At 69.9% G+C, this 45,201-nt stretch carries 46 protein-coding genes and 2 pseudogenes; 31 read left to right on the top strand and 17 right to left on the bottom strand.

Going from position 1 to position 45,201, the window contains the following annotated elements; translation table 11 throughout:
* Positions 1 to 907: 907 nt before the first annotated feature.
* The 3 genes from Adu01nite_RS43845 (at position 908) to Adu01nite_RS43835 (ending at position 2,532) form a co-directional block, all read left to right on the top strand.
* On the top strand, positions 908 to 1,087 hold the full coding sequence (locus Adu01nite_RS43845) for a hypothetical protein (protein ID WP_203735312.1): 180 nt from the start codon (positions 908 to 910) through the stop codon (positions 1,085 to 1,087).
* A gap of 274 nt (positions 1,088 to 1,361) precedes the next feature.
* Positions 1,362 to 1,739: an ArsR/SmtB family transcription factor gene (locus Adu01nite_RS43840; protein WP_092549981.1), complete on the top strand. Its 378-nt coding sequence runs from the start codon at positions 1,362 to 1,364 to the stop codon at positions 1,737 to 1,739.
* A 118-nt stretch (positions 1,740 to 1,857) separates the two neighbouring features.
* The gene (locus tag Adu01nite_RS43835; protein WP_203735311.1) at positions 1,858 to 2,532 is read left to right on the top strand and encodes a class II aldolase/adducin family protein; all 675 of its coding nucleotides are present in this window, start codon (positions 1,858 to 1,860) and stop codon (positions 2,530 to 2,532) included.
* Between the two features lie 142 nt (positions 2,533 to 2,674).
* Here Adu01nite_RS43835 and Adu01nite_RS43830 read toward each other — a convergent pair whose 3' ends face one another.
* The 4 genes from Adu01nite_RS43830 to Adu01nite_RS43815 form a co-directional block, all read right to left on the bottom strand.
* Positions 2,675 to 3,499, bottom strand: a complete 825-nt coding sequence (locus tag Adu01nite_RS43830; RefSeq protein ID WP_203735310.1) for a DedA family protein — start codon at positions 3,497 to 3,499, stop codon at positions 2,675 to 2,677.
* A gap of 95 nt (positions 3,500 to 3,594) precedes the next feature.
* A complete protein-coding gene (locus tag Adu01nite_RS43825; protein ID WP_203735309.1) occupies positions 3,595 to 6,069 on the bottom strand; it encodes a polynucleotide kinase-phosphatase in 2,475 nt (824 codons plus the stop codon).
* Entirely contained in the window at positions 6,066 to 7,433 is a 1,368-nt protein-coding gene (locus Adu01nite_RS43820; RefSeq protein ID WP_203735308.1) for a 3' terminal RNA ribose 2'-O-methyltransferase Hen1, read from the bottom strand. The genes Adu01nite_RS43825 and Adu01nite_RS43820 overlap by 4 nt, the downstream gene beginning before the upstream one ends.
* Before the next feature lie 46 nt (positions 7,434 to 7,479).
* On the bottom strand, positions 7,480 to 7,662 hold the full coding sequence (locus Adu01nite_RS43815; protein WP_203735307.1) for an Rv3202a family protein: 183 nt from the start codon (positions 7,660 to 7,662) through the stop codon (positions 7,480 to 7,482).
* Positions 7,663 to 7,942: 280 nt separating this feature from the next.
* Here Adu01nite_RS43815 and fbaA point away from each other — a divergent pair, with 280 nt between their 5' ends.
* Both fbaA and Adu01nite_RS43805 read left to right on the top strand, forming a co-directional pair.
* A complete protein-coding gene (gene fbaA, locus Adu01nite_RS43810; RefSeq protein WP_203735306.1) occupies positions 7,943 to 8,968 on the top strand; it encodes a class II fructose-bisphosphate aldolase in 1,026 nt (341 codons plus the stop codon).
* A 104-nt stretch (positions 8,969 to 9,072) separates the two neighbouring features.
* Positions 9,073 to 9,594, top strand: a complete 522-nt coding sequence (locus tag Adu01nite_RS43805; RefSeq protein WP_203735305.1) for a hypothetical protein — start codon at positions 9,073 to 9,075, stop codon at positions 9,592 to 9,594.
* Between the two features lie 5 nt (positions 9,595 to 9,599).
* Here the strand turns inward: Adu01nite_RS43805 and Adu01nite_RS43800 are convergent, their stop codons facing one another.
* Positions 9,600 to 10,796 carry an LOG family protein gene (locus tag Adu01nite_RS43800; RefSeq protein ID WP_203735304.1) on the bottom strand — a complete coding sequence of 399 codons (1,197 nt, stop codon included), beginning with the start codon at positions 10,794 to 10,796 and terminating at the stop codon, positions 9,600 to 9,602.
* A gap of 18 nt (positions 10,797 to 10,814) precedes the next feature.
* Here Adu01nite_RS43800 and Adu01nite_RS43795 point away from each other — a divergent pair, with 18 nt between their 5' ends.
* Entirely contained in the window at positions 10,815 to 11,792 is a 978-nt protein-coding gene (locus tag Adu01nite_RS43795) for an ADP-ribosylglycohydrolase family protein (protein ID WP_203735303.1), read from the top strand.
* Between the two features lie 42 nt (positions 11,793 to 11,834).
* Positions 11,835 to 12,257 (top strand): DUF3151 domain-containing protein, encoded by a 423-nt coding sequence (locus Adu01nite_RS43790; RefSeq protein ID WP_203735302.1) that lies wholly within the window; start codon positions 11,835 to 11,837, stop codon positions 12,255 to 12,257.
* A 6-nt stretch (positions 12,258 to 12,263) separates the two neighbouring features.
* On the opposite strand, the gene Adu01nite_RS43785 is transcribed toward Adu01nite_RS43790, so the two are convergent.
* Genes Adu01nite_RS43785 through Adu01nite_RS43775 form a run of 3 tightly spaced genes read right to left on the bottom strand, consistent with a single transcriptional unit; the run spans position 12,264 to position 16,254 of the window.
* Positions 12,264 to 13,910, bottom strand: a complete 1,647-nt coding sequence (locus tag Adu01nite_RS43785) for a MinD/ParA family ATP-binding protein (RefSeq protein WP_203735301.1) — start codon at positions 13,908 to 13,910, stop codon at positions 12,264 to 12,266.
* A 45-nt stretch (positions 13,911 to 13,955) separates the two neighbouring features.
* Complete coding sequence (locus tag Adu01nite_RS43780; RefSeq protein ID WP_203735300.1) at positions 13,956 to 14,960, bottom strand: diacylglycerol kinase family protein; 1,005 nt, start codon at positions 14,958 to 14,960, stop codon at positions 13,956 to 13,958.
* Between the two features lie 4 nt (positions 14,961 to 14,964).
* Positions 14,965 to 16,254, bottom strand: a complete 1,290-nt coding sequence (locus Adu01nite_RS43775; protein ID WP_203735299.1) for an adenylosuccinate synthase — start codon at positions 16,252 to 16,254, stop codon at positions 14,965 to 14,967.
* A 117-nt stretch (positions 16,255 to 16,371) separates the two neighbouring features.
* Here Adu01nite_RS43775 and purD point away from each other — a divergent pair, with 117 nt between their 5' ends.
* Positions 16,372 to 17,613: a phosphoribosylamine--glycine ligase gene (gene purD / locus Adu01nite_RS43770; RefSeq protein WP_203735298.1), complete on the top strand. Its 1,242-nt coding sequence runs from the start codon at positions 16,372 to 16,374 to the stop codon at positions 17,611 to 17,613.
* A 5-nt stretch (positions 17,614 to 17,618) separates the two neighbouring features.
* Here the strand turns inward: purD and Adu01nite_RS43765 are convergent, their stop codons facing one another.
* A complete protein-coding gene (locus Adu01nite_RS43765; protein WP_203735297.1) occupies positions 17,619 to 19,418 on the bottom strand; it encodes an RNA/DNA-binding domain-containing protein in 1,800 nt (599 codons plus the stop codon).
* 142 nt (positions 19,419 to 19,560) lie between these two features.
* Positions 19,561 to 20,013, bottom strand: a complete 453-nt coding sequence (locus Adu01nite_RS43760; protein ID WP_203735296.1) for an SCP2 sterol-binding domain-containing protein — start codon at positions 20,011 to 20,013, stop codon at positions 19,561 to 19,563.
* Positions 20,014 to 20,145: 132 nt separating this feature from the next.
* Here Adu01nite_RS43760 and Adu01nite_RS43755 point away from each other — a divergent pair, with 132 nt between their 5' ends.
* The 6 genes from Adu01nite_RS43755 to purL all read left to right on the top strand — a co-directional run bounded on the left by Adu01nite_RS43755 (position 20,146) and on the right by purL (position 27,329).
* Positions 20,146 to 20,682, top strand: a complete 537-nt coding sequence (locus Adu01nite_RS43755) for an ArsR/SmtB family transcription factor (RefSeq protein ID WP_239133173.1) — start codon at positions 20,146 to 20,148, stop codon at positions 20,680 to 20,682.
* The gene (locus tag Adu01nite_RS43750) at positions 20,679 to 22,067 is read left to right on the top strand and encodes an MFS transporter (protein WP_203735295.1); all 1,389 of its coding nucleotides are present in this window, start codon (positions 20,679 to 20,681) and stop codon (positions 22,065 to 22,067) included. The genes Adu01nite_RS43755 and Adu01nite_RS43750 overlap by 4 nt, the downstream gene beginning before the upstream one ends.
* Entirely contained in the window at positions 22,064 to 23,485 is a 1,422-nt protein-coding gene (gene purB, locus Adu01nite_RS43745) for an adenylosuccinate lyase (protein WP_203735294.1), read from the top strand. The genes Adu01nite_RS43750 and purB overlap by 4 nt, the downstream gene beginning before the upstream one ends.
* 333 nt (positions 23,486 to 23,818) lie before the next feature.
* Positions 23,819 to 24,061, top strand: coding sequence for a phosphoribosylformylglycinamidine synthase subunit PurS (gene purS / locus Adu01nite_RS43740; RefSeq protein WP_203735293.1), 243 nt, complete (start codon positions 23,819 to 23,821; stop codon positions 24,059 to 24,061).
* A complete protein-coding gene (purQ, locus tag Adu01nite_RS43735; RefSeq protein ID WP_203735316.1) occupies positions 24,058 to 24,768 on the top strand; it encodes a phosphoribosylformylglycinamidine synthase subunit PurQ in 711 nt (236 codons plus the stop codon). The genes purS and purQ overlap by 4 nt, the downstream gene beginning before the upstream one ends.
* A complete protein-coding gene (purL, locus tag Adu01nite_RS43730; protein ID WP_203735292.1) occupies positions 24,768 to 27,329 on the top strand; it encodes a phosphoribosylformylglycinamidine synthase subunit PurL in 2,562 nt (853 codons plus the stop codon). The genes purQ and purL overlap by 1 nt, the downstream gene beginning before the upstream one ends.
* A gap of 112 nt (positions 27,330 to 27,441) precedes the next feature.
* On the opposite strand, the gene Adu01nite_RS48690 is transcribed toward purL, so the two are convergent.
* Positions 27,442 to 29,358 (bottom strand): carboxypeptidase-like regulatory domain-containing protein, encoded by a 1,917-nt coding sequence (locus tag Adu01nite_RS48690; protein ID WP_203735291.1) that lies wholly within the window; start codon positions 29,356 to 29,358, stop codon positions 27,442 to 27,444.
* Positions 29,359 to 29,516: 158 nt separating this feature from the next.
* On the opposite strand from Adu01nite_RS48690, the gene Adu01nite_RS43720 reads away from it, so the two are divergent.
* The 5 genes from Adu01nite_RS43720 (at position 29,517) to amcA (ending at position 34,190) form a co-directional block, all read left to right on the top strand.
* Positions 29,517 to 29,891, top strand: a complete 375-nt coding sequence (locus Adu01nite_RS43720; RefSeq protein WP_239133172.1) for a sterol carrier family protein — start codon at positions 29,517 to 29,519, stop codon at positions 29,889 to 29,891.
* Between the two features lie 93 nt (positions 29,892 to 29,984).
* Positions 29,985 to 31,547, top strand: a complete 1,563-nt coding sequence (gene purF / locus Adu01nite_RS43715; RefSeq protein WP_203735289.1) for an amidophosphoribosyltransferase — start codon at positions 29,985 to 29,987, stop codon at positions 31,545 to 31,547.
* A 34-nt stretch (positions 31,548 to 31,581) separates the two neighbouring features.
* Positions 31,582 to 32,736, top strand: a complete 1,155-nt coding sequence (gene purM / locus Adu01nite_RS43710; RefSeq protein WP_203735288.1) for a phosphoribosylformylglycinamidine cyclo-ligase — start codon at positions 31,582 to 31,584, stop codon at positions 32,734 to 32,736.
* Positions 32,737 to 32,875: 139 nt separating this feature from the next.
* On the top strand, positions 32,876 to 33,979 hold the full coding sequence (amcB, locus tag Adu01nite_RS43705) for a cyclophane-forming radical SAM peptide maturase AmcB (protein ID WP_203735315.1): 1,104 nt from the start codon (positions 32,876 to 32,878) through the stop codon (positions 33,977 to 33,979).
* Positions 33,948 to 34,190 (top strand): multiple cyclophane-containing RiPP AmcA, encoded by a 243-nt coding sequence (gene amcA / locus Adu01nite_RS43700; protein ID WP_203735287.1) that lies wholly within the window; start codon positions 33,948 to 33,950, stop codon positions 34,188 to 34,190. The genes amcB and amcA overlap by 32 nt, the downstream gene beginning before the upstream one ends.
* Before the next feature lie 125 nt (positions 34,191 to 34,315).
* Here amcA and Adu01nite_RS43695 read toward each other — a convergent pair whose 3' ends face one another.
* Both Adu01nite_RS43695 and Adu01nite_RS43690 read right to left on the bottom strand, forming a co-directional pair.
* The gene (locus Adu01nite_RS43695; protein ID WP_203735286.1) at positions 34,316 to 34,531 is read right to left on the bottom strand and encodes a DUF3073 domain-containing protein; all 216 of its coding nucleotides are present in this window, start codon (positions 34,529 to 34,531) and stop codon (positions 34,316 to 34,318) included.
* Between the two features lie 191 nt (positions 34,532 to 34,722).
* Positions 34,723 to 35,802: a Glu/Leu/Phe/Val family dehydrogenase gene (locus tag Adu01nite_RS43690; RefSeq protein ID WP_203735285.1), complete on the bottom strand. Its 1,080-nt coding sequence runs from the start codon at positions 35,800 to 35,802 to the stop codon at positions 34,723 to 34,725.
* 151 nt (positions 35,803 to 35,953) lie between these two features.
* Between Adu01nite_RS43690 and Adu01nite_RS43685 the strand changes: the two genes are divergently transcribed.
* On the top strand, positions 35,954 to 36,793 hold the full coding sequence (locus Adu01nite_RS43685) for a DUF8083 family protein (RefSeq protein ID WP_203735284.1): 840 nt from the start codon (positions 35,954 to 35,956) through the stop codon (positions 36,791 to 36,793).
* Positions 36,794 to 37,075: 282 nt separating this feature from the next.
* Positions 37,076 to 37,285, top strand: a complete 210-nt coding sequence (locus Adu01nite_RS43680; RefSeq protein WP_014687221.1) for a BldC family transcriptional regulator — start codon at positions 37,076 to 37,078, stop codon at positions 37,283 to 37,285.
* A gap of 74 nt (positions 37,286 to 37,359) precedes the next feature.
* Here Adu01nite_RS43680 and Adu01nite_RS43675 read toward each other — a convergent pair whose 3' ends face one another.
* Positions 37,360 to 37,731, bottom strand: a complete 372-nt coding sequence (locus Adu01nite_RS43675; RefSeq protein WP_203735283.1) for a PPOX class F420-dependent oxidoreductase — start codon at positions 37,729 to 37,731, stop codon at positions 37,360 to 37,362.
* An 18-nt stretch (positions 37,732 to 37,749) separates the two neighbouring features.
* Here Adu01nite_RS43675 and Adu01nite_RS43670 point away from each other — a divergent pair, with 18 nt between their 5' ends.
* The 4 genes from Adu01nite_RS43670 to Adu01nite_RS43655 all read left to right on the top strand — a co-directional run bounded on the left by Adu01nite_RS43670 (position 37,750) and on the right by Adu01nite_RS43655 (position 40,985).
* Entirely contained in the window at positions 37,750 to 38,529 is a 780-nt protein-coding gene (locus Adu01nite_RS43670) for a class I SAM-dependent methyltransferase (protein ID WP_203735282.1), read from the top strand.
* Positions 38,526 to 39,086, top strand: a complete 561-nt coding sequence (locus Adu01nite_RS43665) for an RNA 2'-phosphotransferase (RefSeq protein WP_203735281.1) — start codon at positions 38,526 to 38,528, stop codon at positions 39,084 to 39,086. The genes Adu01nite_RS43670 and Adu01nite_RS43665 overlap by 4 nt, the downstream gene beginning before the upstream one ends.
* A 79-nt stretch (positions 39,087 to 39,165) precedes the next feature.
* Complete coding sequence (locus Adu01nite_RS43660; protein WP_203735280.1) at positions 39,166 to 39,732, top strand: hypothetical protein; 567 nt, start codon at positions 39,166 to 39,168, stop codon at positions 39,730 to 39,732.
* Positions 39,729 to 40,985, top strand: coding sequence for a PrsW family intramembrane metalloprotease (locus Adu01nite_RS43655; protein ID WP_239133170.1), 1,257 nt, complete (start codon positions 39,729 to 39,731; stop codon positions 40,983 to 40,985). The genes Adu01nite_RS43660 and Adu01nite_RS43655 overlap by 4 nt, the downstream gene beginning before the upstream one ends.
* Before the next feature lie 7 nt (positions 40,986 to 40,992).
* Here Adu01nite_RS43655 and Adu01nite_RS43650 read toward each other — a convergent pair whose 3' ends face one another.
* Positions 40,993 to 41,241 (bottom strand): hypothetical protein, encoded by a 249-nt coding sequence (locus tag Adu01nite_RS43650; protein ID WP_203735279.1) that lies wholly within the window; start codon positions 41,239 to 41,241, stop codon positions 40,993 to 40,995.
* A 122-nt stretch (positions 41,242 to 41,363) separates the two neighbouring features.
* Here Adu01nite_RS43650 and Adu01nite_RS43645 point away from each other — a divergent pair, with 122 nt between their 5' ends.
* Entirely contained in the window at positions 41,364 to 41,780 is a 417-nt protein-coding gene (locus Adu01nite_RS43645) for a PaaI family thioesterase (RefSeq protein ID WP_203735278.1), read from the top strand.
* Between the two features lie 62 nt (positions 41,781 to 41,842).
* Positions 41,843 to 42,232: a hypothetical protein gene (locus tag Adu01nite_RS43640; RefSeq protein WP_203735277.1), complete on the top strand. Its 390-nt coding sequence runs from the start codon at positions 41,843 to 41,845 to the stop codon at positions 42,230 to 42,232.
* Here Adu01nite_RS43640 and Adu01nite_RS43635 read toward each other — a convergent pair.
* Positions 42,229 to 42,570: a hypothetical protein gene (locus tag Adu01nite_RS43635; protein ID WP_239133169.1), complete on the bottom strand. Its 342-nt coding sequence runs from the start codon at positions 42,568 to 42,570 to the stop codon at positions 42,229 to 42,231. The genes Adu01nite_RS43640 and Adu01nite_RS43635 overlap by 4 nt on opposite strands.
* A gap of 6 nt (positions 42,571 to 42,576) precedes the next feature.
* On the opposite strand from Adu01nite_RS43635, the gene Adu01nite_RS43630 reads away from it, so the two are divergent.
* The 4 genes and pseudogenes from Adu01nite_RS43630 to Adu01nite_RS43620 all read left to right on the top strand — a co-directional run bounded on the left by Adu01nite_RS43630 (position 42,577) and on the right by Adu01nite_RS43620 (position 44,494).
* A complete protein-coding gene (locus Adu01nite_RS43630) occupies positions 42,577 to 43,248 on the top strand; it encodes an HAD family hydrolase (RefSeq protein ID WP_203735276.1) in 672 nt (223 codons plus the stop codon).
* A pseudogene (locus Adu01nite_RS49015) lies at positions 43,233 to 43,328 on the top strand (alpha/beta hydrolase); the annotation flags it as partial. The gene Adu01nite_RS43630 and the pseudogene Adu01nite_RS49015, both read left to right, overlap by 16 nt.
* A 147-nt stretch (positions 43,329 to 43,475) precedes the next feature.
* Positions 43,476 to 43,916, top strand: a complete 441-nt coding sequence (locus tag Adu01nite_RS43625; protein WP_203735275.1) for a hypothetical protein — start codon at positions 43,476 to 43,478, stop codon at positions 43,914 to 43,916.
* A 65-nt stretch (positions 43,917 to 43,981) separates the two neighbouring features.
* Positions 43,982 to 44,494, top strand: a complete 513-nt coding sequence (locus tag Adu01nite_RS43620; protein ID WP_203735274.1) for a hypothetical protein — start codon at positions 43,982 to 43,984, stop codon at positions 44,492 to 44,494.
* 182 nt (positions 44,495 to 44,676) lie between these two features.
* Here the strand turns inward: Adu01nite_RS43620 and Adu01nite_RS43615 are convergent.
* Positions 44,677 to 45,021, bottom strand: a pseudogene (locus Adu01nite_RS43615) (helix-turn-helix domain-containing protein); the annotation flags it as partial.
* Positions 45,022 to 45,201: the final 180 nt, after the last annotated feature.

Genomic DNA, 45,201 nt, shown 5'->3' with positions numbered 1-45,201 from the left:
TCCGCGCCGGGCCGTCCGCGCCGGGCCGTCCGCGCCGGGCCGTCCGCGCCGGGCCGTCCGCGCCGGGCCGTCCGCGCCGGGCCGTCCGCGCCGCGAGTGTCCGGGTTGAAGTTCGGGAGTGTGAGGAATCTTCGGGATTGGCGCGTCCGAATCGGTTGGCTGCGGTGTGTCTGATCTGACATTTGGGCTGCCGGCCGCGCGGAGGGCTCGGCGATGTTCGGAGGGCCGGGGACCGTGGTGAGATCCGCGCATCGGCTGATCTGACGTCGGTGGGGCGTCCAAGCCGGAAACAGGCGATGCGAAGAGCCCTCGGAGATGGCCGCTGAGCGTCCGTGCCGGGGGTGTCCGGGGTCTCGGGCTACCCCTCGCTCGGCGTCCGCTTCGGTGGCTTTTCGGAGGCGGCCGCGGGTGCCAAGAGACGTCGGTGTCGGAACCGTCGGTAGGCGCCGATGAGTCCTAGCGGTATGAGAGGTCTTCGGAACTCGGCAAGAGGGGCCCTCCGAAGAGGGGTCCGGCGATGGAGTTACAGGTCACCGGGTGTCTCGTATCGACAGCCGTGTGTCACCCGAACGGGTAGATTTGTCCTCAGGCGACGTCCCTCTATCGGCTGTCCGGGTGGAAGTCGGCCAACCGGTCGGTGGGTGTTTTTCGCTGGATGGGTAAACGTCAGTTCGCGCGATTCACAGGACCTTCTCAGCGCCACGACCGGGTGATCTGTTGGGCCGCCGGCATGTGACCCCGGACATAGGAGCTTTGAGCTGCGTCGATGCCTCAGGGAAGGGGCGAAAGGGACTGATGCCACTGTTAAGTTTATTTTCAGAGGGGCCCAATGCTGTGCGTCAATAGTTCCGTTCCGCCCCGCCGGGGCGAAAGGTACGAGTTTCGTTCCAGCAAGTACGCTCGATGCATGGAAGCACGCCACGACCTGCGTAAATTCATCACTGAATTGTCCGTCGCGCAGCGTGGTGCCGTGCTTTCATCGGGTCGTGAAGTTCTCGTGCCGAGCCGCCTCGGCCGAGGGATCGCGCAGCGTGGCGAGATGACGACGGCGAGGTGGGTGCGTGCCTCTAGTTGTACGGATCAGTGACCCGAATCAGATCGACGAATTGACAATGTGGGGCTCCTCACCCTGGGGGCGGGGATCGAGAGCCCGACGCGCACGGGCAGCGACCAGACGGCGGCTGAGGCGTTGCAGGAGGCAGAGACCGAAGTCGGTACGCCGAGAAAGGTCGATCGGGAGTTCGGGTAGCCGGATCTCCCCACGATCGACCGACAAGGTGATCGATATCGGCCTTACGGCCTGAAAGTTAGCCGGTTCGTTCCTGCGCACATGCAGGAGAATCGATGCAGTTGGTGGAAGGATGGAGATCGTGGGAACTGCGTTGGCGGAAATGACAATGCCTCAGATCTCGCCGCTAGCCGGCGAGCCAATTGAACGTGCCGACGCCGAGCGGCTCGCGGGAGTGCTGAAGGCACTCGCCGACCCGGCCCGGCTGCGGCTGCTTAGCCTCATCCAGTCCGCAACGGACGGCGAGGCGTGCGTCTGCGACCTGACGGCCCCCCTGGGCCTTTCGCAGCCGACCGTGAGCCACCACCTGCGGATCCTGACGGAGGCCGGCCTCCTCGAGCGTGAGAAGCGGGGCGTGTGGGCCTACTACCGGCTCGTCCCGTCGGCGATCGCGACAATCGCCGACCTTCTGACGCCGCCGCGTAAGCGGGCTACGAAGAAGGCTCGCTGACCGCTCGCGCAAGCGAAGCCAAAGCGGATATGCCTGGCGTCACCCGTCATGGGGGCGTGACGCCAGGCTGATGTCCCCTCTCCCTCCAGTCCACCCCCCGGACCCGAGGAGCAAATGGGTGAACTACGTTCCGGGTGACCTGCGCGACCAGCTCGCGCACGTGGGCTACGACGTGGTCCAAGCCGGCCTGGTCGCCGGCTCGGGCGGCAACCTGTCCGCGCGGATTCCCGACGAGGACGCCATCTGGGTGACCGCGAGCGGTTCCTGGCTCGACCGGCTCAGTCGTAGCACTTTCACATCCGTACACATCTCTGATGGCTCTTTCGCGTCGATCGGCTCCCTGCCGCCGCCGCGCCTGGAGCCGACCAGTGAGCTCGCCCTGCACCTGGCGCTGTACCGGGCCCGCCCGGACGTCAACGCCGTCGTGCATCTGCACCCGCAGACTGCCCTGCTGCTGGACGCGTTGGGTGAGCACATCCGGATCGTCACCACCGACCACGCCTATTACCTGAGGCGGGTCTCCACGGTGCCGTTCCGGCTGCCGGGCAGCTCCGAGGTCGCGGCGCTGACCGCGGCCATGGCTGCCGACGGCACCGACTGCCTGGTGCTAAGCCACCACGGCTGCGTCGTCGTGGGCGACTCGATCGAGCTGGCCCACAAGCGGGCCCGCAACCTCGAAGAGGCAGCCCAGCTGACCTACCGCGCCCTTGCGGCCGGTCGCCTGGAAAACCTGCGCGAGTGCCCCGAGGAGTTCCTGGACCGCCTGTCCGGCTCCGCCGCGGTCTCTGTCTAGAAGCCAACGAAAAAGGCCGGCCCGCTCGGGCCGGCCTTTCGGTATTTCTGGATCAGTGAACCTTTTCAACCTGGCATCGGGCCTGCGGTTCCGGTGCGATGCCAGGCGCCGGGCGCTGCCGCCCTGGCCACGTTGAAAAAGTTCAGTGCCGGCGGTGCGAGCGCGGCGTACGCGGCTGGTCGTCGTCGTCCTCGTCCCGGACCGCGTCGACCAGGCCGGCGATGCTCGCGGCCGCGACCACGCCGATCGCCTGGGACGGCTCCACCGAGTCCGAGCTCGCGGTCGGGTTGTTCTTCTTGTGCTTGCGCTCGCGGAGCATCTCGATGCCGATCGGGAGCAGCGAGATCAGCACGATCACCACGACGACCGGCAGGATGTAGTGGTCGATCTTCTCGCCGACGGCGTCGTAGATCTTCTGGGCCAGCAGGTGACCGACGATCAGGATGCCGTCGGTCCACAGGACCGCGCCGACCACGTTCCACACGAAGAACTTGCGGGCCGACATGCCGAGGGTGCCGGCGACCGGGTTGAGGAACGTCCGGACGATCGGGATGAAGCGGGCGAGCACCACGGCCTTGGCCGGGCCGAACTTCTCGAAGTAGTACTCCGCCTTCTCGACGTACTCCTTCTTGAAGATCTTGGACTCGGGTTTGTCGAACATGCGCCGGCCGTAGCGCGCGCCGAGCCAATGGCCCAGCTGGGCGCCGACGATCGCGGCGATCGGCGCACCGATCAGCAGGCCGACGAACGAGATCCGGGTGTTGTCCCCGAAGAGCGCGTCGGCGACCGGGGAGGATGCGACACCGGCCAGGAACAGCAGCGAGTCGCCGGGGAAGAAGAAGCCGACCAGCAGGCCGGTTTCGGCGAACATGATCGCAATGACACCGAAGAGGCCGAACGTGTGAATCAGTTCGGTCGCGTCCAACGGGTTGAGTGCGACCGAATCGGCCAGTGTATGGATGTCCACGCTGTGCAGGGTACCGGCCGCTGAGCGACCGGTACCTGTACAGCTGCTGTGTATGAGCTATCCGTACGGCCGAAACACGCTGGGTGCTGCGGGCGTCACAGGCGCGGGTCGACCGGCTCCGACTCGGCCGCCAGGATGGCGAAGACCAGCTCGTGCACCCGCCACACCGGCGCGCCCTCGGCCAGCCGGTCCAGCGCCGCCAGCCCGAGCCCGTGCTCGCGCAGCGCCAGGTTGCGCTTGCGGCCCAGGTTGCGGTTGCGCAGCCGGCCGAGCTGCTCCGGCCGGGTGTACTCCGGACCGTAGATGATCCGCAGGTACTCCCGGCCGCGGCACTTCACCCCCGGCTGCACGAGCCGGCCCTTCGCGTCGGTGACGGCCAGGCCCGCGTACGGCTTGACCACCATGCCCTCACCACCGGCCGCGGTCAGCGCCAGCCACCAGTCGGTGGCCTCGGCCTCAGCCGAGGCGTCACTCAGGTCGACGATCATCCGCCGGGTCGGCGTGAAGATCTCCGCGTCTGCCGCGACCAGGCGGTCCACCTGCGCGAGGTGCCAGCCATGATCCTTGCTTGCGTACGACGTGCCGGCGCCCGCCAGCACCGCGAACGGAGCGAGCGTGACCCCGGTGAGGCCATCGGTCGGCCGGACGTAGGCCCGGTAGGCCGCCGAGTAGCCGTCGATCTCCGCCGACCGCAGCTCGATCCGGTCGCGCAGCCCGCCGACGTCGAGCCCGCGCGCCGCGACCTGGTCGAGCACGGCCAGCGCCGCCGGCAGGGCATGCCGCCCGGCCGCGCCGACCCCGGCGTAGTGCTCCCGGATCAGCCCGCCGGCCTTGGCCGACCAGGGCAGCAGCTCGCAGTCGAGCAGCAGCCAGTCGGTGTCCAGCTCGGTGAAGAGCTCGGCGGCGGCCGCCCGGACCCGGGCCAGCAGGGGCACGTCGAGCGCCGGGCCGAAGAACGGCCGGCCGGTCCGGGTCCAGATCGCGTCGCCGTCGCCGGTGCGCGACACCCGGACCACCGCCCGGGAACCCATGTGCTTCTCCTCGCACACGACCTTGCCGACGCCGACCCCGCGCAGGTCGGCGAAGGCGGTCGCCGGGTGCTCGAGGTAGCCGTCGAGGGTCGAGGTGGAACAGGGCGCCATGGTCGGCGGCAGCCAGACGAGCGTGGCCGGGTCGAGGGCGAACCGGCTCATCACCTCCAGGGCCGCGGCCGCGTTCTCGGCGTCGACGGTGGTTCGTCCGTACCCGTAATCAAGGTGTCGGCGACCGGTGACGTCGGCCAGATCCAGGCCTTCGTCCGGCTTTTCCGCGATAGCGGAGAGCGGACGCACCGGGGCGTAGTACTCCTGGGCGGCCGGAACCGAGACGAGCTCGCGGGTCGGCCAGCGCAGCGCGGTGAGCGAGCCGCCGAAGACACAGCCGGTGTCGAGGCAGATCGTGTTGTTGATCCACTCCGGCTTCGGGGTCGGGACGTGGCCGTAGACGACCGCGGCGGAACCGCGGTAGTCGCGCGCCCACGGGTAGCGGACCGGCAGGCCGTACTCGTCGGTCTCGCCGGTGGTCTCGCCGTAGAGCGCGAAGCTGCGCACCCGCCCGGAGGCGCGGCCCTGGTAGGCCTCCTTGAGGCCGGCGTGCGCGACGACCAGCTTGCCGCCGTCCAGCACGTAGTGGCTGACCAGGCCCTCGATGAACTCCTGCACCTCGGTGACGAACGACTCCGGCTCGCTCTCCAGCTGCGCAAGGGTCTCCGGCAGGCCGTGGGTGAGCTGCACCTGCCGGCCGTTGAGCTTGCGGGCCAGCTTCTGCTCGTGGTTTCCGGGCACGCAGATCGCGGTGCCGGCCGCGACCATGGCCATCACCCGGCGCAGGACGCCCGGCGAGTCGGGGCCGCGGTCGACCAGGTCGCCGACGAAGACCGCGGTGCGGCCCTCCGGGTGCGGGGCGTCGGCCCGGCCGGTGTCGTAGCCGAGCTTGCCGAGCAGGGCGACCAGCTCGGCGTGGCAGCCGTGCACGTCACCGATGATGTCGAACGGGCCGGTCAGCTCCCGCTTGTCGTTGTACAGCTTCTCGTAGCGGATCTCGGTCGCCGCGATCTCGTCCGGCCCGCGCAGCACGTGCACCTTGCGGAAGCCCTCGCGGGCCAGCGAGCCGAGCGAGCGCCGCAGGTCGCGGTGCATGCGGGTGAGCACCTGCCGGCCGAAGGTGCGGTCCGGCCGGGACCCGGTGCGCTCCCAGGCCAGCGCCTCGGCGACGTCGAGGACGATCGCGACCGGGAGTACGTCGTGCTCCCGGGCCACCTTGACCAGGCCGGCCCGGGAGTGCGACTGGAGGTTGGTGGCGTCCACGACGGTCAGCCGGCCGGCCGCGAGGCGCTTGCCGGCCACGTAGTGCAGCACGTCGAACGCGGCGGCCGAGGCGGACTGGTCGTTCTCGTCGTCGGCGACCAGGCCCCGGAAGTAGTCGGAGGAGAGCACCTGGGTCGGCTTGAAGTGGGTGCGCGCGAACGTCGACTTGCCGGATCCGGAGATCCCGACAAGAGCGACAAGCGCCAGCTCCGGTACGTCGATCATGAAGTCACCTCCGTAGTCGTTTCGGTGAAGATCGCCAGCTGAGTCGGTGCGCCGGTGGTCTCGTGCTCGTCGCCGACCGGCCGGAACTCGACGGCGTAGCCGTAGCGCTCGGCCGTCCGGGCCGCCCACGCCTGGAACTCGGCGCGGGTCCACTCGAAGCGGTGGTCCGAGTGGCGCATCCCGGTCAGCCCCTCGTAGTGGACGTTGTATTCGGCGTTCGGCGTGGTCAGCACGACCGTGCGCGGGCGGGCGTGCCCGAACACGCTCGCCTCCAGGGCGGGCAGCCGCGGCGGGTCGACGTGCTCGATGACCTCCATCAGCACGGCCGCGTCGTAGCCGCGCAGCCGGTCGTCGCGGTAGGTCAGCGCCGACTGCCAGATCTTGATCCGGTCGCGCTGCCGCTCGGGCAGCCGGTCCAGATGCAGTCGGCGAGCGGCCTGGTCGAGGGCCCGGGAGGACACGTCGGTGCCGACGATCTCGGTGAACCGGCGGTCCTTGACGAGGGCGGCGAGCAGCGCGCCCGGACCGCAGCCCAGGTCGAGCACGCGCGCGGCGTCGGCCTCGGCCAGGACGGCGAGCACCGCGTCGCGGCGCTGCTCGGCCAGCGAGACCTTGCGGGCCACCGGCAGTTCGGCCTCCTCGTCCGAGGTCGGCCCCGCGACGTCGAGCCGGGACAGCGCCGACTCGGCCAGGTGCCGGCGGTGCGCGAGGTAGCGGCGGGCGATCAGCACCTTCTCCGGGTGGCCGGCCAGCCAGCCCTCGCCGGAGCGCAGCAGCTTCTCGATCTCGTCCGGCGCCACCCAGTAGTGCTTGGCGTCGTCGAGCACCGGGAGCAGCACGTAGAGGTGGTTGAGCGCGTCGGCGAGCCGGACGGTGCCGGCCAGCCGCAGGTCGACGTAGTGGCTGTCGCCGCCGATCTCCGGCTCGAACGGGATCGGCTCCGCGGTCACCTGCCAGCCGAGCGGCGCGAACAGCCGGGTGGCCAGGTCGGCGCTGCCACGCAGCACCGGCACCCGGATCTCCAGCGGAATGGCCTCGGCGGCGAGCTCCGGCCGGTCCTTCGAGGCGCCGCGCAGAGCGCTGCGGAACACCTTGGCGAGGGCTCCGGCGAGCAGGCTCGATGCAGCGTACGGGCGGTCGTTGACGTATGCGCCGAGCTCGAACGACTCCTGCTGGGCGCGCAGTTGTGCCGGGTCCACGTCGAGCAGCAGCGCCGCCGTGCACCGATCCTCGGTCGCCTCGGGGTACATCACGTACGCCGTACCGGTGGGCACGTCGAAGGTGTGGACCTTGCCGGGATGCTTGACCAGGAGATAGCCGAGGTCGGTGGCCGGCGGGCGGGTGGTCGTCACGGTGAGCAGCACGCCATCCATGATCCGGCCGAGCCGCCCGCCGGGGCGACCGAATTGTTTAGCGGTAGTCGTCGTCCTCCAGGTCGACGACCCGGTTCTGCTCGCTGGCGTCCCAGTCGGGCGCCTCGACGTTGCCGGACGTCTCCACCCGGTCGTCGTCCCCCTCGAACCGGGTGCTGGCGCGCTGTTCGGCGGCGTCCGCCTCCGGGACCTCCAGGTCGATGTTCTCCGGGTACGTCATCCCGCGTTCCCCTCTCGCCGTCGTTGTGGCCGGGTCCCTCTCAGCATGAGCGCAAACCGGCCGCCGGGCGGGTCCAACCGATTGTCCTCCCCGCCGCGCTCGGCGATAGGGGCGTTGGTCCCGGCGTTTGCGCACGCTATGGGCCGTATGTCGGGCTACTGGAGCAAGTTTCGGGGCGGTTTCTCATCGCTCTTCCGGCTGCGGAATACTGCCTGGAGGAGGACAGCGCGGTCCTGCCCTCTGTCTTCCATACGTGTTGAAAACAGCAAGGAGCGCACCGATGCCTATCGCTTCTCCCGAGGTCTACGCCGAGATGCTCGACCGCGCCAAGGCCGGCGCGTTCGCCTACCCGGCGATCAACGTGACGTCTTCGCAGACCCTCAACGCCGCCCTGCAGGGCTTCGCCGAGGCGGGCAGTGACGGCATCGTCCAGATCTCGACCGGCGGCGCCGAGTACGCGTCCGGCCCGACCATCAAGAACATGGTCACCGGCGCCGTGGCGCTGGCCGAGTACGCCACCGAGGTCGCTAAGGCCTACCCGGTCAACATCGCGCTGCACACCGACCACTGCCCGAAGGACAAGCTGGACAAGTACGTCCGGCCGCTGCTCGCGATCAGCAAGGACCGGGTCGCCAACGGCCGCGCGCCGCTGTTCCAGTCGCACATGTGGGACGGCTCGGCCGTTCCGGTGGACGAGAACCTACAGATCGCCGAGGACCTGCTGGCCCTGGCCGCGGCCGCGCACATCATCCTCGAGATCGAGGTCGGCGTGGTCGGTGGCGAGGAGGACGGCGTCTCCGCCGCGATCGACGACAAGCTGTACTCGACCGTCGAGGACGGCCTGGCCACCGCGGCCGCGCTCGGCCTGGGCGAGAAGGGCCGCTACCTGACCGCGTTGACCTTCGGCAACGTGCACGGCGTCTACAAGCCGGGCAACGTCAAGCTGCGCCCCGAGGTCCTCAAGGAGATCCAGGACGCGGTCGGCGCGAAGTACGGCAAGGAGAAGCCGTTCGACCTGGTCTTCCACGGCGGCTCCGGCTCGCTGCTCTCGGAGATCCACGGCGCCCTGGACTACGGCGTGGTCAAGATGAACATCGACACCGACACGCAGTACGCGTTCACCCGCCCGGTGGTCGACCACATCTTCAAGAACTACGACGGCGTGCTGAAGATCGACGGCGAGGTCGGCAACAAGAAGGCGTACGACCCGCGTGCCTGGGGCAAGCTGGCCGAGAACGGCCTGGCCAAGCGGGTCGTCGAGGCCTGCGAGAACCTCCGTTCGACCGGCACCAGCCTTTCGAAGTAAGTCGTTCGGCGACGGCCGGTCCCCACTGGAGGGGACCGGCCGTCGTTCTCTTGGTGTGTTACTCACAGGTATGGGTACGATCGATCCCAGTTCACTGGAGGTTCATGATCGTGCTCGGTATCGAGGGCTATGAGCCCGCGTGGCACCACGACGCGGAAGCCCTCGCGGCGGTCCATCGCACCCGGTTTACCCGGCTCATCGGGCGGAAATTGCGATCAAGCTGGCTGATGTGGGATATGGCCGAGCGGGGCTGGTTCGCCGACGGCCCGGTGATTCTGGACTTCGGACAGTCGCATGTGGAGATTACTCACCGTAAGTTCGACGAGTGCGCGATCACCTGGAATCAGATCGATCTGAACGTGCCGATCGACTGGTACGAGCACTTCGACTGGCGGCCCGACCCGGTGGCGGCCCTGCGGCATGCGCGCGGCCAGATCCTGCGGGCGGTGAACGTGATCGAGCTGGTCACGGTGGCCGAGTGGCGGCCGCGCATCCTGCACGCGGTCGAGTTCCTCTTCGAGGGCGCCCGGATCGCGGTCTACAACGCGATGGACGAGAACGGGATCACCGACGTGCCGGAGGCCGAGCTCCCGGCCACGAACTGGCGCCGGGTGCACATCGCCTGACGGGGTCACCGCGATAGCGCCGCCATCGCCACGTCGAGCGAATCGGTCACCACGATCAGGTTCGACTGGTCGCCGTGCGGTGACTTGGCCAGCAGCGGGCGCAGCAGGGCCTCGACCGGGAGCTCGCGCCAATGGTCGACGCCCAGGAAGACGAACGCGCCCGAGGGCCCGTCGGTCTGGTAGAAGGTCTTCGTCGCGGCCTGGAAGATCTCCTGGACGGTGCCGGCCCAGCCGGGCGCGAAGACGATGCCGCCCCGGGACAGGCGCAGGATCGAGTCCTCGCGGACGGCGTTCGAGAAGTACTTGCCGATCTGGCCCGCGAACAGGTTGGCCGGCTCGTGCCCGTACAGCCAGGTGGGCAGGGCCAGACCGCCGTGCCGCAGCTTGCCCACCACGTCGGTGGCCGCCGTCGCCGGCGCCGGGAACGCCGTGCGCACCCGGAGCGCCGCCGCCGTGTACGGATCGTGGTCGGCGAAGTGCGGAGCCGCCGCGAGCATCTCGATCGCGGACTTCAGCTGGGTGGCCGGGCGGTTCGCGAAGTAGGCACCCAGGTTCGCCGCCTCCATCACCCCCGGACCGCCGCCGGTCACCACGAGCCGGCCCACCGAGGCCAGCCGCCAGGCCAGCGTGGCCGCCATCGAATAGGGCGCCGAACCGCGGGCCGCCGCGTGCCCGCCCATGATCCCGACCGCGGCCTTCACGTCGTGGTTGGCCACCCAGGCGGCCAGGGCCTTACCGAGCGCGTTGTCGATGCCGGCGTCGTGCAGCCGCTGGCTGATCGCCTCCCGGATGTCCGGGGCGGACCCGCCGTGCTCGATGAAGTGCTGGTAGACGATCGAGTCGTACATCCCGGCGAAGCCGTCCGAGCCGAATCCGAAGGACAGGTCCTCCGGGGTGTAGAGGGTGGCCGGATGGGTCGGGTAGGGCCGGGCGTCGAACGGCGGCACCAGGTGGGCGCCGCGCCGGATCAGGTCGATCTCCACCTCGTCGGGCAGCCGGCAGCCGACGAAGAGCGTTCCGGTCACGTCGACGCCGGTGAAGTCGGGCGGGTCGACCTCCAGCCGTAGGCCGAGAATGATCAGGCCGGCCAGCGAGCGGCGGGCCAGGTGGGAGTCGAACTCCGCGCGGGACTCCACCTCGTGCGCCGTGCTGTCGAACGGAATGTCCCCACCCAGAACGGGCTGTAACGGATCGCCTGGCATGAACGTAGGGTAGTCAGCGTGCGAAATGCGGCGGGATCGCTCTATGGGCTGGCCTACGGGGATGCGTTCGGCAAGCCGACCGAGTTCATGCGGTACGAGGAGATCGTGGCCGCCTACGGCCCGGCCGGCCCGGTCGAGTTGACCGGCACGCCCGCCCTGGTCACCGACGACACTCAGATGGCGCTCGCGGTCGGGGAGTCCCTGCTGGCCGCGCCGGAGATCACGCCGGCCGCGCTGGAGCCGCTGCTGCGGCAGGCGTTCCTCGACTGGGCGATCAGCCCGGACAACAACCGGGCGCCCGGCATGACCTGCCTGCGGGCCTGCGCGGCGCTGTCCGACGGGCGGCCGTGGCAGCAGGCGACCCAGACCGGGTCGAAGGGGTGCGGCGCCAACATGCGGGTCACGCCGGTCGGGCTGATGCCGGGGCTGAGCGACGACCAACGGGCCGGGGCGGCCCAGTTGCAGGCGGCCCTCACCCACGGTCACCCGACCGGGCTGGCGGCGAGCGAGCTCACCGCGTACACCTGCAATTGGCTCTTGGCGGGTCTCCCGCCGCAGGAATTGCTCGAGGCCCTGCGTGATCGCTGCCGTTCGCAGCGCGGCGTCTACCGGGGTGACTGGCTCGGTGAGCTGTGGCAGCAGCCGGGGGTCTCGTCGCCGGCGGAGTTCATCGCGCGCGGCTGGGACGAGTGCCTGGCGGCGCTGGCCAAGGTCGGCACCGGGCCGCGCACCGGCGATCCGTGCCTGACCACCGGCGAAGGATGGATCGCCGAGGAGGCGCTCGCCACCGCGCTGCACTGTTATCTGATCTCGCCGGACGAGCCGGTCGCGGTGCTCGGGCGCGGCGCGGCGTCCTCGGGCGACTCCGACTCGATCGCCTGCCTGGCCGGCGCGTTCGCCGGTGCCTCGCTCGGGCTCGATGCCTGGCCGGCGCCGTGGCAGCGGCAGATCGAATACACCGATCGGCTGGCCACGCTCGGCGACGCCTGGGACTGACCCGCTGGGAATTCATCCTGGTGCGGCCGGTTGAATGGGGTTATGCAGAATCTGCTTCCCGAGCCGCCGGCCACGCGCCTGCCCGCCGACATCGAAGCCGAAAAGGCCCTCGCTGCCGCGATCGAGGCCGGCACCACCGACGCCTACAAGACGGTTGCCGCCGATCACCCGGCGTTCAGCGGGGGCTGGGCCGCGCTGGCGGCCGAGGCCCTGGAGGCCGGCGAGCCGGTCACCGCGTACGCCTACGCCCGCACCGGCTACCACCGTGGCCTCGACTCGCTGCGCCGTAACGGCTGGAAGGGGCACGGGCCGGTGCCTTGGGCGCACGGGCCCAACCAGGGTTTCCTGCGCTGCCTGCACAGCCTGTCGAAGGCCGCCGCCGAAATCGGTGAGGCGGACGAGGCGGCCCGCTGCGCTCAATTCCTGCGCGACAGTGACCCGGCCGCGGCCGACGCCCTTTCCTGATCTTTCCTAGAGGCCTTCGGCGACCGCCGCTGCGATCTTCAGCCAGGCGTCCTTGGTGTTGTTGGACAACTGGCCGTAGCGCAGCGGCTCGCCGGAGTCGATCAGCTTCTCGTACGGCGCCATCAGCACCGCCCGGGTGCGGGCCGCGAAGTGGTTCCGGATCGCCGGCAGGTCGATGTCCTTGCGGGTCGGCGGCATCGACACCACGCTGACCGCCTGCCGGACCAGCCGCTGCCGGCCGCTCTGCTCCAGGTGGTCGAGCATCCGGGCGGCGGTCTCGGCCGAGTCGTTCCGGGCCGACATGGTGATCACCAGCTGGTCGGTGGCGTCGATCGCCGCCTGCCAGTTCTGGGCGCGCACGTTGTTGCCGGTGTCCACGAAGATCAGCTTGTAGAAGCGGCTGACGATCTCGCGGATCTCGGCGAACGCGCCCGCCGTCAGCATCTCGCCGGCCGTCGCCGACTCGTCCGAGGCCAGCACGTCGAACATGCCCTCGCCCTGGGCCCGGACATATTGCGAAAGGTCGCCGACCCGGCCGTGCGCGCCGCGGAACAGGTGCAGGTCGCGCATCATGTCGCGGACCGTACGGGCGTGGAAGTCCTGCTGGGCGCGCATGCCGAGGGTGCCCTGGGTCTCGTTGTTGTCCCAGGCCAGAACGTACCCGCCGCGCTTCTGGCCGAACGTCATGGCGAGCAGCAGCACGGCGACGGTCTTGCCGGCACCGCCCTTCGGGTTGACCACGGTGACCTGGCGCAGGCCGCCGAAGTTGCGGCGGACCTTCTCGACGTCCTGTTTGAAGTCCAGCTCGCGCTTGCTCGGGGCCATCTTGACCAGGCCCATCGTGGTCTTCTTCAGCACCGCTCGCGGGCCCATGGTGGCGACCGGCTCGGCCGGCTTGGCCAGGCGGCGGCGGGCGAACTCCTCGGCCGTCGGGGTGCCGTCGGACACCCACGGCAGATCCTGGAAGGGGTCGATCGGCGCGGGAGCCGGCGGCTGCGGCTGGACGTTTCGCGGGTCCATCGCCGGCGGGTAAGGGCCGGGTGGCGGCCCGTATTGCTGCTGCGGCGGCGCTGGCGGGGCCGGGGGCTGCTGCGGCCGGTAGATCTGGCCGTTCGCCTGCTCCGGGGGCCTCTCCGGACGCACCGGCGGCGGGATCGGGACGGACGCGCTGGCCCGCATCGTCGGCGGCGGGGCCGGAGCTGGGGTAGGGGTTGGCTGCTCCGGCGCGACGGGCCGCTGCTGCGGGGGCTGTGACCAGGGCGAATCCGGGCTGGTGTGCACCCCGGAGCCGGAGGTCGGCTCGGGCGGAGTGATCTCGACCGGGCCGGCCGAGGGCTCGGCCGGACGCTCCAGGTTGGGCCAGGCCTGCGTCGGCGTCCGCTGCTGCGGAACCGGCGGCGGCGTGGTGGGTGGTGCGGCGGGCGGCGGCACCGGGACGGGAATCCCGGGCACCGGCACCGGGCGGTCCGACCGGTAGACACTCGTGGGCGCACCGTGGATCGGCATCGGTGGCGGCGTCTCGTGCGGAACGGGCCGGCCGCCGTGCACGGGAGCCGGTGGCTCCTCATCCGCCCAGAACGGCTCCACGTCCCGGTCGGGGGGCGTGGGGTTCGTCCCCGGGACGTAGACGCGGTCGGCGTGCTCGTCCGTCACGGAAGCGTCCTCCCCTTCACTACGGCCTCAGACTTTCACAGTAGGTCAGGTCGCGTACACCGCCCACGCGCCGGCCTCCGTCCACCACGAACGCTTACGGGTCATCGAGCCGCCGACGCCGTCGTCGAGGAACTGCAGCTCACCGTCGCGCGGCAGCACCGACACCGCGCGCCCGCGGGCCCGCCGCACCTCGATCTGCACCTTCGTGCCGCGCCGGAAGCCCTGCTTGACGATCCTGGGAACCGCGACGGCCACCTCGACCCGGCCGTCGGTCGGGTCCCCATCGGTGAGCAGCCGCAGGCCGTCGAACTCGGCGTAGCCGCCGCCGTTGCCGATCGCGCAGGCCAGGATCGGGTCGCTGCCGTCGGAGAGGACCTTGTCGTCCACCTCGATCCGGCCGCGCCAGGCCACCGCCCGGCCGTCGTCGTCCGCGCCGCCGACCAGCGCACCGTCCACCGTGACCGAACCACCGTCGTTGCGCAGCAGGTCGAGGCGGCGGACCGGGCCGTTCAGCACCGCCGCGGCCACCCCGGCCGGGGTGCGGGGCAGGCCCAGCTGGGCGGCCAGGTCGGTGGTGCCGGCCGCGTCGAGCGGGAGCAGCGCCACCGGGGGAAGATCCGGAACCGTGCGGCCGGTGGCCAGGTCGCCGGGGCGTTTGCTGGGTGGCGGAGCGTACCGCCGGACGAGCCGTCGCAGGACGGCCCGCAACTGGCCGTCGACCGCGCTCGCCACCACCAGCCGGGTCTTGTTCTCGACGTCGGGCCAGGTCAAGCCGTCCGCGCGGGGCGGCCCGTCGAAGCGGGCCAGGACCGCGTCGATCTCCGCATCGGACCCGGCCGTGATCGTCTCGACGCGCGCACCGGCCTTGGTCAGCGCGTCCGCGCACTCCAGCACCGGCACGCGCGGGGCGGCGCACGACTCCTTCTCCGCGGAGTCGGAACCGGAGTCGGAACCGGAGTCGGAACCGCAACCGCCGCAGCCGGCCGGGCCGCAGGCGTCCACCGACGGACCCGCGCCCTCGGCCAGGCTCAGGATGACGACGTCGAACACCTGATCAGCCGCCCAGCACCGAGTGCCGCTCGATGACCGCCTCGCGGCCCGGGCCGACGCCGACGATCGAGATGCGGGCGCCGAGGCGCTGCTCGACGAACTCGACGAACCGCTGCGCGTCCTTCGGCAGGTCGTCGAAGCTGCGGCAACCGGAGATGTCCTGCTTCCAGCCGGGCAGCGTCTCGAAGATCGGGATCGCGTGGTGGAAGTCGGTCTGGTTGACCGGCATCTCGTCGTGCCGCACCCCGTTGACCTCGTAGGCCACGCAGACCGGGATCTCGTCGAGGCCGTCGTAGTTGTCCAGCTTGGTCAGTGCGAAGTCGGTGACCCCGTTGATCCGCTGCGCGTAGCGGCCGATCACCAGGTCGAGCCAGCCGATCCGGCGCGGGCGGCCGGTGGTCGTGCCGTACTCGTGGCCGACCTCACGCAGGTAGTCGCCGAACTTGTCGTGCAGCTCGGTCGGGAACGGGCCCTCACCCACCCGGCTGGTGAACGCCTTCAGCACCGCGACCACCCGGTCGATCCGGGTCGGCGGGATGCCGGCCCCGGTGCAGGCGCCGCCGGCCGTCGCGTTCGAGCTGGTCACGAACGGGTAGGTGCCGTGGTCCACATCGAGCAGGGTGGCCTGGCCGGCCTCGCAGAGCACGACCTTGCCCTCGTCGAGCGCCTGGGAGAGCTCCAGCGCGGTGTCCCCGACGTAGGGGCGAAGACGATCGACGTACGACAAGAGCTCCGCCACGACCTCGTCGACCTTGACCGCCTGGCGGTTGTAGATCTTCGACAGCACCTGGTTTTTGAAGGAGAGCGCCGCCTCGACCTTCTGCCGCAGGATCGACTCGTCGAAGAGGTCCTGGATGCGGACGCCCAGCCGGTTCATCTTGTCGGCGTAGGTGGGGCCGATGCCCCGGCCCGTGGTGCCGATCCGCCGGGCGCCCAGGTAACGCTCGCTGACCTTGTCGAGCGTGCGGTTGTAGGACGCGATGACGTGCGCGTTCGCACTGATCCGCAGGCGGGACGTGTCGATGCCGCGTGCCTCGAGACCGTCGATCTCCTGGAACAGCACCGCCAGGTCGACCACCACACCGTTGCCGATCACCGGGGTCACACCCGGTGTCAGGATGCCGCTGGGCAGCAGGTGAAGCGCGTATTTCTCGCCCTTGATCACCACGGTGTGACCGGCGTTGTTGCCACCGTTGAACTTGACGACATAGTCGAGACGGTCGCCCAGCAGGTCAGTGGCCTTGCCCTTGCCCTCGTCGCCCCATTGGGCGCCGATCAACACGATCACCGGCACTTCCGTGACGCCTTCCGTAGAACAGTCGTACTCGGGAAAGTCCGGGTACTGCCGAAGTTTACGCGACCGACGTGCGGTGCGACGTGCGGAAGGAGCCCGCCGGTAGGATCGGCGGTCGTGCGCGTACTTCTGATCGGTTCCGGCGGGCGCGAACACGCCCTCGCCCTCGAACTCGCTGCCGACCCCGCCGTCGACTTCCTGGCCGCCGCCCCCGGCAATCCCGGCATCGCGCAGGTCGCGCGGCTGTACGAGGTGGTGGCGACCGATCCCGCCGCGGTGGCGGCGCTGGCCGTCGAGGTGGCCGCCGACCTGGTGGTGATCGGGCCGGAGGCGCCGCTGGTGGCCGGGGTGGCCGACGCGGTGCGGGCCAAGGGCATCGCCTGCTTCGGGCCGAGCGCGGCCGCCGCCCAGTTGGAGGGGTCGAAGGCGTTCGCGAAGGACGTCATGGTCGCGGCCGGCGTGCCGACCGGGCTGTCCTACGCGTGCACCTCGCCCGAGGAGGTCGACCGGGCCCTCGCCGACCTGGGTGCGCCCTACGTCGTCAAGAACGACGGGCTGGCCGCGGGCAAGGGCGTGGTGGTCACCGACTCGATCGAGGACGCCCGCCGGCACGCCGCCGAGTGCGGCAAGGTCGTCATCGAGCAGTACCTGTCCGGCCCCGAGGTGTCTCTGTTCGTGGTCACCGACGGCACCGCGTCGGTGCCGCTGATGCCGGCCCAGGACTTCAAGCGGCTGGCCGACGGCGACGCCGGGCCGAACACCGGCGGCATGGGGGCGTACGTTCCGCTGGACTGGGCGCCGGACGATCTCGTGCCGCAGGTGATGCGGGAGGTCGTCGAGCCGACCCTGGCCGAGATGCGCAAGCGCGGCACCCCGTTTGCCGGGCTGCTCTATGTCGGACTCGCGCTCACCCCCGACGGTCCCAAGGTCATCGAGTTCAACGCCCGCTTCGGCGACCCGGAGACCCAGGTGGTGCTCGCCCTGCTGGACACGCCGTTGTCCGGCCTGCTGCTCGCGGCCGCGACCGGCCGGCTGGCCGAGCACCCACCGCTGGTCTGGCACGACGGCGCGGCCGTCACGGTGGTGGTGGCCAGCGCGAACTACCCCGGCACCCCGCGGATCGGCGACGTGATCGAGGGCGCGGAGGCGGCCGGCGTGATCCACGCCGGCACCGCCCGGCGCGACGACGGCGCCCTGATCTCAGCGGGCGGCCGAGTGCTGAGCGTGACGACCGTCGGCACCGACCTGGCCGCGGCCCGCGCGGCCGCCTACGCCTTGATCGACAACATCCACCTGGACGGCGCCCAGTACCGCACCGACATCGCCCTGACCGCCCTGGAGGGGCGCATCAGTCGGTAGCGCTCTCAGACATCGTCCGTGAACAGTTCTTGCTGTTCCGGCTGGTCCTCGACCGGGACGCGGTCCGCTCCCGGCTTGGATGACACTGATCTACGCCTGCCTTTCCGCAGGGGAAAGCGTGGGCCGGGCCCGTACGTGACGCCCGGTCCGCGCTGCTGGTGCGATGTCTTGATCAGGAGTTGCCGGTCGACCAGATCTGCCAGAATCCGGGATGCTCGGCTGCCGTCGACGTCAAGCAGCAGTTGGACCATCTTGCCGGTGATCTGGCCGATCTCCTGGACGGCCTCGATGACCTTCCGATCGATGTCGTCCTGCGTTCGCCGTCGATAGCCGACCGCTGCGCCGAGTTCCCGGATCACTTGTTCCCGCAACCGGTATGTCGGATAGCGTCGACGGATCGTTTCGCGTGTGGGTTCCACCATCGCGACGTCGTCACCGTCGAGCTTGCGCAGGACCCCGGCGACCTCGTCGATCGGTTTCTGCAGGACCGGCGTCAGCTGTTCCGCGGTCACCGTTCTCTTGGACAGCAGTGCGAAGAGAACGAGCATGGCATCGGCATCGTCGGCATACTCCTCGGGCAGCGAGGCGACGTACCGGGCGATCGCCTTGTTCGGCGCGCCGCCGAGAAGGGACACGCGTACCGAGCCCCAGTCCTCGCGAATCTGCGGCGGCTGGTGGCCGAGCCGGATCATCTCGCGATACATCCGTTCCACTCCGACCCCGGCCTGCTCCGCGAGCCCGAGGACGCGCACCGCTGCGGTAAGCCGGAAATTCCGGGGTCGGGACGGCGTACTGAGGATGTTGTCGACGGTCACGCCCTGTACGAGAGGTCCGGGAGAGGTGACAACCAGCTGCGTGGGGGCATGTTCCACGTGCACCGGGCCCGGCGACCGGTAGTCCCGGTGAATGACGGCGTTGGCGACCGCTTCCCGAACGGCGGCTTCCGGAAGGTCGGCCAGATATACCTGCTGCCCGTCGGGAAGGAGCAACGGCGTCTTGTCCACGCGGGCCTCGACGTGCTCCTGAATCCGGAGGTATGCGCTGATCAGCGGCTGGCTGAGGCGAGCTATCTCGGCCGGTTCCCCACCGGGCGACCGCCGGTACTGATACACGAGTAGCTCCTCGGCCGGAAATGCCGGATCCGGATCACAGAAGAGCACCCTGCCGGCATTCAGCAGCCGGCCGTCCGCGGTTGCCACACCGAGTGCCCGGAGAAGGTCCGCGTCGTCGTACGTCGCGTAGGAGCGACGCTGAGGGTCCTGATGTTGCCGGAGCAGTGCTCGGGCCTGCGCCATCGCAACCGGTGATGCCGTGGACACGGGCGAATCGGTTTCGGCCGCGGACCAGTCCACGCCCCGGCGTTCGTCGGCGAGCCGCGCGATGTCGGCGGAGGTCATCTGGAGGCAGCCGTCGTCTCGCCGCGCGGTCGCGCGACCCCCGACCAGGTGCACGTCGACACCCACGGGTACGCGTATCTCGACCAACGTCCGGTCGGCATACCGGAAGTCCGAGACCTCCACGGTCAAGCCCGGTGCCGTCAATTCATAGATTCGCCGGGCCAGCCAGTGAGGCTGAATGTCGGTGCCGACGAACGCATCCGGCCCCGCCGTACGGTCTGCGACACCGAGTACGACTGAGCCGCCGACGGCATTGGCGAAACAGGCGGCGGCCTCAGCCATGTCCTTGGCGGTGTCGTCGCGGGAGCGCATCGGCCGCTTGAAGTCCAACGTCCGGCCTTCGAGATCGCAGGCTCTCGCACCACCGGCGATATGCCGCAAAGCCTCTTCGACAGGCGGAGTGGGCATCGCCGGAGTTCCTTCCGAGTTTGTACAAATCCTTCACTGTGAAGGGTAGAGCAAAACTCGCACGAAACTCGGACGCCGCCAAGCGGCTTACCACGCTTGGGTGACGTGGCATGCCGGCCGGGCATGCCACGCCTCGCAAGCGTCAGGCCTTGGGGATGTCGAAGAGCTTGGCCACGTTGGCGGCCAGGGCCAGGTCGCCCTTTGCCTTGATCTTGCCGGTCATGAACATCATCATCGGGTTGCCGTCACCGGAGACGACCTTCAGGAAGGTGAGCGGGTCCATGGTCATGGCGAGCTTCGGGTCGCGCTCCGGCTTGTTGGTCACCGTGCAGGCGCCGTTCTCGATCACCGTCTCGTAGGTGTCGCTCGCGCCGTCGGCGCCGCCCGTGATGATCCAGTGGATGACGGCCGAGGTGCTGCCGGCCTTCTCGGCGCGGAACAGCTGGGGCATCCGGTTGAAGACCTCGTCGAGGATCTTGGTGCGCGCGTCGCCGGCCATGACCTCGGCGATCTGCGAGTCCGGTGTCGACTTGACGAGCTGCGCGAACTCCTTCGGGCCGATCGAGGCGAGCGACTCGGGGTTGAATTCAGTCATCGGTGGACCTTTCGGTATCTGCGCTGTACCTACTCGCGAGTAACCCTAGCGAGAATGCCTTTTCTTCGTGCAGTGTGCCACTCCCAAATAAGTGTTGGACAGTCGGCACGCGGGTTGCCTAGACTCCCCAACATGTCTTTGGGAGAGCAGAACAAGGCGGCACTGCGGGCGATGGCCCATCCGGTCCGGCTGCGCATCATGTCGCTGCTCACCGCGGCGCCGATGACCGCCGCCGAGGTGGCCCGCGAGCTTGGTCTCACCCACGCCAACGCCAGCTATCACCTCCGCAACCTGCTCTCCGGCGGGCTGATCTTCGTGGAGGGCGAGGAGAAGATCCGCGGTGGCATCGCCAAGCGCTACCGCTACGACGTGGCCCGCGACCGCGAGCACCGGCTCAGCAGCGGGCCGCTCAGTGACGAGCAGCTCCGGGCCGAGTTCGCCGCCTTCGCCCACGAATTGATCCGCCGAACGAGGGACGCCAACTTCCCGCCCAGCAGCAAGGTCCTCGCCGACGCCGAGCTCTGGGTCGACCCGGAGAAGTGGGCCGAGCTCCGCAACCGGATCTCCGAGGCGCTCGTCGAGCTGCACAACGTGGCCCAGCCACCCCGCACCCCCGGCACCATCCGCACCAGCACCACCGCCGCGATGTTCGAGATGGAGTCCGAATGAGCGCCCCGACCCTCGCCCCCCTCAAACACCGTCCCTTCCGGTTCCTGCTCGCCGGCCGCACGATCAACGCGCTCGGCAACGCGTTCGCGCCGATCGCGCTCGCCTTCGCGGTTCTCGACCTCACCGGCTCGGCCACCGACCTGGGCCTGGTGGTCGGCGCCCGTACGGTGGTCAACGTCGCGTTCCTGCTCTTCGGCGGGGTGCTCGCCGACCGGTTGCCGAAGACCGCGCTGATGGTCGGGTCGAGCCTGGCCGCGGCCCTCACCCAGGGGCTGGTGGCGGCCCTGGTGCTCAGCCACAACGCCACGATTCCGCTGCTCATCGGGCTGGCGGCGGTCAACGGCATGGTGGCGGCGCTGGCGTTGCCGGCCAGCGCGTCGCTGCTGCCGCTGACCGTGCCGGCCGACATCCGCCAGCAGGCCAACGCGATCGGGCGGCTCGCCCTCAACAGTGCAGCCATCCTGGGCGCGCCGGCGGCCGGCATCGTGGTCGCGGCGGTCGGGCCGGGCTGGGGCATCGCGGTCGACGCGGCCACGTTCGTGCTCTCGGCGGTCTTCTTCGGCGGTCTCGGCCTGGTGTTCAAGGCGGCCGCGCCCGGCCCGGGCCGGGCGGAACCGGCGGCCATCAGCGGGGAGGCGGTCGTCGAGGAGGCGGTCTCCGGGCTGCCCAGCGAGGATTTCGGCCTTTCGGCCGCGGCCACGTCCGTACCGGAAAAAGCCGCGGGACCACCGCAGAAGCGTCCCAATATTTTCGTAGATCTCCGGACCGGATGGTCCGAATTTCGTTCGCGGACCTGGCTCTGGGCGGTCGTCGCCGGGTTCGGCGTGCTCAACATGGCCTGGGCCGGCGGGCTCTTCGTGCTCGGGCCGGTCATCGCGGACGAGAGCATCGGCCGCCGGGCCTGGGGTTTCGTGCTCGCCGCGCAGACCGCCGGCATGATCCTCGGCGGGTTGCTCGCGATCCGGTTGCGGCTGACGCGACTGCTCTACTTCGGGGTCGCCTCCTGCGGGCTGCTGGCCCTCCCGGTGTTCGTGCTCGGCATCCACCCGAGTTTCTGGCTGCTGGTGATCACCGCGGTGGTGGCCGGGGCCGGGGTCGAGCAGTTCGGCGTGGCCTGGGAAACCACGATGCAGGAGCATGTCCCGGCGGACAAACTCGCCCGCGTCTACTCGTACGACATGGTCGGCTCGTTCGTGGCGATGCCGATCGGCGAGATGGCGATCGGGCCGATCTCGCACGTGATCGGCGCCGAGGCGACCCTGATCGGGGCCGGCTCGCTCATGGTGATCGCCATCCTCGCCCAGCTCAGCAGCCGGGACATCCGCACGCTGCGGCACAAGCTGCCGGAGCCGGAAAACGAGTCCGTGAAAGAATCGGTCGCGTGACTATCCCGAACGTGCTGGCCGCCCGCTATGCCTCCGCCGACCTGACCGACCTGTGGTCCCCGGAGGAGAAGATCCGGATGGAGCGCCGGCTCTGGCTCGCCGTGCTGCGCGCCCAGCGTGATCTCGGCGTCGGGGTGCCCGAGGGGGCCGTCGAGGCGTACGAATCGGTGCTCGACCAGGTCGACCTGCCGTCGATCGCGGCCCGCGAGCGGGTCACCCGGCACGACGTGAAGGCGCGCATCGAGGAGTTCAGCGCGCTGGCCGGTTTCGAGCAGATCCACAAGGGGATGACCTCCCGCGACCTGACCGAAAATGTCGAGCAGCTGCAGATCCGGGCGTCGCTCGAGCTGATCCGCGAGCGGGTGGTCACCACCCTGGCCCGGCTCACCGAGCGCGCGGTGGAGTATTCGGATCTCGTCATGACCGGCCGCTCGCACAACGTGGCGGCGCAGGCCACCACGCTCGGCAAGCGGTTCGCCTCGGCGGCACAAGAGCTCCTTATCGCGTACGAACGTCTGGACGACCTGATCGGGCGCTATCCGCTGCGCGGCATCAAAGGCCCGGTCGGCACCTCGGCCGACCAGCTCGACCTTCTCGACGGGGACTTCGACGCCCTCGCCCAGCTGGAGCAGCGGGTGGCCGGCCACCTCGGCTTCAACCGGGTGCTCAGCAGCGTCGGCCAGGTCTACCCGCGGTCGCTCGACTTCGACGTGGTGTCGTCGCTCGTCCAGGTGACCGCCGGCCCGTCGTCGCTGGCCACCACGATCCGGCTGATGGTCGGCCAGGAGCTGGTCACCGAGGGCTTCAAGCCCGGCCAGGTCGGCTCGTCGGCGATGCCGCACAAGATGAACACGCGCTCGTCGGAGCGGGTCAACGGCCTCGCGGTGATCGTCCGGGGCTACCTCTCGATGGTCGGCGAGCTGGCCGGCGACCAGTGGAACGAGGGCGACGTGTCCTGTTCGGTGGTCCGCCGGGTGGCGCTGCCGGACGCGTTCTTCGCCACCGACGGCCTGTTCCAGACGTTCCTGACCGTGCTCGACGAGTTCGGCGCCTACCCGGCGGTGATCGCCCGCGAACTCGACCGCTTCCTGCCGTTCCTGACCACCACCAAGATCCTGGTGGCGGCGGTGCGCAAGGGGGTCGGCCGGGAGGTCGCGCACGAGGTGATCAAGGAGCACGCGATCGCGGTGGCGCTGGCCATGCGGGAGAAGGGTGCCGCGGTCAACGATCTCTTCGACCGGCTGGCCGGCGACGATCGGATGCGGCTGTCCCGCGCCGAGATCGACACACTGGTGGCGGACCGGGCGGCGTTCGTGGGCGCGGCGTCCTCGCAGGTCGCCCGGGTGGCTGACCGGGTGGCCTCGATCGTGGCGGCGCACCCGGCCGCGGCGCATTACGCGCCCGCGCCGATTCTCTAGAGGTTTGGTGCCGCCGAGGCGCAACGGAGCTCGACCCTCACGTCGCACCTCGGCGGAAACTGCTCGAGAGCTCCTGCCGGACGACAGCGGGGGCGCCGCCGTCCGGCCCTACGGAGATCGATGTACTGAACGGTAGGGGCAATGCGCCTGTTCGCCTACCACTCAGATCGCACATATCACCGTGTGATGGCCCTCGCCGGTGTTGATCTAGATCACTGCCGATGTGCCCTGGTCAGAAGGGCAAGGGTCGCTCTGCCGACACCGGCCAGTGGGTCGGTGCCGTGCTTCACAAGGTAGGCTGCCGATGCTTACACCTATCAGTCAGGAGTGCCCGTGGCTCGCGTCGTGGTCGACGTCATGCTCAAGCCGGAGATCCTCGATCCGCAGGGCCAGGCAGTCGCGAACGCGCTGCCCAGGCTCGGGGTAACCGACGTCTCCTCCGTCCGCATCGGTCGGCGGATCGAGATCGAGTTCGCCGGAGAGGCCGACCTGGATCGCGCCCGTGAGATCGCCGACAAGTTGTTGGCCAACCCGGTGATCGAGGACTTTGACATTCGTGTGACGGAGGACGCCTGACCATGCGTATCGGTGTGGTCACCTTCCCCGGTTCACTCGACGACGGGGACGCGGCCCGCGCCGCGCGCATCGCCGGCGCCGAGGCCGTCCGCCTCTGGCACGGCGACCCCGATCTGCACGGCGTCGACGCCGTGGTCCTGCCCGGCGGCTTCTCCTACGGCGACTACCTGCGCTGCGGCGCGATCGCCCGGTTCGCCCCGGTCATGGAGTCGATCATCAAGGCGGCCAACGGTGGCCTGCCGGTGCTCGGCATCTGCAACGGCTTCCAGGTTCTCTGCGAGGCGCACCTGCTTCCCGGCGCGCTCACCCGCAACCAGCACCTGCACTTCCGTAACCGCGACCAGTGGCTGCGCGTGCAGTCCGTGGACACCGCGTGGACCAACGGCTACACCGAGGGCCAGGAGATCCTGATCCCGGTGAAGAACGGCGAGGGTTGCTACGTCGCCGACGAGCGCACGCTCGACGCGCTCGAGGCGGAGGGCCGGATCGTCGCCCGCTACATCAAGGGCAACCCGAACGGTTCGCAGCGCGACATCGCCGCGATCACCAACGAGGCCGGCAACGTCGTCGGCATCATGCCGCACCCGGAACACGCGGTGGAGGCGCTGACCGGCCCGTCGCTGGACGGCCTCGGCTTCTTCACCTCCGTCCTGCGTGCCCTGGCCGGGGCGACCGCGGGCGGACAGCAATCAGGGGGACACCAGTAATGACCTCGCAGCCGGACACGGCCACCAGCGGCGCGGCGGCGTCGCCGAGTGCGAAGAAGCCGACCGGCTTCGCCGCGACCGACGTTCTGATCAATGAGTTCGCCGGCGCACCGGACACGGTGGAGCGTGCCTTCAGCACGCCCGAGGAGCTTCAGCCGCACACCGATCTCGGTCTCAAGGACGACGAGTACGAACGGATCCGGCAGATCCTCGGTCGCCGGCCCACCGCCTCCGAGCTCGCCATGTATTCGATCATGTGGAGCGAGCACTGCTCCTACAAGTCGAGCAAGGTGCACCTGCGTCAGTTCGGCGAGAAGACCCCGCCGAACACCCGGATGCTGGCCGGCATCGGCGAGAACGCCGGCGTCGTGCAGATCTCCGACGAGCTCGCGGTCACCTTCAAGGTCGAGTCGCACAACCACCCGAGCTTCGTCGAGCCCTACCAGGGCGCGGCCACCGGCGTCGGCGGCATCGTCCGGGACATCCTCGCGATGGGGGCCCGGCCGATCGCGGTGATGGACCCGCTGCGCTTCGGCGCGGCCGACCACCCCGACACCGCCCGGGTGCTGCCCGGCGTGGTGGCCGGCATCGGCGGCTACGGCAACTGCCTGGGCCTGCCCAACATCGGCGGCGAGATCGTCTTCGACCCGACCTACCAGGGCAACCCGCTGGTCAACGCGCTGAGCATCGGCGTGCTGCCGGTCGAGCGGCTGCAGCACAAGGAAGCGGCCGGCGTCGGCAACATCGTCGTGCTGCTCGGTGCGCGCACCGGCCGCGACGGCATCGGCGGCGTCTCCGTGCTCGCGTCGGCCACCTTCGACGAGGGGGCCGAGCAGCGCCGCCCGTCGGTGCAGGTCGGCGACCCGTTCATGGAGAAGCTGCTCATCGAGAGCTGCCTCGAGCTCTACGACGCCGGCCTCGTGGCCGGCATCCAGGACCTCGGCGGCGCCGGCCTGACCTGCGCGCTCACCGAGACCGCGGCCGCGGCCGGCACCGGCATGCGGGTGTGGCTGGAGCGGGTGCCGCTGCGCGAGGCGTCGATGTCGCCCACCGAGATCCTGGCCAGCGAGTCGCAGGAGCGGATGCTTCTGATCGTCACGCCGGAAAACCTCGCCCCCGTGCTGGCCGTCGCCGAGAAGTGGGGCGTGTGGGCCACCGCGATCGGCGAGGTCACCCCGGCCGAGGCGGAGGGCACCCCGGGCCGGCTGGTGATCACGTGGAACGACCACATCGTGGTCGACGTGCCGCCCGGCTCGCTCGCCGACGACGGCCCGGTCTACGCCCGGCCGATCCGCGAGCCCGGCGACTTGATACTGCTTCAGGCCGATCGGGCCGAGACGCTGCCGCGGCCGAACACCGGCGACGAGCTCCGCGAGACCGTGCTGCGGATGGCCGCGTCGCCGAACCTGTGCGACAAGACCTGGGTCACCGAGCAGTACGACCGGTATGTGCTGGGCAACACCGTCCTCGCTCAGCCGGAGGACTCGGGTGTGCTCCGCATCGACGAGCGCACCGGCCTCGGCGTGGCGCTGTCGGTCGACGGCAACGGCCGGTTCGCCCGCCTCGATCCCTACGAGGGCGCCAAGCTCGCGCTGGCCGAGGCGTTCCGGAACGTCGCGGTCACCGGGGCCGAGCCGGTCGCGGTCACCGACTGCCTCAACTTCGGCTCCCCGGAGGACCCGGCCGTGATGTGGCAGTTCGCCGAGGCCGTCCGCGGTCTCGCCGACGGCTGCCAGCAGCTGGGCACCCCGGTCACCGGCGGAAACGTCAGCTTCTACAACCAGACCGGCGCGGCCGCGATCCACCCGACCCCGGTGGTCGGTGTGCTCGGCGTCTTCGACGACGTGGCCCGCCGCGTCCCGATGGGCTTCGTGCCGCCGACCGGCGACGGTGACCTGATCTACCTGCTCGGCGAGACCACCTGCGAGCTGTCCGGCTCGGAGTGGGCGTGGGTCACCCACGCGCACCTCGGCGGTCGCCCGCCGAAGATCGACCTGGTGAACGAGCAGCGGCTCGGCGCGCTGATGCAGCGGGCCTCGCAGGCCGGGCACGTCGCCGCCGCGCACGATCTCTCCGACGGCGGTCTCGCCCAGGCGCTGGTGGAAAGCTGCCTGCGTCGCGAGGTCGGCGCGCAGATCGTGCTGCCGGAGGACGACAACACCGCGTTCGTCCAGCTCTTCAGCGAGTCGGCGAGCCGGGCCGTGGTGGCGGTGCCGCGCGGGCACGACAAGGCGTTCGTGGCGCTCGCTTCCGACTACGGCGTGCCGTGCGTGCAGATCGGCGTGACGTCGCGCGAGGCGGTGCTCGACGTGCGGGATCAGTTCACGATCCCGCTGGCCGAGCTGCGCGAGGCCTGGTCGTCGACGCTGCCGAAGCTGTTCGGCGGGGTGGCCGAGCTGGCCGGCCGGCACGGTGACCCGGAAGCGGCCGCGAAACCGGCCGGGGATTCGCCCGCGGGCGAGGATTCGGTGCGGTCGGTGACGCTGGAGATCTCCGAGTCGACGCCGAGCGAGGACGACGTGCCGGGCGGTCCGATCGAGCCGGCCAAGTCCACCGACTGATCTACAACCGACGATAAAGCCGGTCAGCGTCCACGCTGACCGGCTTTCGTCGTCCGGACATAAAAAGATCCGGCCCGCATACGCGAGCCGGATCTTGTCGTTCTCAGGGCCGTCAGTTGTCCCAGTCCGCCGAGCGGCGCTGGCCGGGTTGCGAGGGCTCCTGCGGCCGGGGTGGCTGTCCGCCGTGCCGGTTCGGCTCGTTGTAGCCGCCGGGCTGCTCGTAACCACCCTGGTCGTAACCGCCGCCGCCGTACTGGCCGCCCTGGTCGTAACCGCCGCCGTACTGCTGCTGCGGCTGGCCGCCGTATTGCGGTTGGCCGCCGTACTGCTGGGCGCCGCCGTACTGCTGACCGCCCTGCTCGTTGCCGTAGCCGGCCTGGTCGTCGTAGCCGCCGGCGCCGTACTGGCCGCCGCCGCCCGCCGGGGCCGCGGGGGCCGCACCGTAACCGCCGGGCTGCTCGTAACCGCCCTGGTCGTAACCGCCGCCGCCGTACTGCTGGCCGGCGCCGGCACCGTATTGCGGCTGCTGGCCGCCGTACTGCTGGGCGCCGCCGTACTGCTGGCCGCCCCGCTCGTCGTACTCGTCGTAGCCGTCAGCCGGGGGCTGGTACATGCCGGTCGGCTCGTCGTAGCGCTGCTGGGCACCGGCCGGAGCCGCCGCCGCACCGTAGGTGCCGGTGCTCTGCGGAGCGCCGTACTGGCCGCCGGCCGCGGGGGCCGCGCCGTAGCCGGCCGTGCCGTAACCGCCGGGCTGCTCGTAACCGCCCGGCTGCTCGTACCCACCCTGGTCGTAGCCGCCGTACTGCTGCCCGCCGCCGACGTAGCCGCCCTGCTGCGGAACAGGCACGCCGTAGGGGTCGGGGAACTCGTCCTCGACCACCGGGCGCTGGAGCATCGTGGGTGCGTCCGCCATCGGCGAGGACGCCCGCGGCGCCATCATCGTGGCGTCCCGGCCGGCCCCCATCGGAGCGGAGACCCGGGTCGCGTCGTTGAACCGGCCCTGGCTGGCCGGCACCACGCCGCCGCCACCGCCGGGCATCGAGGTCGGGTCGTCGTCGACACCGCCGCCGTCCTCGCCGTTGTTCTTCCGGCGCATCAGGACCAGCACGATCGCGCCGACACCGGCCGCGACGAGCAGGCCGCCGACGATGATGAACAGCATCGAGCCGGAGCCGCCCGAGTCGGACGCGGTCTTCTTGGTGTCCGCGTCGGCCGCCGTCGTGTCCTCGGCGGTCGGCTCGGTGGTCGCGTCGTCGAGCACCTCGGAGCTGGCCGCGACGGACGCGGATGCGGACGGGGTGGCTGACGCCGAGGCCTCGACGATCTTCAGGGTCAGCGGCACGTTGACGCTTTTGCCGACCGCGGCCTGGATCTGCACGGTGGCCGAGGTGAACCCGGTCTTCGCGGCACCGACCGAGATCGTGCCGGGGGTGATCGGCTGCGAGTCGGAGGAGTTGAACGCGTAGCCGCCGTTACCGTTCGTGGTCGCCTGGTAGACGTTCCCGGCACTGTCCTTCATGGCGACCGAGGCACCGGAGACGGCCTTGCCGTCGCTGTCCTTCACCTTGCCGGAGATGGACGTGACGTTCTGCGGCTTGTCCGGGCCCTTGACGTTCACCGGCTGGCTGGTGCTGTTGGTCTCGCCGTTGATGGTGGCGCTGACCGTGATGTTGACGACCTTGGTCGCGCCCGCGTCCGCGGTCGGCGCGGTCAACTTCACGGTGAAATCCGTGCCGCCGTTGCCGCTGCTGACCTGGGCGATCTGGTTGCACACGCCGTCGCAGGTCATCCCGGAGACCTTGATGGTGGCCGTCGTCTGACCGCCACCGCCGCCACCGTTGTCGTTGGTGTCGCGGATCTTGAAGCCCATCTGCAGGCTGTTACCCGAGATCACGTCGGTGGGCAGGCTCGTGATCTGCACATCGGGTGCGTCGGCCAGCGCCACCGCGGGTGCGACGACGATTACGCCGAGGACCACCGCCAGTAACGCACCGGCCTGGGCCACTCGGGCTCGTAGGTGCGTTGTCACGTCCACCGCCCTTCCGGTCGCACGGTTTTCCCGGCTGTCTAGAGTGCCGGTTACTTCCCGCGACTAAAACACCGTCGGCCACTATGCCTTGTCACACGTCCATTGCGCGACCCAGGGGCGAGGAGCAATCTCGGCGGACCGGGTCGTATTGTCCGGACGTGTCCCCTGCGCACATTAGATCCGAGTCCGTTCAACAAGCGTTGGACGCGCTGGACCGGGGTGTCGAACCCGACCGTCCGGTGCTGCGTGACGCTGTGCGAGCACTGCTGACCGAGTTGTCCCGCCGAGCGCCTGGCCGTTCGGTGGAGGTGCGGGTTCCGCCTTTCGGTGCGATTCAGTGTGTCGCTGGTCCCACTCACACACGCGGGACACCGGCCAATGTGGTCGAAACGGATCCGGTCACCTGGGTCCTCGTCGCCACGGAGCGTGTGACCTGGGCGGATGCGCTGAGTGACGGGCGTCTCCGGGCGAGCGGCATCCGCACCGACCTGAGCGAGTACATGCCGCTGTATCCGGTGGAAAGCGCTGAGTAAGCACGCCGCGAGCCCGAGCCGTGCCCCGTCGGCTCGCGTACACTGGGCGGTCGGAGCGACGACCAAGTTCGAGCAGATCACAGGGAGCGACAGGTGCCCCGAGGCGACGGCCGGTTGACCGACGATCTCGACCCCCAGGAGCGCGGCCCCCAGGATGCCTGCGGCGTCTTCGGTGTCTGGGCTCCGGAGGAAGAGGTTGCGAAACTCACATACTTCGGACTCTTCGCACTCCAGCACCGTGGCCAGGAAGCCGCCGGCATAGCAGTCAGTGACGGCTCCGGCGTGGTGGTCTACAAGGACCTCGGCCTGGTGTCCCAGGTCTTCGACGAGCCGACCCTGGCGAGCCTGCGCGGCCACCTCGCGATCGGCCACACGCGTTACTCCACCACCGGCGGCGCCACCTGGGAGAACGCCCAGCCCACGATCCGCGCCACCACGGCCGGCACGACCATCGCGCTCGGCCACAACGGCAACTTGGTCAACACCGCCGAGCTGGCCCGCGAGGTCGCCGAGCGCGGCCTCGAGATGGACAAGAACGTCACCAGTGACACCGCCCTGGTGACCACGCTGCTCGCCAGCCGGCCCGACCTGTCGGTCGAGGCGGCGGCGCTCGAGGTCCTGCCGCGCCTGCGGGGCGCGTTCAGCTTCGTCTTCATGGACGAGAACACGCTGTACGCGGCGCGCGACGCGCAGGGCGTCCGCCCGCTGGTGCTCGGCCGGATGGAACGCGGCTGGGTGATCGCCAGCGAGACCGCCGCCCTCGACATCGTCGGCGCCAGCTTCGTCCGCGAGGTCGAGCCGGGCGAGATGATCGCGGTCGACGAACACGGCCTGCGGTCCACCCGGTTCGCCGCGCCGGAGCCGAAGGGCTGCCTCTTCGAGTACGTCTACCTGGCCCGCCCGGACACCACGATCGCCGGCCGGAACGTGTATTCGGCCCGCGTCGAGATCGGCCGCCGGCTCGCCAAGGAGCATCCGGTCGAGGCCGACCTGGTCATCCCGGTGCCGGAGTCGGGCACCCCGGCCGCGATCGGTTACGCCGAGGCGTCCGGCATTCAGTACAGCGCGGGCCTGACCAAGAACGCCTACGTCGGCCGCACCTTCATCCAGCCCTCGCAGACGATCCGGCAGTTGGGCATCCGGCTCAAGCTCAACCCGCTGCGCGAGGTGGTCCGCGGCAAGCGGCTGGTGGTGGTGGACGACTCGATCGTCCGCGGCAACACTCAGCGGGCCCTGGTGCGCATGCTGCGCGAGGCCGGTGCGCTCGAGGTGCACGTCCGCATCTCGTCGCCGCCGGTGAAATGGCCGTGTTTCTACGGCATCGACTTCGCCACCCGGGCCGAGCTGGTCGCGAACGGTCTGGAGATCGACGGCATCCGCCGCTCGATCGGCGCCGACTCCCTGGGTTATGTTTCCCTGGACGGCCTGGTGCAGGCGACCGAGCAACCGAAGACCCGGCTCTGCATGGCCTGCTTCGACGGGCAGTACCCGATCGAGCTGCCGGCCGGCAACCTGATCGGTAAGCACCTCCTCGAGGGGGTCGGGAAGCGGGCATCGATGCCCGAGGCCTCCGACGCCGACGCGACCGCGGCGGTCGCCGAGCTCGAGACCCTGGTCGGCAGCCCGGGCGGTGGCAACGCCCTGAAGCACCCGTGATCGTCGTTAACACTGCAGCTCTAAGGGGAGAACCGTGACGCACGTGTCCGAGCGCAACAGTGCCGGATCCAACGGCGCCGAAGGCGGCGACCGCCGGCCGTGGACGGCCGGGGCCGGTCGTGGTGGTGCTCGCAAGCGTGCGGTGACGTACGCGGAGGCCGGTGTCTCGATCGAGGCCGGTGACCGCGCGGTGGAACTGCTCAAGTCGAAGGTGAAGAAGACCACCCGGCCCGAGGTGATGGGCGATCTCGGTGGTTTCTCCGGCCTGTTCCGGCTGAACACCGCGAAGTACAAGAGCCCCATCCTGGCCTCGTCGACCGACGGCGTCGGCACCAAGCTGGTGATCGCCCAGCAGCTCGACATCCACGACACGATCGGCATCGACCTGGTCGCGATGGTCGTCGACGACCTGGTGGCCTGTGGCGCCGAGCCGCTGTTCCTGCTCGACTACATCGCCTGCGGCGAGGTCGTGCCGGACAAGGTCGCCGAGATCGGCGCCGGCATCGCGGACGGCTGCCGGTACGCGGGCTGCGCCCTGCTCGGCGGCGAGACCGCCGAGCACCCCGGCGTGCTACGCCCGGACGAGTACGACGTGTCGGCCACCGGCGTCGGCGTGGTCGAGGAGAGCGAGATCCTGGGCCGGGAGCGGGTCGAGGTGGGCGACGCGGTGATCGCGATGCGCTCCTCCGGCCTGCACTCCAACGGCTACTCGCTGGTCCGGCACGTGCTGCTGGGCGCCGGCCGGATGCGGCTCGACTCGGTGGTCGACGACTTCGGCTCGCAGCGCACCCTCGGCGAGGAGTTGCTCACCCCCACCAAGATCTACGCCAAGGACTGCCTGGGCCTGATCGAGGAGACCGAGGTCCGGGCGTTCTCGCACGTGACCGGCGGTGGCATCCCCGGCAACCTGGTCCGGGTCCTGCCCGAGCACGTGGACGCCGTGGTCGACCGCTCCACCTGGCGCCCGCAGCCCATCTTCGACCTCATCCAGGCCAAGGGCCGGATCGAGGACCACGAGATGGAAGCCACGTTCAACATGGGCGTGGGCATGTTCGCGGTCGTCTCCTCCGACGACGCCGACCGGGCGATGGCCTACCTGACCGGCCGTGGCGTCGAGGCGTGGCAGGTCGGCGAGATCATCGACGGCACCGGCGAGGTGCAGATGATGGGCCAGTACACCCGGGGCTGACCGCGGGCAGGCATTAAATCGATCCGCATGTGTCGATATGTTCGGCACATGCGGATCTTTCGCTTTGCGGGGTGGACCGCTCGGCCTAGCCTGGTCCCGTAGGTGGACGGGGGTGCACATGACAACAGCGTGGAGCGGGATGCAGGGCATCTCGACCGTCCCCACCTATGTCGTGATGCAACCCACGACACTCTGCAACCTCGACTGCTCCTACTGCTACCTCCCGTTCCGGGCCGCCGACAAGCGGATGCCGGTGGCGGTGGCCGCGGCCGTCGCGAGATCGGTGGCGGGCTTCGCGCGTACCGGACGGTTCTCGGTCGTCTGGCACGGCGGTGAGCCGCTCGCGGCCGGCCGGGAGCACCTGGCCGCGCTGCTGGCCCCGTTCGGCGCCGGGGTGGAACACCACGTGCAGACGAACGCCACCCTGATCGACGACGCCTGGTGCGAGTTCTTCACCGAGCACGAGATGCGGGTGAGCGTGAGCGTCGACGGGCCGCGCGCCCGCAACTCCCAGCGGGTCACTCGCGGCGGCAAGCCGGCCTACGACCGGATACGGCGCGGTGTCGAAGCGCTCCACCGGCACGAGATCCCGTTCTCCGCCCTCTGCGTGGTCGGCGACCCGCAGCCGGGCGTGGCCACCGAGCTGTACGACTACTTCCGGACGCTCGGCTGCGAGGTGCTCGGCATCAACATCGAGGAGCGGGAGGGCGTCAACACCCGCACCAACCGGCACGACCCGGCCGACGTGACCGCGTTCTGGGCCGAGCTGGTCTCCGCCTGGCGCCGCGACCCGCACATCCACCTGCGCGAGGTGGAGTGGTCGCTGCGCTACGCGGCCGCCGTGCTCGACGGCACCGCCGACGATCTGCTGCCGCGCCGGCTCGACCCGATCCCGACGGTCGCCCACGACGGCTCGGTGGTGCTGCTCTCGCCCGAGCTGGCCGGTTTCCACGACCTGCGATACGGGGATTTCACCAGTGGGAACGTGCTGACCACCCCGCTGGGCGAGATCCTGGCCGGGGCGGCCGACTCGCCGTGGATCGCCGAGTTCCTGCGCGGGGTGGAGGCCTGCCGGACAACCTGCCCCTACTTCGGCTTCTGCGGCGGCGCCCACGCGGCGAACCGCTACTTCGAACGCGGCCGGTTCGACGTGACCGAGACCGACCACTGCCGTAACAGCAAGATTCGCCTACTGGAGGGAGTGCTGGACCATGCCCGAGATCACGAGCCCACGGCCGTCTGAGGCCGTGCAGTCAGAAATCGCGGGAGTTGATCCGGTGACGGCGCGGGTGCAGGACACCCGGGCCGGTCTGGCCGCGCTCATCGAGGAGGCGGAAGCGGCCCGCGCACGGCGTGCCGAAGGCACGACGGAGGAGGGTGGCTCGGCGGTCTGCGCCTGGAACCACTTCGAGAACATCCCCACGTTCTACAACTGGAACAACCGGCCGCGGTAGGTGGGCCGTTTTTGAAGCCCACGCGGGCCTGCGCCCGCGTGGGCTTCAGTGTTCGTTGAACCGTGGGAAATTTGACCACGACACACGGAAGCACGCGGTCAGCCGCGTGCTCTGTGCAATACGGGTCAGCGCCTTGTCGGCGACCAGGTGTCCTGGTCGTCGTCCGCGTCGTCCTCGTCGTCGTCGACGAACTCATCGTTGTCGTCGTCAAAATGACGGTCGGACTTACCACTGGCACCAGCCAGTTCGCGCTGCAAGGCGGTGAGGTCGGTGTTCGGGGAGTGGTACTTCAGCTCCCGGGCCACCTTCGTCTGCTTGGCCTTAGCACGGCCGCGCCCCATGGCTCGACCCCCTCGCACAGAATTCGGGGCAGCCCGAAGGCGGGCCCCGATGACGTCAGGCATCTCTCGTGGGTCTTACGGTACATGGACGATGCCGCCTTCGGCACCTCGGGTTGCGTGTGACACTGCCGCGCGTCGCGGTTTTCCGTCCCGGAACGCGCGGCAGGTCACAAACAGTGCCGGAGTCGCGCTCAGCGGAGGTAAATCGCGCGGAGCCGGCCGACCTCCGTCATCCGCTGTTCGGCGAGCCGATCGGCGGCCACGGCCGGAGCCACGCCCTCCTCGTCGGCGAGGCGGAGGATCCGCCGGGTGGTCTCGAAGATCCCGGTGGCGCGCAGCTTGGCGCGCTCGAAGTTGAAGCCCTCGATCTCGTCGGCGACCTGGATCACGCCGCCCGCGTTGAGCACGTAGTCGGGCGTGTAGAGGATGCCCCGCTCGGCCAGCATCTTCTCGACGCCCGGGTGGGCCAGCTGGTTGTTGGCGCCGCCGGCGACGACCTTGGCCCGCAGGACTCCGACGGTGTCGTCGTCCAGGGCACCGCCGAGCGCGCAGGGCGCGTAGACATCGATCTCGGACGTGATCAGCTCGTGCGTGTCGGCGACCAGCCTGATCTGCGGGTGCGTGGTGCGCGCCCAGGCCAGGGCGGCCTCGTTCACGTCGGTGGCGACCACCGTGGCGCCGTCCTCGATCAGGTGGGCGGCCAGATATTTGCCGACCTTGCCGAGACCGGCGATGCCGACCGTGCGGCCGGCCAGCGACGGGGTGCCCCAGGTGTGCTCGGCGGCGGCCCGCATGCCCTGGAAGACGCCCCAGGCGGTGAGGATGGAGGAGTCGCCGGCGCCGCCGTGCTCGAGGCTGCGGCCGGTGACGTAGCGGGTCTCCCGGGCGATGACGTCCATGTCCGGCACGTAGGTGCCGACGTCGCACGCGGTGTAGTAGCGGCCGGCGAGCGACTCGACGAACCGGCCGTAGGCGCGGAGCAGGCCCTCGGACTTGGCCCGGGCCGGGTCACCCCAGATCACCGCCTTGCCGCCGCCCAGGTCGAGACCGGCCAGGGCATTCTTGTAAGCCATCCCGCGGGACAGCTTCAGCACATCGGCGAGGGCGGAGGCCTCGCTCTCGTACGGGTAGAAGCGGGTGCCGCCGAGTGCGGGGCCCAGCGCGGTGGAATAGATGCCGATGATCGCCTTCAGGCCGGTCTGCCGGTCCTGGCAGAAAACGACCTGTTCGTGCCCGCTGGCGTCGGTGCCGTCGGTGTCGAACACGCCCATCGCTGCTCTCCTGATCTGAGTAGAGACCCTTGTGGGGCCGAGGGGTGCCGGCGGGGTAGGCCGGACTTACCGAGCCTAGTAGCGGTGACAGCGGAGGGATTACGTCCGCGCGGGAAGTTCCATGACGCCGAATTCGTGAAAGGATCGCGCCGTGCCGTCACTGTTCGCGTCGTACCTACGGGTTTACGAGCCGCTGACCGCCTTCGACCGCGACCGCCAGGTTTTCTGGCGTCGGTATGCCCGCGAGGGCCGCGCCCTCGGGCCGGTCGACGGCCCGGTCAAGCAGCGCACCGCCGTGCTCGAAGCGCTCGGGGCCGGCTGGACCAGGCTGCCCGACCTGCCCGACGAGGCGTACGTGCTGGAGTGGGGCGACTCGCTGCTGGTCTGCCCGTGGAACCTCCGCCTGCGGGTCGCCGAGGCCGCGCTGAACGCCCGCGACGGCGTGCCCAGCGTCCTGGCCGACGCCTTCGTGCCGCCGGTGCTGGCCGGTCAGGCCCGGGCGATCGTGGAGGACTGGCGCTCGGGCGCCAAGGTCCTGGAGCACGGCGTGCCGCGGGTGCACGAGCAGATCGCCACCTGGGGTGTGCCGCTGCGCTGGTTCGTCTTCGTCGACCTGGAGGAGCGGGAGATCTCGCTCGAGGCGGGGGCCCGCACCCTGCGCTACCGCACCGAGATCTCCAAGGCCCGCCGCCGGGCGCATCGGGCCGTGTCGGTGCTGCGCAAGTCGCTGGGCGACGCGCCGATCACCGAGGCGGTCGAGGAAGGCACTCGCTGGCTGGAGGAGTTCCACCCGCGGTCGATCGTCGAGCTCGATTACGGCGGCCTCGTCAACCTCCTCCCGGATGACGTCCTGTCCGAGGACGATTCACCCGGACTGGTGGCGGCCGGGTTGTCGGCGCTGTCGCGTGGTGACGCCGATGCGGCCTCCACGGCGTACGAGAAGCTCGTCGAGCGGTGGCGCGCGGTGCAGCTTCTCGAGCGCTGCAACTGACCTGCGAAAACGGGACAGACGGGCATGATTCACAGGCCCGCGGGAGCGCTCCCGAAGTGAACACTCTTCGTAATCAATGCCCGGCGAAGCGTGATAATCGGACTAAACGAGGCACTATCTGGCGTAGAAAACACGTAAAAATCGGGCATGCTTCATCCGTCTATCTGGGGACCTTCGTCCGTTCGGCCCATGTCGGACATCGGGGACTAGCCGGACCATGAGAGACGCACCGGCCGGCGGGACCCCGGCCGATGTCTATAGGTACCTGTGGAGGAGTGACCGATGGCATCGCGTACGCACGATCCTGAGCCGCTACTAACCCCGGCCGAGGTGGCGTCGATGTTCCGCGTCGACCCGAAGACCGTCACCCGGTGGGCGAAGGCCGGCAAGCTCAGTGCAATCCGCACGCTGGGCGGCCACCGCCGTTACCGGGAGTCGGAGGTTCGTGCCCTGCTGCAGGGGCAGATTCCCACGCAGCGTCAAGGCGACTGAACGGACCTCGGTCGAGCTGGACGAAATCGTTGCAAGGGGCGAGCGCTGGGGAAGGCGATCGCCCCTTCTTCGTCTTACGAGACCAGAACGACGACCGTCCCATCGGCACCCCGGCGTAGCCGGCTGCCGAGCAGGGTCATCCGGCCCATCAGGCCATACTTGCGGGCCAGCGTTTTGGTGACGCGCCGCATGTCGGTCGCGTCGCCCAGCCGCGCGGTGGCCTCGACCGCCTCGCCGACGTTGTTGCCGCGCATGTCGCAGGGGGCCACCGTGACCCGCCCGCTGTTGCGGATGCGCTTCACCTTTCCGCTGTCGCGGACGGTCCAGAACCCCAGGCCGTCGCCGTCGGGCATGACCCAGATCGGGGTCGACACCGCCCGCCCGTCGCGGCGGAACGTGGTGAGCAGGACGTACTTCTCGGAACCGAGTTGCTCCAGAGACGGCATGGGCCAAGAGTAGTGACCATGGAGCAGCCGCCGATAGGAGACGTCTTCGGAGAGATGATCCGGGACGCGTACGCGGTGCGCACCGGGGTCGGGCCACGACCGCTGGCCGGCGGCCGGGTGCCACGACCGGTCATCGAGATCATCGAGCGCGACGACGGCCTGATCAACGGCGCACCCGCCGACCACTACCTCGACGATCCGGCGGCATGGCAGCCGCACGACCATCGCGCGATGAAGCTCTGCCGCGGCCAGGTGCTCGACATCGGCACCGGCGCCGGCCGGGTGGCGGTCGAGCTGCAGCGGCGCGGCATCGCGGTCACCGGGCTGGACACCTCGCCGGGGGCGATCGAGATCGCCCGGCGACGCGGCCTACGCGACACGGTGGTCACCACGGTTGATGCGTACGCGTCGGGGGCGGCCACCCGCTACGACACTTTCCTGCTTCTCGGCAACAACCTCGGCCTGCTGGAGAACCACGACCGCGCGCCGGTGCTGCTCGAGGCGCTGGCCCGGCTGGCCAACCCGGGCGCCCGGATCGTGGCCCAGGGCACCGACCCCTACGGCACCACCGACCCGGTGCACGTCGCCTATCACCGGCGCAACCGGGAGCGCGGCCGGATCGGTGGTCAGCTGCGGCTGCGGCTGCGCTACCGGCTGCTGGCCACCGACTGGTTCGACTACCTGAACTGCTCACCCGCGGAGCTCTCGTCGATCCTGACCGGCACCCGGTGGCGCCTCACCGCGATCGACGACCAGGACCGCCCCTACTACCTCGCGGTCATCGAGCTGATGCAGTGAGCGAGCTGTCCCGCGAGCTCGTGCGGGTGAGCCGCCGGATCTCGATGGTCCTGCGGCACCGGCCGGAGACGGCCGGCCTCACCCTCGACGCGAACGGCTGGGTGCCGGTCGCCGAGCTGCTGACCGCCCTCGGGGTGACCCGTGCCGAGTTGGACGAGATCGTCGCGAACAACGACAAGTCCCGGTTCGCCGTGGCCCGCCGTGCGGACGACACCGACTGGATCCGGGCCAGCCAGGGGCATTCCCGGCGGGTCGTGGTCGACCTCGATCTGCCCGCGGCCCCGCCGCCCGCGGTGCTGTTCCACGGCACGCCGGCCGCCAACCTCGACTCGATCATGCGGGAGGGCCTGCGGCCGGACAGCCGGCACCACGTACACCTCTCGGCCGATGTGCCGACCGCGGTGACCGTCGGGCGCCGCCGCGCGGCCGACGTGGCCGTCTTCGAGGTGGCCGCCACGGCGATGGCCGAGGCCGGCCACACCTTTCACCGAAGCGAGAACGGCGTGTGGCTGACCGCCGTGGTCCCGCCGGGGTTTCTCACGCTAAAACCGACATAACCGGAGACTTCCCTGCTTGATCCACTCTCCTAAGTGGTCGAAGGGCCCGGTTTGCCGTTGTCCCCATTAGCGTGGTGACATGGCGAGGATCACCCGGCGTGAGCTGATGAATATCCTCGGTGCATTCGGCCTCGTCGCCGTCCTCGCCGGGCTCGCCCTCGGCCTGCCGGCCGTCGACCGGGCGTTCTCGGCCGAGCGACCGCTGCAGGCCGGTGTCCCGGTCGACATCGGGGCCGGAGTCACCGTGGTGCCGCCGGCCGGCGCGACCCTCGACGTCACCGGCACCCGCCCCGGCGGCTCGATGGGCTCCGCGTTCTTCCGGCTCGGCGCGGTGCAGTACAAAATCTCGGTCCGGCCGTTCGACGGCGACCTCGAGACGGCCGCGGCCCGGCTCCGCCAGCGGATCACCGGCAACCAGGGCTACCAGGTCACCAGCGCCCAGCTGGCGGTCGACACCGTCGACGGGCTGGCCGGGCTGCAGGGCGGCTACACCGCCCCCGGCCGCGGCGGGCGCTATGCCGTCTTCGTCGGCGACGGCCGCACCATCGAGATCCTGATCAGCGGCAACGACCTCGACCTGGGCGCCACCCTGCCGCAGATCGAGGCGAGTACCCGCACCCTGCGGATCGACGGGACCGCCCGGTGATCTCGGCCGAGGTCCGCCCGGGCCGGGCCGCCGCGCTCGCCCGGGTGCCGGCCTTCTGGGTGGTGAGCGCGCTGCTGCTGGCCGGTGGGTTCCGGATGGCGCAGATCGCGAGCCGGTTCGGTACGGCGTACCCGATCGCGACGCTCACCGCCGTGCTGTTGTTCGCGCTCCTCGCCGTACCGTTCTGGTTGCTCGTCTCGGAATTGGATTTTCTTGAACGGGAACCGATCGAGCTCCTGGTGCTGGCGTTCGCGTGGGGTGGGGTGGTCGCCACCAGCGTCTCCATCCCGGCCAGCACGGCCCTGGAAAACCTGATCGCCAAGTTCGGCTCGCCCGCGTACGCGGCCGGCTGGGGTGCCGCGCTGGCCGCGCCGACGGTCGAGGAGATCGCCAAGACCCTCGGCGTGGTGGCGATCGTGCTGGTCGCCCGCCCGCAGGTCAACAGCGTGCTGGACGGCGTCGTCTACGGCGCGATGGTCGGGCTCGGCTTCCAGATCGCCGAGGACATCATCTTCGCGGTCGGCGCGGTGGCGCTGGCCGGCCAGGGCGACCACATCCAGCCGGTGATCGCGACGTTCCTGCTGCGCGGCTTTCTGTCCGGGGTCTGGAGTCACACCCTGTTCGGCGCGCTGGCCGGCGCCGGCATCGGCTATCTCGTGGTGCGCCACGACCGGGGGTACGCCCGCCGGATCGGGGTGGCCGCGCTGGCGCTGCTCGGCGCCTGGGCCTCGCACGTGCTGTGGAACTCGCCGCTGCTCAGCGACGGGATCGGCAACGGCGCGGTGGGCCTGCTCGCGGTGCTGGTGCTCAAGGGCCTGCCGCCGCTGCTGCTGATCCTCTGGCTGGTGCGGCACGCGCACGACCGGGAGGCCGACTACTACGTCGGGCACCTCGCCACGCTCGGCGACCCGGAGCTGATCACCGAGAGCGAGATGAAGGTGCTGGGCTCCGGATCGGCGCGAGCCTCCGCCCGGCGTCTCGCCGGGGAGCGGGCCGGGCACGCGGGCCGCCACGCCGTCCGCCGGCTGCAGCGCGCCCAGGCGAAACTGGCCGTCGAGCTGAGCCGTGAGGTGCCGCCCGACTCGCTGAGCTGCGAACAGATCCGGCTCCAGCGGAAGGTGCTGCGCGGTCTGGGCCACCCGGAGGCGATCGCCGGCCCACGATCATGGCGGCACACGGCCTCCACGATCGTCACCACCGTGGTGGCGATCGCCGTCCTCTGGGTGGCACTGTCCGCGCTCGGCGGAGCGTAAAAAACGCTCAGACCTGCGGCGGCAGGCCGCCGTCGCCGTCGACGATGGTGTCCGGCTGGCCGTCCTGGTCGAGGTCGACCATGGTGATGTCGACCTTGCCGTCGCCGTCGGTGTCGAACTGGAACAGGTCGGGCTTGCCGTCCCCGTCGGTGTCGGACACCCACACGTCCGGCTTGCCGTCGCCGGTCGTGTCGTTGGCGATCAGGTCGACGCGGTTGTCACCGCGCGTCTCGACGGTCTCCTGCGGCTCGGTCATGGGATCTCCTCAAGGGGCTGAACGGTCATGCGAACAGTAGGGCCAGAGGGCCACCTACGCGAGTCGGCCGTTGTGATCGAAGTCGCAGGAAAGGCGTGCAACGGGAGGTAACGTTGCCCGTCATGGATATCGCGGCCGAGAGCATCAGGGACCTCTTCAGCGGAGGCGGTGGTGAGCTCGGCAAGCGGATGGGCGTCGAGATCACCGAAGCCTCGCCGGAGCGCATCGTCGGCACCATGCCGGTCGAGGGCAACACCCAGCCGTACGGCCTGCTGCACGGCGGCGCCTCCTGCGTGCTGGCCGAGACGCTCGGCTCGGTGGGCGCGGTGCTGCACGGCCAGACCGTCGACCGGGCATTCGCGGTGGGCGTCGACATCAACGCCACCCATCACAAGGGCGCCCGCTCCGGCATCGTCACCGGGGTGGCCACGCCGGTGCACCGAGGTCGCACGATGGCCACCTACGAGGTGGTCATCACCGACGACACCGGGGAACGGGTCTGCACGGCCCGGATCACCTGTCTTCTTCGCGGAGCGTGAATTCCCATGCCAGTTGAACCGACAGCGAGCGCTCCTTGACCGATCCACGTACCTTTCTTCACGTGACGGAGGTACCACAGCACGCGTTCGACGACGCGGCGCTCGTCCTGCAGAGTGCGCTCAGCGGTGACAGCGACGCGGTGGTCGGCACGTTCGACGCGGTCGTCGACCGTTCCGGCGTGGTCGGGGCGTACGACGTGGCCTGGTGCCTCGCCGCCACCATGGTCGGCCAGGTGCCGCCGGGTGGGGCGTGGACCCTGGATTTTCCCGGCATCGACGACGCGCGCTACGACAAGCGCTGGGTCGCCCGGTTCGTCAGCGCGTACATGAACGGCGACATCCCGACCGGCGAGGCCCTGTTCGGCGCCGCGATCGCCGACGGCCAGCTGCCCGACTGCCTGCTCGCGCTGGCCGGCTCGACGGTCGCGACCCTGCGACACCGGGCGGCCTAGCTCTTCTTGAGGTAGAGCGCCTTCGCGTACTGCGCGGCCGCGGCCTCGTTGTACATCGACGCCTGCGCCATGTACCACTCGTTGTCGGACAGCGCCTTCCGCGCCTGGGTCATGCCCGACCAGCGGATGTCGGCGTCCACCTCGGACATGCCGCGCGCCTTGAACTGCCGGCGCATCGCCATCTTCCCGGATCGGAACGCCTCGGCGGCCTCCTCGGCCTGCTTCATCGCGGCGAATCCCTTTTCGCTGAGCGCTTCGGCCAGCGACCACGCGGCCTGCTCCGCCGCATTGGTGAATGTCAGCACGCTCGTGCCCTCCTTGAACGCACCTGTAATCATCGACCGATGTTGCTGCTCATCGACCTGGACAACACTCTCGTTGACCGCAAGGCAGCGTTCAAGAGCTGGGCGGAGTCCCGGTTCGGCCGGTCACAACTGGCCTGGGTGGTGGATGCGGACCGTGACGGTTATGCACCCAGGGAAGAGGTTGCGGCCCGGATCGCCGCCCGTTTCGGCGTGGACGAGCAAGAGATCCTTAACGACTTGCGAGCCGGCATGGTCGACAAGGTCACCCTCTCGCCCGGCGTGGCCGAAGCCCTGGCCGACGCGGTCGCCGCCGGTTATGTCCCCTTCGTGGTGACGAACGGCGGCGTCGAGCAGCAGGAGGCGAAGCTACGGCGTACCGGCCTCGACCGCCTCGTCGCCGGCTGGACCATCTCCGAAGGGGCCGGGGTGCGCAAGCCCGATCGGGGCATCTTCGAGGCGGCCGCCGCGGCGGCCGGCCTGCCACTCTCGGCGAGTGGCTGGATGGTGGGCGACAACGAGGAGAACGATGTGGGCGGAGGATCAACGGCCGGTTTGCGTACGGGCTGGGTCGCCCACACCCGCGAGTGGCCCGCCCACCTCGCCTACCGCCCCACCGTAACCGCACCGAGCTGCGCCGCCGTGATCGCCGAGGTAATCCGCAGGGCACCCGCGCCGACCGCGCACCGCAGTCACCCATCTTCGGCGACCTGAGCGGACTGCCCCCGCTGCTGCTGGCGGCCGGCTCGGCGGAGGCCCTGCTCGACGACACGTTGCGCTTCGCCGAGGCGGCGACTGCCGCCGAAATCAAAACCCAAGTTGATGTGTACGAGGGACTTCCGCACGCCTTCACCATCGCCACCCTCGACGACGCCACGGACGTCAGCGAGGTGGTCCGGGACCGGATTGCCACGTGGGTGAACGCGACATAGCGTGAGTTTGTGCGCCGGCGGACCGCCTCGCTGTTGCTGCTCGCCCTGGTGGCGGGCTGTTCCTCGCCGCCGTCGCCCGCGCCTACTCCCGCCCCGACTACCCCGCAGTCCTGTCCCGCCACGGCCGACCTGCCGGCCGATGCGGAACGGCAGGGCGTGGGCGACGGCGTGACGCTGTGGGCCCTGTTCTTCGGCAACCGGGTAACGGCAGGCCGGGAGATGAAGATCGTCTGGCGGATGACCGGAGCCGGCAACCTGACGATGACCGCGACCGGCCCCGACGGCAGCACGGTTTCCCCGTCCTGGGGCCCCGAGCCGCACGGCGGCAGCTCGTACAACCGACCCGGCGAAGAGTGGGGCACCGGCTGGGTCTTCCCGGTCGCGGGTTGCTGGACCATCAGCGCGTCCCGCAGCCCAGGTCAGGCCCACCTCACGTTGCGGGTCGCCTGATCTTCCCCACCGGTATGAACTAACGGCCCATCGACGGGATTCGGTGACGAGGTAATGGTGTATCGGTGACCGAACAGCAGTCCTCGCGCCGTCCGATCTGGGTGATCACGCTGGTGGTCCTGGCCTTGCTGACCGTAGGGACAGCCGCCATGGCAACGGTCCACTCCCTGTCCGGCCTGAACAAGACAGCGGCAAAGCCCGCCGCGGCCAGCGGAGACGTGCAGCCCTCGACAAGCCCACCGACGATCATCGAAAGCTTGCCGTCCCCGATCCCCACGACCACCCCCGCCCCGACCCGCACAGGCGTACCGACCGGCCGAAAGACCACGACCACCAGGTCTCAGGCCGAGATCGATCAGGTCTACACCGACATGCCAAGAAAGCCGGTAGGCGCAAGCTCGAAGACCCCAGACCTACGCCCGTCCTACCAGGAGGGCGTGGAGGCCGAGGACCGATGCGCCCCCAAGGGCGCCTTGGGCCACACCGAAGACGGCACGTTGATGACATGCGGCCCAGCACCCAAAGACAACACAGACCGCTGGCGCGTGGTGATCCCCCCACCCACCCTGCCCAACTAGCTCATTCCAGAACGAGCTCATCAAGCCGAGCCATGGCCGGCTGGCAGGAGGAGACCTCGGAAGCGATGGCCGCCAGCCGCTCATAGTAAATCCGCGAGATGGCGAGCTGATCCACGAAGAGCCAGTCGGCAAGCGGGATGCGGGTGGCGGGTGGCGAAGCCCCCGCTACGCGCAACGTATGTCGGCCGGCCCAGAACCTTCCAGATGCGCACGGTGGTCCAGGACCGGGGTGTTTGCAGCAGGGTGTGGATGCGTTTGCCGAGGCGCTGGCTGCCTTTGCGAGGCCTGCCCGAGCGGGGCCGGTCGGGCAGGCCGGTGATGCCTTCGGACCGGTGGCGGGTGATCCAGGTACGAACGGTTTTCGGGTCGTAGTGCAGCAGGTCAGCGATTTCGCTGGCGGTCCAGCCTGCGGCGGACAGCACGACGATGACCATCCGGGTCGCCGTACGCCATTGGCCGTGCAGGGCGGTAATCAGTTCGGTGTGTTGCTGTTCGGACATGCTGGCGTAGACGTGCGCAGGGCGCATACTGGCGGTGACCTCGTCGGGGTTTCGTTCTTGTGTGGAAACCTGATCTGAATCCACGACGGGGTCTTTTACGTTGCTATGTCCTTCTCGCCGAGCGTGTCCGCCTGCCGCCCGTGACTAGTTACGTACCGAACTTCTGCCTACCTGGAGGCAGCTGAAGTCATTGGTGTGCCCGCGGAG

The organism is Paractinoplanes durhamensis, assembly GCF_016862175.1.
GTDB classification, from domain to species: Bacteria; Actinomycetota; Actinomycetes; order Mycobacteriales; family Micromonosporaceae; genus Actinoplanes; species Actinoplanes durhamensis.
This window is presented reverse-complemented; position numbering and strand designations above follow the sequence as displayed.

Coding starts and splice junctions, on each gene's coding strand:
- Adu01nite_RS43635 (WP_239133169.1), bottom strand. CDS start 42,570: ATGATTACAGGTGCGTTCAAGGAGGGCACGAGCGTGCTGACATTCACC.
- Adu01nite_RS43765 (WP_203735297.1), bottom strand. CDS start 19,418: ATGCCCACTCCGCCTGTCGAAGAGGCTTTGCGGCATATCGCCGGTGGT.
- Adu01nite_RS43790 (WP_203735302.1), top strand. CDS start 11,835: ATGCAGAATCTGCTTCCCGAGCCGCCGGCCACGCGCCTGCCCGCCGAC.
- Adu01nite_RS43845 (WP_203735312.1), top strand. CDS start 908: ATGGAAGCACGCCACGACCTGCGTAAATTCATCACTGAATTGTCCGTC.
- Adu01nite_RS43755 (WP_239133173.1), top strand. CDS start 20,146: ATGTCTTTGGGAGAGCAGAACAAGGCGGCACTGCGGGCGATGGCCCAT.
- purL (WP_203735292.1), top strand. CDS start 24,768: ATGACCTCGCAGCCGGACACGGCCACCAGCGGCGCGGCGGCGTCGCCG.
- Adu01nite_RS43800 (WP_203735304.1), bottom strand. CDS start 10,796: ATGCCAGGCGATCCGTTACAGCCCGTTCTGGGTGGGGACATTCCGTTC.
- Adu01nite_RS43815 (WP_203735307.1), bottom strand. CDS start 7,662: ATGACGTACCCGGAGAACATCGACCTGGAGGTCCCGGAGGCGGACGCC.
- Adu01nite_RS43645 (WP_203735278.1), top strand. CDS start 41,364: ATGGATATCGCGGCCGAGAGCATCAGGGACCTCTTCAGCGGAGGCGGT.
- Adu01nite_RS43680 (WP_014687221.1), top strand. CDS start 37,076: ATGGCATCGCGTACGCACGATCCTGAGCCGCTACTAACCCCGGCCGAG.
- Adu01nite_RS43805 (WP_203735305.1), top strand. CDS start 9,073: ATGATCGTGCTCGGTATCGAGGGCTATGAGCCCGCGTGGCACCACGAC.
- Adu01nite_RS43695 (WP_203735286.1), bottom strand. CDS start 34,531: ATGGGGCGCGGCCGTGCTAAGGCCAAGCAGACGAAGGTGGCCCGGGAG.
- Adu01nite_RS43690 (WP_203735285.1), bottom strand. CDS start 35,802: ATGGGCGTGTTCGACACCGACGGCACCGACGCCAGCGGGCACGAACAG.
- amcB (WP_203735315.1), top strand. CDS start 32,876: ATGCAGGGCATCTCGACCGTCCCCACCTATGTCGTGATGCAACCCACG.
- Adu01nite_RS43840 (WP_092549981.1), top strand. CDS start 1,362: ATGGAGATCGTGGGAACTGCGTTGGCGGAAATGACAATGCCTCAGATC.
- Adu01nite_RS43675 (WP_203735283.1), bottom strand. CDS start 37,731: ATGCCGTCTCTGGAGCAACTCGGTTCCGAGAAGTACGTCCTGCTCACC.
- Adu01nite_RS43630 (WP_203735276.1), top strand. CDS start 42,577: ATGTTGCTGCTCATCGACCTGGACAACACTCTCGTTGACCGCAAGGCA.
- Adu01nite_RS43660 (WP_203735280.1), top strand. CDS start 39,166: ATGGCGAGGATCACCCGGCGTGAGCTGATGAATATCCTCGGTGCATTC.
- Adu01nite_RS43825 (WP_203735309.1), bottom strand. CDS start 6,069: ATGATCGACGTACCGGAGCTGGCGCTTGTCGCTCTTGTCGGGATCTCC.
- Adu01nite_RS43670 (WP_203735282.1), top strand. CDS start 37,750: ATGGAGCAGCCGCCGATAGGAGACGTCTTCGGAGAGATGATCCGGGAC.
- Adu01nite_RS43760 (WP_203735296.1), bottom strand. CDS start 20,013: ATGACTGAATTCAACCCCGAGTCGCTCGCCTCGATCGGCCCGAAGGAG.
- Adu01nite_RS43650 (WP_203735279.1), bottom strand. CDS start 41,241: ATGACCGAGCCGCAGGAGACCGTCGAGACGCGCGGTGACAACCGCGTC.
- Adu01nite_RS43750 (WP_203735295.1), top strand. CDS start 20,679: ATGAGCGCCCCGACCCTCGCCCCCCTCAAACACCGTCCCTTCCGGTTC.
- amcA (WP_203735287.1), top strand. CDS start 33,948: ATGCCCGAGATCACGAGCCCACGGCCGTCTGAGGCCGTGCAGTCAGAA.
- fbaA (WP_203735306.1), top strand. CDS start 7,943: ATGCCTATCGCTTCTCCCGAGGTCTACGCCGAGATGCTCGACCGCGCC.